This is a genomic window from Streptomyces sp. NPDC005925 (genome assembly GCF_040638805.1).
Lineage (GTDB): Bacteria > Actinomycetota > Actinomycetes > Streptomycetales > Streptomycetaceae > Streptomyces.
Map to the genome: position 1 here is coordinate 113,030 of NZ_JBEXVL010000001.1, position 57,671 is coordinate 170,700.

Annotated in this window: 45 protein-coding genes and 2 pseudogenes (2 of these 47 running past the window's edge); 17 read left to right on the plus strand and 30 right to left on the minus strand. The window is 72.8% G+C overall.

The window, feature by feature from the left end:
- From ABZ354_RS00520 to ABZ354_RS00530, 3 genes are all read right to left on the minus strand, one after another.
- A protein-coding gene (locus tag ABZ354_RS00520) for a gas vesicle protein (RefSeq protein WP_358651399.1) crosses the window boundary here: on the minus strand, window positions 1-215 show its 5' portion. The gene continues 139 nt to the left of window position 1, outside the view; the window shows 215 of its 354 coding nt (coding positions 1-215); it begins with the start codon at window positions 213-215; its stop codon lies off the left edge, out of view.
- A gap of 82 nt (window positions 216-297) precedes the next feature.
- Window positions 298-1,230, minus strand: coding sequence for a non-homologous end-joining DNA ligase (ligD, locus tag ABZ354_RS00525; RefSeq protein WP_358651401.1), 933 nt, complete (start codon window positions 1,228-1,230; stop codon window positions 298-300).
- A 28-nt stretch (window positions 1,231-1,258) separates the two neighbouring features.
- The gene (locus ABZ354_RS00530) at window positions 1,259-3,766 is read right to left on the minus strand and encodes a transketolase (protein WP_358651403.1); all 2,508 of its coding nucleotides are present in this window, start codon (window positions 3,764-3,766) and stop codon (window positions 1,259-1,261) included.
- 27 nt (window positions 3,767-3,793) lie between these two features.
- On the opposite strand from ABZ354_RS00530, the gene ABZ354_RS00535 reads away from it, so the two are divergent.
- Window positions 3,794-4,756, plus strand: a complete 963-nt coding sequence (locus ABZ354_RS00535) for an LLM class F420-dependent oxidoreductase (RefSeq protein ID WP_358651405.1) — start codon at window positions 3,794-3,796, stop codon at window positions 4,754-4,756.
- A 76-nt stretch (window positions 4,757-4,832) separates the two neighbouring features.
- Complete coding sequence (locus ABZ354_RS00540; protein WP_358651407.1) at window positions 4,833-5,924, plus strand: enolase C-terminal domain-like protein; 1,092 nt, start codon at window positions 4,833-4,835, stop codon at window positions 5,922-5,924.
- Between the two features lie 123 nt (window positions 5,925-6,047).
- Here ABZ354_RS00540 and ABZ354_RS00545 read toward each other — a convergent pair whose 3' ends face one another.
- Both ABZ354_RS00545 and ABZ354_RS00550 read right to left on the minus strand, forming a co-directional pair.
- Window positions 6,048-7,106, minus strand: coding sequence for an SDR family oxidoreductase (locus tag ABZ354_RS00545; protein WP_358651409.1), 1,059 nt, complete (start codon window positions 7,104-7,106; stop codon window positions 6,048-6,050).
- Window positions 7,107-7,120: 14 nt separating this feature from the next.
- Window positions 7,121-7,612: a phage holin family protein gene (locus tag ABZ354_RS00550; RefSeq protein ID WP_358651411.1), complete on the minus strand. Its 492-nt coding sequence runs from the start codon at window positions 7,610-7,612 to the stop codon at window positions 7,121-7,123.
- A gap of 130 nt (window positions 7,613-7,742) precedes the next feature.
- Here ABZ354_RS00550 and ABZ354_RS00555 point away from each other — a divergent pair, with 130 nt between their 5' ends.
- The gene (locus ABZ354_RS00555; protein WP_358651413.1) at window positions 7,743-8,090 is read left to right on the plus strand and encodes a VOC family protein; all 348 of its coding nucleotides are present in this window, start codon (window positions 7,743-7,745) and stop codon (window positions 8,088-8,090) included.
- Between the two features lie 48 nt (window positions 8,091-8,138).
- On the opposite strand, the gene ABZ354_RS00560 is transcribed toward ABZ354_RS00555, so the two are convergent.
- From ABZ354_RS00560 to ABZ354_RS00605, 10 genes are all read right to left on the minus strand, one after another.
- Window positions 8,139-10,151, minus strand: coding sequence for a DUF5107 domain-containing protein (locus ABZ354_RS00560; RefSeq protein WP_358651415.1), 2,013 nt, complete (start codon window positions 10,149-10,151; stop codon window positions 8,139-8,141).
- Window positions 10,152-10,207: 56 nt separating this feature from the next.
- A complete protein-coding gene (locus ABZ354_RS00565; protein ID WP_358651417.1) occupies window positions 10,208-10,798 on the minus strand; it encodes a GNAT family protein in 591 nt (196 codons plus the stop codon).
- 29 nt (window positions 10,799-10,827) lie between these two features.
- A complete protein-coding gene (locus ABZ354_RS00570; RefSeq protein ID WP_358651419.1) occupies window positions 10,828-12,645 on the minus strand; it encodes a CocE/NonD family hydrolase in 1,818 nt (605 codons plus the stop codon).
- Between the two features lie 373 nt (window positions 12,646-13,018).
- Window positions 13,019-13,951, minus strand: coding sequence for an LD-carboxypeptidase (locus tag ABZ354_RS00575; RefSeq protein ID WP_358651421.1), 933 nt, complete (start codon window positions 13,949-13,951; stop codon window positions 13,019-13,021).
- The gene (locus ABZ354_RS00580) at window positions 13,948-15,912 is read right to left on the minus strand and encodes a prolyl oligopeptidase family serine peptidase (protein WP_358651423.1); all 1,965 of its coding nucleotides are present in this window, start codon (window positions 15,910-15,912) and stop codon (window positions 13,948-13,950) included. Before ABZ354_RS00580 ends, ABZ354_RS00575 begins: the two co-directional genes overlap by 4 nt.
- 39 nt (window positions 15,913-15,951) lie before the next feature.
- Window positions 15,952-17,256, minus strand: coding sequence for a M20/M25/M40 family metallo-hydrolase (locus ABZ354_RS00585; RefSeq protein WP_358651425.1), 1,305 nt, complete (start codon window positions 17,254-17,256; stop codon window positions 15,952-15,954).
- Window positions 17,249-18,082 carry a M55 family metallopeptidase gene (locus ABZ354_RS00590; protein WP_358651427.1) on the minus strand — a complete coding sequence of 278 codons (834 nt, stop codon included), beginning with the start codon at window positions 18,080-18,082 and terminating at the stop codon, window positions 17,249-17,251. Before ABZ354_RS00590 ends, ABZ354_RS00585 begins: the two co-directional genes overlap by 8 nt.
- Window positions 18,083-18,206: 124 nt before the next feature.
- A complete protein-coding gene (locus tag ABZ354_RS00595; RefSeq protein ID WP_358651429.1) occupies window positions 18,207-18,935 on the minus strand; it encodes a class I SAM-dependent methyltransferase in 729 nt (242 codons plus the stop codon).
- Between the two features lie 231 nt (window positions 18,936-19,166).
- Window positions 19,167-21,599: an MFS transporter gene (locus tag ABZ354_RS00600; protein WP_358651431.1), complete on the minus strand. Its 2,433-nt coding sequence runs from the start codon at window positions 21,597-21,599 to the stop codon at window positions 19,167-19,169.
- Window positions 21,600-21,877: 278 nt separating this feature from the next.
- The gene (locus ABZ354_RS00605; RefSeq protein WP_358651433.1) at window positions 21,878-22,321 is read right to left on the minus strand and encodes an SRPBCC family protein; all 444 of its coding nucleotides are present in this window, start codon (window positions 22,319-22,321) and stop codon (window positions 21,878-21,880) included.
- Window positions 22,322-22,492: 171 nt separating this feature from the next.
- On the opposite strand from ABZ354_RS00605, the gene ABZ354_RS00610 reads away from it, so the two are divergent.
- Together ABZ354_RS00610 and ABZ354_RS00615 are read left to right on the plus strand one after the other, a co-directional pair.
- Window positions 22,493-23,554 (plus strand): Rv2578c family radical SAM protein, encoded by a 1,062-nt coding sequence (locus ABZ354_RS00610; RefSeq protein WP_358651435.1) that lies wholly within the window; start codon window positions 22,493-22,495, stop codon window positions 23,552-23,554.
- Between the two features lie 136 nt (window positions 23,555-23,690).
- On the plus strand, window positions 23,691-25,265 hold the full coding sequence (locus tag ABZ354_RS00615) for an alpha/beta hydrolase (RefSeq protein ID WP_358651437.1): 1,575 nt from the start codon (window positions 23,691-23,693) through the stop codon (window positions 25,263-25,265).
- Between the two features lie 173 nt (window positions 25,266-25,438).
- Here the strand turns inward: ABZ354_RS00615 and ABZ354_RS00620 are convergent, their stop codons facing one another.
- Entirely contained in the window at window positions 25,439-26,014 is a 576-nt protein-coding gene (locus ABZ354_RS00620) for an adenylosuccinate lyase (protein WP_358651439.1), read from the minus strand.
- 362 nt (window positions 26,015-26,376) lie between these two features.
- Between ABZ354_RS00620 and ABZ354_RS00625 the strand changes: the two genes are divergently transcribed.
- The 9 genes from ABZ354_RS00625 to pssA all read left to right on the plus strand — a co-directional run bounded on the left by ABZ354_RS00625 (window position 26,377) and on the right by pssA (window position 37,349).
- Window positions 26,377-28,182 carry a 3-hydroxyacyl-CoA dehydrogenase family protein gene (locus ABZ354_RS00625; RefSeq protein WP_358651440.1) on the plus strand — a complete coding sequence of 602 codons (1,806 nt, stop codon included), beginning with the start codon at window positions 26,377-26,379 and terminating at the stop codon, window positions 28,180-28,182.
- Between the two features lie 136 nt (window positions 28,183-28,318).
- The gene (locus ABZ354_RS00630) at window positions 28,319-29,128 is read left to right on the plus strand and encodes a TetR family transcriptional regulator (RefSeq protein WP_358651442.1); all 810 of its coding nucleotides are present in this window, start codon (window positions 28,319-28,321) and stop codon (window positions 29,126-29,128) included.
- A gap of 422 nt (window positions 29,129-29,550) precedes the next feature.
- Window positions 29,551-30,888 carry a crotonyl-CoA carboxylase/reductase gene (ccrA, locus tag ABZ354_RS00635; protein ID WP_358652193.1) on the plus strand — a complete coding sequence of 446 codons (1,338 nt, stop codon included), beginning with the start codon at window positions 29,551-29,553 and terminating at the stop codon, window positions 30,886-30,888.
- 11 nt (window positions 30,889-30,899) lie between these two features.
- Window positions 30,900-32,948, plus strand: a complete 2,049-nt coding sequence (locus ABZ354_RS00640; RefSeq protein ID WP_358651444.1) for a protein meaA — start codon at window positions 30,900-30,902, stop codon at window positions 32,946-32,948.
- Window positions 32,945-33,919, plus strand: a complete 975-nt coding sequence (locus tag ABZ354_RS00645) for a CoA ester lyase (RefSeq protein ID WP_358651446.1) — start codon at window positions 32,945-32,947, stop codon at window positions 33,917-33,919. Before ABZ354_RS00640 ends, ABZ354_RS00645 begins: the two co-directional genes overlap by 4 nt.
- Before the next feature lie 5 nt (window positions 33,920-33,924).
- On the plus strand, window positions 33,925-34,437 hold the full coding sequence (locus tag ABZ354_RS00650) for a MaoC family dehydratase (RefSeq protein ID WP_358651448.1): 513 nt from the start codon (window positions 33,925-33,927) through the stop codon (window positions 34,435-34,437).
- Between the two features lie 2 nt (window positions 34,438-34,439).
- Window positions 34,440-35,681 carry an acyl-CoA dehydrogenase family protein gene (locus ABZ354_RS00655; RefSeq protein WP_358651449.1) on the plus strand — a complete coding sequence of 414 codons (1,242 nt, stop codon included), beginning with the start codon at window positions 34,440-34,442 and terminating at the stop codon, window positions 35,679-35,681.
- A gap of 170 nt (window positions 35,682-35,851) precedes the next feature.
- Complete coding sequence (locus tag ABZ354_RS00660) at window positions 35,852-36,508, plus strand: phosphatidylserine decarboxylase (protein WP_358651450.1); 657 nt, start codon at window positions 35,852-35,854, stop codon at window positions 36,506-36,508.
- A gap of 22 nt (window positions 36,509-36,530) precedes the next feature.
- Window positions 36,531-37,349 (plus strand): CDP-diacylglycerol--serine O-phosphatidyltransferase, encoded by an 819-nt coding sequence (gene pssA / locus ABZ354_RS00665; RefSeq protein ID WP_358652195.1) that lies wholly within the window; start codon window positions 36,531-36,533, stop codon window positions 37,347-37,349.
- 169 nt (window positions 37,350-37,518) lie between these two features.
- Here the strand turns inward: pssA and ABZ354_RS00670 are convergent, their stop codons facing one another.
- The gene (locus tag ABZ354_RS00670; protein WP_358652197.1) at window positions 37,519-38,637 is read right to left on the minus strand and encodes a glycerate kinase; all 1,119 of its coding nucleotides are present in this window, start codon (window positions 38,635-38,637) and stop codon (window positions 37,519-37,521) included.
- Between the two features lie 433 nt (window positions 38,638-39,070).
- Between ABZ354_RS00670 and ABZ354_RS00675 the strand changes: the two genes are divergently transcribed.
- On the plus strand, window positions 39,071-39,568 hold the full coding sequence (locus ABZ354_RS00675) for an NUDIX hydrolase (RefSeq protein WP_358651451.1): 498 nt from the start codon (window positions 39,071-39,073) through the stop codon (window positions 39,566-39,568).
- A 20-nt stretch (window positions 39,569-39,588) separates the two neighbouring features.
- Here the strand turns inward: ABZ354_RS00675 and ABZ354_RS00680 are convergent.
- Window positions 39,589-39,738: pseudogene (locus ABZ354_RS00680) on the minus strand (DUF2191 domain-containing protein); the annotation flags it as partial.
- 130 nt (window positions 39,739-39,868) lie between these two features.
- On the opposite strand from ABZ354_RS00680, the pseudogene ABZ354_RS00685 reads away from it, so the two are divergent.
- Window positions 39,869-39,982: pseudogene (locus ABZ354_RS00685) on the plus strand (Sir2 family NAD-dependent protein deacetylase); the annotation flags it as partial.
- A gap of 8 nt (window positions 39,983-39,990) precedes the next feature.
- On the opposite strand, the gene ABZ354_RS00690 reads toward ABZ354_RS00685, so the two are convergent.
- From ABZ354_RS00690 to ABZ354_RS00745, 12 genes are all read right to left on the minus strand, one after another.
- Window positions 39,991-40,482, minus strand: a complete 492-nt coding sequence (locus tag ABZ354_RS00690; protein WP_358651452.1) for a methylated-DNA--[protein]-cysteine S-methyltransferase — start codon at window positions 40,480-40,482, stop codon at window positions 39,991-39,993.
- Between the two features lie 9 nt (window positions 40,483-40,491).
- A complete protein-coding gene (locus ABZ354_RS00695; protein ID WP_358652199.1) occupies window positions 40,492-41,958 on the minus strand; it encodes an AlkA N-terminal domain-containing protein in 1,467 nt (488 codons plus the stop codon).
- A gap of 101 nt (window positions 41,959-42,059) precedes the next feature.
- Complete coding sequence (locus tag ABZ354_RS00700; RefSeq protein WP_358651453.1) at window positions 42,060-43,469, minus strand: NAD(P)/FAD-dependent oxidoreductase; 1,410 nt, start codon at window positions 43,467-43,469, stop codon at window positions 42,060-42,062.
- A gap of 612 nt (window positions 43,470-44,081) precedes the next feature.
- A complete protein-coding gene (locus tag ABZ354_RS00705; RefSeq protein WP_358651454.1) occupies window positions 44,082-45,617 on the minus strand; it encodes an FAD-binding oxidoreductase in 1,536 nt (511 codons plus the stop codon).
- An 18-nt stretch (window positions 45,618-45,635) separates the two neighbouring features.
- Window positions 45,636-46,454, minus strand: coding sequence for an aminotransferase class IV (locus ABZ354_RS00710; protein ID WP_358651455.1), 819 nt, complete (start codon window positions 46,452-46,454; stop codon window positions 45,636-45,638).
- 4 nt (window positions 46,455-46,458) lie between these two features.
- Window positions 46,459-47,694, minus strand: a complete 1,236-nt coding sequence (locus tag ABZ354_RS00715; protein ID WP_358651457.1) for an FAD-dependent monooxygenase — start codon at window positions 47,692-47,694, stop codon at window positions 46,459-46,461.
- A 33-nt stretch (window positions 47,695-47,727) separates the two neighbouring features.
- Window positions 47,728-49,326, minus strand: a complete 1,599-nt coding sequence (locus ABZ354_RS00720) for an AMP-binding protein (protein ID WP_358651459.1) — start codon at window positions 49,324-49,326, stop codon at window positions 47,728-47,730.
- Window positions 49,327-49,368: 42 nt separating this feature from the next.
- Window positions 49,369-50,838 carry an AMP-binding protein gene (locus ABZ354_RS00725; protein ID WP_358651461.1) on the minus strand — a complete coding sequence of 490 codons (1,470 nt, stop codon included), beginning with the start codon at window positions 50,836-50,838 and terminating at the stop codon, window positions 49,369-49,371.
- Between the two features lie 103 nt (window positions 50,839-50,941).
- On the minus strand, window positions 50,942-53,029 hold the full coding sequence (gene pabB / locus ABZ354_RS00730; RefSeq protein WP_358651463.1) for an aminodeoxychorismate synthase component I: 2,088 nt from the start codon (window positions 53,027-53,029) through the stop codon (window positions 50,942-50,944).
- 281 nt (window positions 53,030-53,310) lie between these two features.
- Window positions 53,311-54,678, minus strand: coding sequence for a 3-deoxy-7-phosphoheptulonate synthase (locus tag ABZ354_RS00735; protein ID WP_358651465.1), 1,368 nt, complete (start codon window positions 54,676-54,678; stop codon window positions 53,311-53,313).
- 58 nt (window positions 54,679-54,736) lie between these two features.
- Window positions 54,737-56,113, minus strand: a complete 1,377-nt coding sequence (locus ABZ354_RS00740; protein WP_358651467.1) for an aldehyde dehydrogenase family protein — start codon at window positions 56,111-56,113, stop codon at window positions 54,737-54,739.
- On the minus strand, window positions 56,113-57,198 hold the full coding sequence (locus ABZ354_RS00745; RefSeq protein ID WP_358651469.1) for an AMP-binding protein: 1,086 nt from the start codon (window positions 57,196-57,198) through the stop codon (window positions 56,113-56,115). The genes ABZ354_RS00740 and ABZ354_RS00745 overlap by 1 nt, the downstream gene beginning before the upstream one ends.
- A 309-nt stretch (window positions 57,199-57,507) precedes the next feature.
- Here ABZ354_RS00745 and ABZ354_RS00750 point away from each other — a divergent pair, with 309 nt between their 5' ends.
- Window positions 57,508-57,671 carry the 5' portion of a carboxymuconolactone decarboxylase family protein gene (locus tag ABZ354_RS00750; RefSeq protein WP_358651471.1) on the plus strand. It continues 316 nt past the right edge of the window, so only the first 164 of its 480 coding nucleotides appear in the window; it begins with the start codon at window positions 57,508-57,510; its stop codon lies beyond the right edge, outside the window.

Sequence of the window (57,671 nt, forward strand, 5' to 3'; positions counted from 1 at the left end):
TCGAGTTCGAGGACCTCGACCTCCACCGTCCAGCCGTCCTCCGTCCGCTCGAAGGAGGAGACGGACTCGGCGGCCATTCCGGTGAGCTCCGTGAGCTGGCCGCGCGCCTGGCGCAGCACTTCGACGGGGCTCGGCCGGTCGCCGCCGCCCGAGGATTGTGATGTCTGCGGATCCTGTGCTTCCTGAGTTTTTCGCGTGTTCTGTGTGTTCGACATGGCCACCTCACAACGCCGGGTGGCCGCAACAGCCTTGGCCAAACCTTCAGCAGCACACTTCGTTCACTCGCGCAACTGGAGATCAGGACAATTCGGCGAGCCGGCGCCGCGCCGGTCCCAGGGCGCGGCGCCGGCGCATGATCGCCGACCAGGGCCGGGTACGGGCCTGCTCGGCGGCGTCGGCGATGGTCCAGCGGCGGGCGTGCAGCCCGGGGTCCGCCAGCGACTCCCAGGCGACGGGGGTGGCGACGGGCGCGCCGGGCAGGGCGCGGACGGCGTACGGGGCGACGGCCGTCTGCGCGTAGGCGTTGCGCTGCACGTCGAGGTAGAGCCGGTCGCCGCGGTCCTTCTTGCGGGCGGCGGTGGTGAGCCGGTCCGGGTGGGCGGCGGCCAGGGTGTCCGCGACGTCGCGCGCGAACTCCCGTACCTCGTCGAAGCCGTGACGGCCGTTGAGCGGGACCACGACGTGCAGTCCTCGGGAACCGGTGGTCATCAGGCCCGACGGCAGGTCGAGCTCGTCCAGGAGTCCGCCGAGCTGCCTGGCCGCCTCCCGGACGGCACCAAAGTCGTCGCCGGCCGGATCGAGGTCGAAGATCATCAGGTCGGGCCGGTCGGGATGGTCGGTGCGGGACAGCCAGCGGTGCATCGTGAGCGCGGCCTGGTCGGCCAGGTACAGCAGGGTGGCCGCGTCGTCGCACACGGTGTGGCAGACGGTGCCGCCCTCCTTGGCCAGTTCGGCGCGGGTGATCCACTCGGGATAGTGGCCCGGGGTGTTCTTCTGCATGAACCGCGGGCCGTCCAGGCCGTCCGGATGCCGTTCGAGCATCAGGGGACGGCCCCGCAGGTGCGGCAGCATGCAGGGCGCGATCGAGCGGTAGTGGGCGACCAGGTCCGCCTTCGTCACGTCCTTCGCCCCGGTGCCGTCGCCGGGGATCAGGATCTTGTCCGGCCGGTGGATCTCGACCGCGCGGTGCCCGGCCCGCACGGTCGCGGCCCGCCCGTCGGCCGCGCTCACGGCCCCTTCCCCGCCCGCGCCGGGCGGCTCACGGCACCACCGCCTGCTCCACCAGCAGGCGCCCGGCGGCGGCGATGGAGTCCGCGTCGATGCCCGCGGCGCGCAACTGCTCCTCCGGGGTGGCCGAACCGGGCATCGTCCGCACGCCCAGCCGCACCAGGCGCGGCACCGGACGCCCGTCGAGGAAGGCGCCCAGCACCGCGTCCCCGATGCCGCCCTCCGGGTGGTGGTCCTCCACGGTGATCAGACAGCCGGTCTCCTCCGCGGCGCTGCGCAGGGTGAGGCGGTCGACGGGCTTGACCGAGTACAGGTCGATCACCCGGGCCTTGATGCCCTCCCGGTCGAGGGCGTCGGCGGCGGCGAGCGCCTCCGGCACGGTGACGCCGGCCGCGACGAAGGTCATCCGGTCCGAGTCGGAGGAGCGCAGCACCTTGCTGCCGCCGACCGGGAAGGCCTCCTCGGGGCCGTAGATCACCGGGCTCTCGCCGCGGGAGGTGCGCAGGTAGCGCACACCCTCCAGGCCGGCCATGTCGGCGACGAGCCGGGCGGTCTGGTTGGCGTCGCACGGGTAGAGCACGGTCGAGCCGTGCACGGCGCGCATCATCGCCAGGTCTTCCAGGCCCATCTGGCTCGGCCCGTCCTGGCCGATCGCGACGCCCGCGTGCGAGCCGACGAGGTTGATGCCGGTTCCGCTGATCGAGGCCATGCGCACGAAGTCGTACGCGCGCGTGAGGAACGCCGCGAACGTGGTCGCGTACGGCACCCAGCCGCGCGCCGCCATGCCGACGGCCGCGGCGACCATCTGCTGCTCGGCGATGTAGCACTCGAAGTAGCGCTCGGGGTGCTCCTTGGCGAACGTCTCCGCGCGGGTGGAGTCGCCGACCTCGCCGTCCAGGGCGACGATGTCGCCGCGTGCCGTGCCGAGCGCGGCGAGCGCCTTCCCGTACGCGTCGCGCGTGGCGACGCCACCGTCCCCGTGCCCGCTCCTGTCCCAGCGGGGCAGGCGGAGGTCGCCGGTGCTCACGGAGTGCAGCATCCTGGTGGCCGGCGGCTCCTGCACCCGGATGCGGAGGTCGCGGGGGCCGCCGAGTTCGGCGATCGCGTCGTCGGCGTTCTTCAGCGGCTTGCCGTGCAGGCCCTCGCGGTCCTCCACGTCGGTGACGCCCTTGCCCTTGAGGGTGCGCGCGATGATCGCGGTGGGCCGGCCCCTGGTGGACGCGGCCTCGCCGTACGCACGGTCGATCGCGTCGACGTCGTGCCCGTCGATCTCCACGATGTGCCACCCGAAGGCCCGGAAGCGGCGGGCGTACGCGTCCAGGTCGTGGCCGTGCCGGGTGGGCCCGCGCTGGCCGAGCCGGTTGACGTCGACGATCGCGATCAGATTGTCGAGATGCTCGTGTCCGGCGTGCTCGGCGGCCTCCCAGACGGAGCCCTCGGCGAGTTCGCTGTCCCCGCACAGCACCCACACCCGGTACTCGGCCCGCTCCAGCCGCTTGCCCGACAGGGCGATGCCGACGCCCACCGGCAGGCCCTGGCCGAGCGATCCGGTGGCCGTCTCCACCCACGGCAGCCGCTGCGGGGTGGGATGTCCCTCGAGCCGGCTGCCGAGCGTGCGGTACGTGAGGAGTTCGGCGTCGTCGATGGCACCGGCCGCCTTGTACGCGGCGTACAGCAGCGGCGAGGCGTGTCCCTTGGAGAGGACGAAGCGGTCGTTGCCGGGGTGGGCGGGGCGGTCGAAGTCGTAGCGCAGATGGTTCGCGAGGAGTACGGCCATCAGGTCCGCGGCGGACATCGACGACGTCGGATGCCCGGACCCCGCGGCGGCCGAGGCCCGGATGCCGTCCACCCGCAACTGCTGGCCCAGCTCGACGAGTTCACCGGTGTTCATGAGTCTCCTTCTCCTGCTTGTTCGCGAGTGGTGCCGGGGGTTCCGTTGTCGTCGGGGCCGCGGTCTCTGTCTTCGGGGCTGCCTGGGCTGCGCGTGCTGCCGGGCGGCGCGCCCGACGGGGCCCGGGGCACGGGCGACGTCGGGACCCGGGGCGGCCGATGCGCGGCGGCGGCCCGGGACCGCGGTGGCCGGCAGCGGAAGTGGCCGGTCGGGTCCGGCAGCGCGACGCCGACGCGGGCGCGGGCCGGCCGGAACGACGTACGGGCGGCCGGCCGGTACCGGGCGAGACCGGCACCGGCGATCACGATGCGGGGTGGGCTCACGGTGCGCCTCCGGGGCTGTCGCGTCGCGTACCTCGGGAGCCTTCCGCGTCCCCCCGCCGGGGTCGGCCAAACGTGGCCAGCCACCGCGACCGGCCGGGACCGGGGCACGGCCCGCGGTCCGGCCGGCAGGGTCCGCGCTCGTCCACGGCCCTTCCGGACGGCGGGGCCCCCTGACCGTCCCCGGCCCTCCGACCGGCCGGTTTCCCAGCCGGTCCCCGGGTACTCGGAGGTCCCACCCCTCCCCCGTCCACCTCCCCACCCACCGCCTCGCCGGGCCCCCGGCTCGAGGCAGGGGGCCCGAGGGTCCCTCCTTCGTCATCGTCATCAACCATCCTCGTGGAGGCCCACCGTCATGCCCGAATACGGCTATTTCCTCTCGTGCGAGCAGTACGGGCCCGCCGAACTGGTCGAGCAGGCCCGGATGGCCGAGCAGGCCGGTTTCCAGGCGTTGTGGATCTCGGACCACTACCACCCCTGGAACGACGAGCAGGGTCAGAGCCCGTTCGTGTGGTCGGTGATCGGCGCGTTGTCGGAGGCGGTGTCCCTGCCGGTCGAGACGGCCGTGACCTGCCCGACGGTACGGATGCACCCGGCGGTCGTCGCACAGGCCGCCGCCACGAGCGCCGTGATGACGGACGGCCGGTTCCGCCTGGGCGTCGGCACGGGCGAGGCCCTCAACGAGCACATCCTCGGCCACGCCTGGCCGCCCGCACACGTGCGCCTGGAGATGCTGGAGGAGGCGATCCAGGTGATGCGCCGGCTGTTCACGGGCGAGGAGGTCAGCCACCACGGCACGCACTACACGGTGGAGAACGCCCGCCTCTACACCGTTCCGGACGAGCCCGTCCCGATCGACGTCTCCGGGTTCGGACCCGCCGCGACGAAGCTGGCGGCCCGGGTGGGCGACGGCTACATCACGATGATGCCGGACGCGACGATGGTGGAGCAGTACCGCAAGGGCGGGGGCGGCGGGAAGCCCGTCAGCGGCGGTACCAAGGTCTGCTACGACACGGACCGCGACGCGGCGGTACGCACCGTGCACCGTCTGTGGGCGAACGAGCAACTGCCCGGCGAGCTGGCCCAGGTGCTGCCCTCGCCGACCCACTTCGAACAGGCGCAGTCGCTCGTCACCGAGGACATGGTGGGCGGGAACCGGGTGTGCGGCGACGACGTGGAGGAGCACGTGGCCGAGCTGCGCGGGTTCGCCGAGGCGGGCTTCGACCGGGTCTACGTCAACCAGATCGGCCCCGACCTGCGCGGCTTCTTCGACTTCTACCGCACGAAGGTGCTGCCCCAGCTCCGGCAGGAATCCTGACGGGGCGAGGGCGAGGAAGAGGGGCAGGGATGGAGATGCGGACGCGGACGGGCCGGGCACACGGACGGGGACGACGGTGAAACTGCACCGGCCGGCGGTGTCCGTCTACACCGTCCCGACCGACGCGCCGGAGGCCGACGGCACACTGGCCTGGGACACCACGACCGTGGTCATCACCGAGGTGTCGGCGGGCGGCTCGACCGGCACGGGCTGGACGTACGGCCCGGCGGCGGTCGGCGACTTCCTGGCCGAGCACCTGGCCCCGCTGGTGGAGGGCCGCAGCGCCCTGGACGTCCCGGCCGCGCACGACGCGATGTGCCGCGCCGTGCGCAACGCGGGCCGCCCCGGCATCGCGGGCTGCGCGATCTCGGCACTGGACATCGCCCTGTGGGACCTCAAGGCCCGGCTGCTCGAACTGCCCCTGGTGCGCCTGCTGGGCGCCTGCCGCGAGCAGGTGCCGGTGTACGGCAGCGGCGGCTTCACGACGTACCACGACACGCATCTGGAGGCCCAGCTGAACGGCTGGGTGCACGGGCAGCACATCCCGCGCGTGAAGATCAAGATCGGCGAGGGCCGGGGCGGCGAGGCGGCGCGCGACCTGGCCCGGGTCCGCTCGGCGCGTCAGGTGATCGGCGACCGGGCGGAGCTGTACGTCGACGCGAACGGCGCCTACACCCGCAAGCAGGCGGTGCGGGTGGGCGTCGCGCTCGCCGAGCACGGCGTCGGCTGGTTCGAGGAGCCGGTCTCCTCGGACGACCTGACGGGGCTGCGGCTGGTCCGGGACGCGCTGGTGAGCGACGTGACGGCCGGTGAGTACGGCTACGACCTGGCGTACTTCGCGCGCATGATCACGGCCGGGGCGGTGGACTGCCTCCAGATCGACGCGACGCGCTGCGGCGGCCCGACGGAGTTCCTGCGGGCGGCGGCGCTGGCCCAGGCACACGGGCTGGAGGTGTCCGCGCACTGCGCCCCGCACGCCCACGCCGCGCCGGCCGCCGCGATTCCCAACCTGCGGCACATCGAGTGGTTCCACGACCACGTCCGTATCGAGGACATGTTCTTCGACGGCGCCCTCGATCCCACGGGGGGCACGGTCTCCCCCACGGCGGACCTCGGCCACGGGCTGACGCTGCGGGCGGAGGAGATCGCCGAGTTCCGGGTGGCGTGAGTGACCGTCGGCGCGGCCCGGCGTCCGGGTGGCGTGACCGTCGGTGCGGCCCGGCGGGACCGGGTGGCGTGCCCGGTGCGCCCGCTGCTTCCGCACGTGGGGCGGTGCCGTCGTACGCCGGTGTCACGTCGGCCGGTGGTGGCGCCTCAGTCCCGCCACCAGCGCCGCGCCCAGTCCGCCGGCCAGCGCACCCGCGCCCATCCGGTTCCGGTTGCGCGACAGCCAGACCTGGGCGCTCGCGCCGGTCGCCTCGGCGTCGAAGCGGCCGTGGGCGCCGAAGTCGTGGCCGTGGGGCCCGTCCACCGGCTCCCACAGGTTGCCGGTGCCGTCCCGTCCGCCCTCGCCCTGAGGGGCGTCGTCCTGCTGCGCGTCGAACCCGGTCCGTGCCAGGTAACGGTCGAGCAGTCCGGGCACCACGGCGTTGGCGAGCAGCGTCGCCGCGGTGGAGCCGCCCACCCAGTACTCCCGGCGCCGCCCGTGTCCGGCGGCGTGCACGATCGCACGGGCCACGACCTCGGGCTGGTACACGGGTGCCACGGGCCGCGCCCGGCCCGGCATGCGGCTCAGCACCCAGTCGAACTGCGGGGTGTTGACGGCCGGCAGTTGCACCATCGTGGTGCGTACGCCACTGCGCGTGTGCAGCAGCTCGCAGCGCAACGACTCGTTGAAGCCCTGAATGGCGTGCTTGGCGCCGCAGTACGCGGACTGCAGCGGTATCCCCCGGTAGGCGAGCGCGGACCCGACCTGGACGACCGTGCCCCGGTTGCGCGGCAGCATGTGCCGCAGGGCGGCCCGCGTGCCGAACACGTACCCCAGGTACGTCACTTCGGTGACCCGGCGGAACTCGTCCGGGGAGATCTGCGTGAACGGCGCGAAGACGCCCGCGAAGGCGTTGTTGACCCACACGTCGATACCGCCGTACGCGTCCACGACCTGTTGCGCGGCATCGTCCACCGCCCGGGCGTCGGACACGTCGACCGGGACGGCGAGGGCCTCGCCCCCGGCCCGCCGCACCTCGTCCGCCGCACCGGCCAGCCCGTCGCGTCCCCGCGCGAGCAGGGCCACCCGGTCGCCCCGGGCGGCGAAGGCCACGGCGGCGGCGCGTCCCACTCCGGCGCCGGCCCCGGTCACCACGACGACTCTGCCCCGGCCGGACTGCTTCCCCTCACGCGAACGGCGCATCGGCACCCTCGGCATCACCGATCACGCCCGGCGTCGCGGCGGTGCGGGATCGTCACCGCGGCGGGCGCCGAGGGCCCACCGGGCGCGGCCGTCTCGGGCGGGACCGGGGGCGGCCCGTCGGCGGTGGCCCCGAACCCGGGCGCCACACCGGCCGGCGTCTCGGCCGCCGCACCGGCCTCGTGGGACACGGACGCCTTCGCCGACCCGCGCAGCACCGGGGCGGCCACGCCCAGCAGCGCCGCGGTGACCAGCGCCGCGGCCCAGGCCGGCAGGACGACGGCGAGCGCGAGGCCCACGGCGAGTGCGAGGGCCGCGCCCGCGTACAGGGCGACGGCGCCGGACGCGGCGTGGAGCGCCGCCCTGCGCCGCTGTCCGGGGGTCTGCTCGCGCAGTTCGCCGCGGACTGCCTGCCGCGCGACCCGCGCCAACTCCTCGGCCAGGTGTTCGTCCACGTGCTCCAGACGGTCCAGGCGTTCGGGACGGTCCGGACGATCCAAGCGGTTCATGGCCGCCGGGTACCCGTGCGCCCGTGCCGGTAACGCCACGGGCGCCCCAGGGGCGGGAAGGCCGAGGAGGTTGACGGGGATCGTGTGAAACGATCACCGTCCCCGGCCGTCCCCAACTAGGCTCGTCCGCATGGACATTCTGGGAGCCACGCTGCGCGTATGCGTCGACGACCTGGAGACCGCGGTCCCCTTCTACGAACGCCTCGCGGGCGGCACGGCGCTCCGCTTCGAGCGCGGCGGCGTACAGGTGGCGGCGGTCGGTTGCTTTCTGCTGATGAGCGGCCCGAAAGAGCAACTCGAGGTGCTGCGCAAGGTGGCGGCGACCATCGCCGTCGACGACGTCGACACGGCGCACCAGGTGCTGAGCGACCTGGGCGCCCACATCGTCGCCGGTCCGGTCGCGTCACCCGCGGGCCGCAACCTGATCGCGATGCATCCGGACGGCATGGTGTACGAGTACGTGGACCGCCGCCAGTAGACCGGCCGCCGCACCCCTTCCACCGCACCGTGCCCGTCTCCGCACCCGCTAAGGGGCCGGCGACGGGGACGGCTCGGGCCGCATCCGGAAGTCGTACCGTTCCGGGAGCGGTTCGTCGCCGTTGACGGCCGTCCACAACCGGCCGATGTCCTCGGAGCCCTCCCGCAGGTCGGCGACCTCGAAGCCCGCGTCGAAGACGGCCCGGGCCTCTTCGCGCCGCCCCTCGGCGAGCAGCAGCCCCGCCTCGATCAGACGGAACCGCCCGCGCGCCCGCGTGGCCCGGTCCAGTCGCTGCCACACGGCCCGCGCTTCGGCGGGCCGCCCGACGGCGAGCAGCGCCTCGATCGCCTCGCGGCCCAGCGCGGCCGTGGCGGCCACCCAGCGCTCGTGGACGTCGCCGCCGACGTCGCCGCGCTCCCGGCACAGGTCGTCGAAGGCCTCGGCGTACCGCTCGGCGGCGCGCTCGGGATTGCCGCCCTCCTGGTCGGCGACGGCGAGGCAGCGCAGCATGGGCCACACCGTGGGGGCGATCCGCAGTCCGCGTTCCCAGCTGCGTTCGGCCTGCGCGCGGTCCCCGGCGTGCCACTGGGCGATGCCGAGGTGGTATTCGGTGTGCGCGGTGGCGGGCGCGGTCTCCAGCATGTCGCGCCAGTGCGGCGCGACGAGCGTCGGGACGGGCGGTTCCGCGCGGTCGGGTTCGGGTACGGTCCCGGCACGCAGCAGGTGCAGCCAGGGCTGCTGGGCGGCGCCGAGCGTGCGTTCCGCGAAGGGGGTGCCGGGCAGTTTCCATCCGGCGCGCAGTACTTCGAGGGCGCCCCAGCCGGAGCCGGTGGCGAGCGGCTCGCCGGGTTCGGTGTCGGCGTGGGGCAGCCAGGCGGCGTACGCGGCGTCGACGGCGGCACGCGGCAGCACCGCCTCCAGCCGGTCCTCGGCCCCACCCAGCACGGCGTGCCACTCCGCCGCCGGTGACGGGGACGGGTCCGCCACCGAGGTCGGGGGCGCGTCGAGCGGGCCGTAGGACTCCAGCCAGGACACCTCGCTGCCCGCTTCGAGCGGGACGTGTTCCAGCTGGGTGCGGGCGAGGCCGGCCTGGATCTCGCAGTAGCCGCCGGTGCCCGGTTCGGTGAGCCACTCCTGCCATCGGCGACCGCCCGGCCCGGTGCCCCAGACGAACAGTTTCCGGCCGCGGAGCACGTCGGTGGACGTCTGCACCAGGCCGTGCCCGTCGGCGTCGAGGGCGGCGATCCAGCGGCGCCGGCCGTCCGGCACCTCGTAGAAGTAGTCGGCGGGGTACGTGCTGTTCGCCGGGTACGTACGGTCGATGCCGCCGTTCACGGGGACCGGTACGTTGCGCAGCCGGCGTTCGTAGCCGAAGTGCCAGGCGTCGTCGGCGGGGGCGAGGACGCGGCGGTCCTCGGGCACGGCGATGTTGGACCACCAGTACAGGGGCGCGGACCGCTCGTGGGGGTTGCGGACGCGGACGCCGACGTGGAGGAAGTCGGAGCCGTCGGGCAGCCACAGGTCGACCTGGAAGGGCAGGTCGCGCAGCCGTTCCCACTCCCACAGGCGCAGCATGTCGGTGCCGTCGGGTGCCGGGACGCGGGCGGCGTGCACGGGGCTGCAGGAGAGGGTGGTGTGGCCGGTGGCGCCGATGTTCCATTCGATGCCGCCGGAGTACCAGGCCCCGTTGAGGGCGAAGTCGGCGGGCTGGAACACCGGGTTGCGGTAGAGGAGTTCACGGCCGGTGGGCTTGTGGAAGAGGGAGGCGATCCGGCCGCCGAGTCCGGGCAGGACGGTGGCTTTGAGCCGGTCGTTCTCGATGACGAGGGTGTCGAGGGCGCGTGGGGCGCGGGTGCGGTCGTAGCCGTCACGGATGTGCACGGGGAGCAGGCTGTGCAGGGGTTCGTGGCCGACCTGCCGGGCCATGTCGCGCGGCAGGCCCTTCTTGTCGCGGTCCTCGACGCGGTGCGTCTCGTCGAGGGGCCGCAGCGGCGGCAGTGGATTGTCCTGGCCCAGCGGCGCGGCGGGCAGCGTCAGTACCTCGCGTCGGATCGTCGTCACGCTTCCCCATGGAAGCCGCTGGACGGCGAACTGGCCAGGGGCCCTGCCGACCGCGTTCACGCGCCGTCGCGCACCGGCATACCCCTCGTGCGCCCCTCACGCGCCGTGCGCATCTCAGCGGTGATCGCCCAGCGTTCGTGGTCGCGCCAGGCACCGTCGATGAACAGCATCTGCGGGGAGAAGCCCTCCAGGCGGAATCCGCAGGTGGCGGCCAGTGCGACCGACGCGGCGTTGGCGGGCTGGACGTTGATCTCCAGCCGGTGCAGCCGCATCGGGCCGAACGCGTGCCGCACCACCAGGTCCAGCCCCTCCTTCATCAGTCCCCGCCCGGCCGCGTGCGGGAAGGCCCCGTAGCCGAGGGCGCCGCTGAGGAAGGCACCGTGCACGATGTTGTTGATGGTGATGTACCCGGCGATGCCGCCGCCCTCCCGCTCGCACACCAGGAACCCGGCCCTGGTGGGGTCGTCGATCACCCGCCCCGCGTACGCGGTGTAGGCGGCCTGGTCCTGCGGCGGGAACAGCCACGGGTGGTGGAGCCCCCGGCTTTCCCGGGCGCGCGCCGTGAACTCGGCCCCGTCCGCGTACGTGAGGGAACGGATGCCCACCCGGGGGCCGGTGGCGAGGTAGGGGGAAAGGTCGTGCGGCACCTCGCCACCCTACGTCGCGCCTGCCGGGCTCACTCACCCGTTCGGCCCGCCGGGCCGACCACCGGCAGCCGCAGCACTCCGGTGTCGTCGTCCGGCGCGCCGGCCACGGTCACCGGTTTGATCCCGCGGTTCTGGCCGTACGCGTCGTCACTCGCGGCGATCACGAACCGCAACCGGTGGCCCCGGTCGTAGCGGTGCACCACGCCGGGCAGGGTCACGGTGAAGCCCTCCCGGACATCGGGCACCCTGACCGGTGCGACGAGCCGGTGCACGAGCGTGCGCGTGCCGTCGGGCGCCACGTCGTACAGCTTGGCGAACAGCACCAGCCGGTCCGCGTGATCACCGGAGTCCTGCGTGCGCCGGGCACTCGGCGAGGACACCTTCAGCCGGGCCGTGGGCGCACCCACCACGTCGAGGGCCCGCTCCAGCGGTGCGCTCGTCCAGGCCAGATGGGTGCTCGGCGTGTCGTACGGTGCCGGGTCGGGCAGCCCGAAAACGCGGGCGAGCGAGCTCTCCGAGTGGCTGGTCGGCACCGGCGCGTTGGTGTAGACGCGGCTGCCGCGCGTCACCTCGGTGCGACTGTCGACGAGTTCGCCGTCCCCGGACAGGTACAGCGCGCGGTTGAAGCCGGGCAGCCGGTCGGCGGTGGCGTACGCCCGGGAGGGGTCGGTGATCCAGTCGCGGCGGTAGGCGAAGGCGGGGCCGGTGTCGACGTCGGGCCGCGCCCACAGGTACCGGTCGAACCAGGCGAGGACACGGCGGCCGACATAGCTGGTCTCCAGGTTGCCCGCGGCGATGTTCAGCTCGCCGGTGGCGGGGTCGGTGAGGCCGCCGCTGTGGCCCCAGGACTGCCAGATCATGCTCGCGGGCGTGCCCTGCGCCGTGAGCGTCCGGTACGTCGCCGTCGCCTCGTTCAGGTTGAACAGCGTGTCCGCCTGCCCCTGGACCAGCAGCGTGGGCGCCTTCACCCGGCTCAGGTACGACACCGGCGACACGGCGCGCGCGTAGGCGAGCACCTCCTTGGTCTCGGCGGCCGGGTAGCGGCCCGAGCCGAGGAAGCGGAGCATGTCGCAGGCCGGGGTGACGAAGTGCAGGCAGACCACGGAGTTGATCCGCGAGGGGTCGAGGGCGTGCTCCCGCAGCAGCTGGCCCTCGCCCGCCAGGTAGAAACCGTTGGTCCACTGCCCTTTGAAGACGCCCGGCACGTCCTCGCCGCCCAGGGCGTTGTTCGGCGCCAGCGAGTACGCGAGGTCGTGCCAGGTGATCACGGGTACGAGAGCGTCGACGCGCCGGTCGACGGCGGCGGTCGCGAGCTGGACGGCCCCGCCGTAGGAACCGCCGATCATGCCGACGCGCGGGTCACCGGTCCGGTCCAGCGTGACGTAGTCCGCCCGGGTGCCGTCGTGGGCGGTGCGCCCGCCGCCGAGGAAGTCCACCAGCTGCGAGGCGGCCTCGCCGTCGATCGCCGGATCGTCCAGGGAGATGAGGCAGCCAGTGCGTCCGAAGCCGAGCCCGGAGTACACCAGGGTGACGTAGCCCCGCTCGGCGAAGGCCCTGCCGAGGGCGTCCGTCGACCCGTCGGACTTGCTGCCGCCGAAGCCGTTCGTGGCGAGGACGGCGGGCGCCGGATGGTCCCGGTCCACGCCGACGGGCCGGTAGAGGTCGGCGTCGACGGCGCAGGTACGGCCGCCCGCCTCGACGGTGAACGTCAGCGCGGTGACGGTGTACTCACCGCCCGCCGCGGCGGGCGCCGCCTGCGCGAGGGGCGCGGTGAGCGCGGCGCCGAGGAGGACCGCCAGGGCCGCACGGAATCCGGGCAGACGGGATCTGGGCACACGACGGGACACGGAGACCTCCACACTGAGGTGCACTGGGGACAGCCCGGCATACCGACCGGTAAGTACCGGTTGATGTCATGTTGTGCCAGGTGGCGGACCTCGTCAATCACCGTCGAAGGCGGTTTCTTGACGGTGGAGCAATCCTGTGGGCGACAAGGAGTCCCACCGAGCCGCCCAATGACGGGCAGTCAGAGCGGCTTCGGCCCGGGGCCCGACAAGCCGGTGCGGGCCGTCCCGGAGCCGGAGATCCCGCGACGGAACGCCGCCCGCGAGTCACCGGCGTCACGCGCGGGCGGCGTTGGTGTGGCGGTGCGGGCCAGAGCCGTTTGCCGACGCCACACCGCGTCCGGCGCCGACCCGCCCCTGCGCAGACCCACCTCCCTCAGCGCAACGCGGGTTCCTCCAGTGTCAGCGTCCCCGCGTCGGCGTCGAGTTCGGCCATCGCCCCGAAAGGCACGGTCAGCGCGCCCTCGCAGTGCCCGAACCCCATCTCCTCCGCCACCGGCACTCCGAGACCGCCGAGCCGGTCGGCGAGTATCGCGCGCACCTCGTCGTACGGGTCGCACTCCGCCCACGAGCCGAGGACGATTCCACGCACCCCGTCGAACCATCCGGCGCGCAGGAGCTGGGTGAGATAGCGGTCGAGCCGGTACGTCTCCTCGCCGGTGTCCTCCAGACAGAGCAGTCCACCGCTCGCCGAGGGCCGGGCGCGCGGGCCGCCCAGTTCGGCGGCGAGCAGGGACAGGCATCCGCCGAGCGTGACGCCGCGTGCCCGGCCGGGGACCAGAGAGCCGCCGCCGGAGGCGGGGGAGCGCATTGTCCGCACCGTCTCCGGCTCGAACAGGGTGGCTCTCAGATGCTCCTGCGCCCGTGCGCTCTTCACGAAGTCCAGGCCCGCCGTCATCGGCCCGTGCAGGGTGACGAGGCCGAGGCGGGTGGCGAACGCCTCGTGCAATGCGGTGATGTCGCTGAACCCGACGAACACCTTCGGTCCGGCCGCCCGCATCGCCTCCCAGTCGAGCAGGTCGGCCATGCGCTGCGCCCCGTACCCCCCGCGGGCGCACAGCACCGCGTCGACGGACGGATCGCACCAGGCGGCCTGGAGGTCGGCGGCACGGTCGGCGTCCGCGCCCGCCAGGTAGTCGAAGGTGCCGTGGCTGTCGAGCACATGGGGTGCCACGACCGGGTCGAGGTCCCATCCGCGCAGCACGTCGAGCCCGGCCCGGAGCCGCTCCTCGGGCACGGGCCCGCTGGGCGCGACGACGGCGACGCGGGCACCGGGGGCGAGTCGGCGTGGTCGGGCGAGTGGCTTCACGGGGTCAGCTCCAGGGTCGGGGCACCGGCCGGTTTCAGTCCGAACACCTGGGCGTACAGGGCGAGTTCGGCCTCCAGGGCGCGCACTATGGTGTCCGCGCGCCGGAAGCCGTGCCCCTCCCCCTCGAAGGTGAGGTACGCGTGCGGCACGCCGCGGCCCCGCATGCGGTCGAGGAACCGCTCGCACTGGGCGGGCGGGCAGATCACGTCGTCCAGGCCCTGGAGCACCACGAAGGGCGCGGTGATCCGGTCGGCGTGCGTGGCGGGCGACCGCTGTTCGTACCGCTCGGGCACCTCGGCGTAGGGCCCGATCAGGCTTTCCAGGTACTGCGACTCGAAGTCGTGGGTCTCCCCCGTGCCCCAGCCGGTGAGGTCGAGGACGGGGTAGATGATCGTGCCGCAGGCGTAGACGTCGGTGGTGGCGAGGGAGACGGCCGTCGTCCAGCCGCCGGCGCTGCCGCCCCGGATGGCGAGCCTGGCGCGGTCGGCGATGCCCTCGTCGGCGAGGGCGCGGGCCACGGCGGCGCAGTCCTCGACGTCGACGATTCCCCACTGCTCACGCAGCCGGTTGCGGTACTCCCGGCCGTATCCGGCGGAGCCGCCGTAGTTGACCTCGGCGACGCCGATGCCCCGGGAGGTGAAGTAGGTGATCTCCAGGTCGAGGACGAGCGGCGCGCGGCCGGTGGGCCCGCCGTGCGCCCACACGACGTACGGCGGCAGCTCCCCGTCGGGTGCCGCGCAGGAGGGGTGCAGCGGCGGGTAGAGGTGGGCGTGGATCTCGCGGCCGTCGGGTCCGGTGAAGGTCCGCTCGCTCGGCTCGGGATAGTGGGCGGGGTCCACCGGGTCGTGGTGCTCGGCGCCGATCACGCGGGTGCGGCCGGTGCGCGTGTCGAGTTCGACCACCTCGTACCCGGTGTGCGGGCTCGCCGCCACGGTGACGACCCGTTCGCCGTCGGCGCCGAGGGTGGGGGCGAACTCCGTCCAGGGTCCGGCCGCGTCGCACAGCTCGCCGGTCTCCGGGTCGAGGACGCCGAGCCTGGTGCCGCCGCGGCCGTGCAGGACGGCGATCGGGCCGCCCTCCAGCGGCGCGAACCAGCGCAGGCCGAGCTTCCACAGCGGCCCGCCGAACTCCTCCTCGCGTCGGCACAGCGGCTGCCCGTCGCGGTAGAGGTTCCACCAGCCGGTGCGGTCGCTCGCGTACAGCAGTGCGCCGTCGGCGGCCCAGTCGGTCTGCGCGACCGACTCGTCGGGACCGCCGGCGACGACGTCGGCCGGCCCGAACGTGCCGTCGGGGCGGACATCGGCGGTGAGCAGTTCGGTGCCGTCCCACGGCATGCGCGGATGGTCCCAGGCGAGCCAGGCCGCACGCCGCCCGTCGGGCGAGATCCTCGGGCCGCTGACGAACCGGTGGGTGCCGTCGGTGAGTTCCCGCACGGCGTCCCGGTCCTCGGCCGCCGAGCCGTCCAGCGGCACCGCGGCCAGGACCCGGCGCACGTCGGTGGGCGCCTCGCCGGTGAACTCCTCCAGCACGCACCACACCTCGCCGAGGTCCGGGCGGATCAGCGGCTCCGCCCAGCGCAGCCCGCCGCCCACCGGGGACACCGGGGTCAGCGGACGCGGCTCACCGCCCGGCTCGTACCGGTAGAGCCGCTGGTCGGCGAAGTTCGCGAACACCACGAGCGGCCCGTCCGCACCGGGGTGCGCGGCCCAGGGGTGGCCGCCGTACTCGATGACCCGGCTGCGCACGTTCCACGGCGCGGGCAGCAGCGACTCCTCCCTGCCGTCGGCGGTCCTGCGCACCAGGGTGCGCCGGCCGCCCTCGGACGGGCGGGGCGCGGTCCACCACACCTCGTCGCCGACGAAGCCCACGTACTCCGGCCGCCCGTCGTGCTCGGCGGCCAGGGCCGCCCCGACGGGCGAGGGCCACGCACCGTACGGCAGGATCTGCACGTTCTCCCCCAACTCCCGGCTCCTCACGGATCTCCTCCCGGCCGATCTTCGCTAGGCCGACCGCAGGAAGCGGTCGAGGACACGGACGCCGAACTGCAGGGCCTCCACGGGGACGCGCTCGTCGACGCCGTGGAAGAGGGCCTGGTAGTCGATGTCCTCGGGCAGCTTCAGCGGCGTGAAGCCGTAGCCGGTGATGCCGAGCCGCGCGAACTGCTTGGCGTCGGTGCCGCCGGACATGCAGAACGGCACCACGTGCCCCTCCGGCGCGAACTCCTCCAGGGCCGTCCGCATCCTGGCGAACGTCGGCGAGTCGACCGGTGCCTGCAGCGCCACCTCGCGGTGGTGGAACTCCCAGTCGACGTCCGGCCCGGTGAGCCGGTCGAGCGTGGCCCGGAACTCGTCCTCGCCACCGGGCAGGAACCGCCCGTCCACGTACGCCACGGCCTCGGCCGGGATCACGTTGACCTTGTAGCCGGCGCTCAGCATGGTCGGGTTGGCGCTGTTGCGGACCGTGGCCTCGACGAGCTTGGCGGCGGGTCCCAGCTTGCCGAGCAGTCCGTCGATGTCCTCCAGGTCGGGGTCCGTGCCGTACAGCGCGGCCAGTTCGGTGAGGGCGGCGCGCACGGTCGGGGTCAGACGGAGCGGCCACTCGTGCGCGCCGATGCGGGTGATGGCCTCCGCGAGCCGCGACACCGCGTTCTCCCGGTTCACCTTGGAGCCGTGTCCGGCCCGCCCGCGCGCGGTGAGCTTCATCCAGCCCGTGCCGCGCTCGCCCGCGCCGATCGGATAGATCTGCCGGCCCTCGCCGTCGTGGAAGGTGTACGCCCCGGACTCGCTGATGCCTTCCGTGCAGCCCTCGAACAGGTGGGCGTGCCGGTCGGCGAGGTATCCGGCGCCGTCGGCGGCACTGTCCTCCTCGTCCGCGGTGAACGCGATCACGATGTCCCGCCGGGGGCGCACGCCCTGCCGTTCCCAGGCGCGCACGACGGCGAGGATCATCGCGTCCATGTTCTTCATGTCGACGGCGCCGCGCCCCCACACGACCCCGTCGCGGATCTCCCCGGAGAACGGGTGGACGCTCCAGTCGTCGGCCTGGGCCGGGACCACGTCCAGATGACCGTGCAGCAGCAGGGCGTCGGCGGACGGGTCGGTGCCCTCGATACGCGCGACGACGTTGGTCCGGCCCGGGGTGCGCTCCAGCAGCACCGGGTCCAGGCCCGCCTCGGTGAGCCGGGCCGCCGCGTACTCGGCGGCGGGGCGCTCGCGACAGTCGCCGCCGCCGCGGTTGGTGGTGTCGATGCGGATGAGCTCGGACGTGAACGTCACGACCTCGTCCATCGCCTGCGCGTCAGCCATACTGCTCCTCCACCGCAGCGGAGACGATCGTGGTGACCGCCTTGAACGTGCGGATGCCCTCGTACATGGTGTCGTTGGTGTAGGCGACCTTCCGCTCCGCGACGCGGGCGACGCCCGGCACCACGGTGGCGGCCATCGCCAGATGTTCCGCGTCGAACTCGAGCGCGATGGTGAACGGTCCTCCGGCGACGGGTTCGTGCCGCACGGCCAGGGCCGCCGCCTGCTTGGCCGCCGCGCGGATGTCCGCGGCCGTTCTGGACGGGGTCCGGCACACGGCCGCGTAGCGCGACACGTGGTCCTTGACGGCCACCTTGAGGGCCTCCGGCGCGTATCCGAGCGCGTCCTCGCAGGCCACGTCGTCACCGGTGACGAGGACGACCGGCACCCCGTACTCGGCGACCACGTGCGCGTTGAGCAGGCCCTCGCTCGCCCGGACGTCGTTCAGCCACACTCCCGTGATGGAGTTCGCGAGGTAGGTGTGGGCGAGGACGCCCTCCATGCCCGCGCCCGCGTGGTAGCCGACGAAGGCGATGCCGTCCACGTCGTCGTGCTGCACGCCCTCCACCATGGACAGGGACTTGTGCCGTCCGGTGAGCATCTGGGCGCGCTCGTCGAGCTGCTCGAGCAGCAGGTTGCGCATGGTCCAGTGCGCCTCGTTGATCAGCACCTCGTCGGCACCGCCGTCCAGGAAACCGAGCACGGCGGCGTTGACGTCCGAGGTGAACATCGAACGGCACCGCTCCCACTGCGGGGTGCCCGGCAGCACGTCGGCGGGCCAGGTCACGCCGGTGGCGCCCTCCATGTCGGCGCTGATGAGGATCTTCATGCCGCCTCACGCTACGCGGTCGCGGCGAATCCCTGCCAGGCCTGTGGAAAACTCTCACCGGCCCAGACCAATGGCGGTCCGCGGCGCGGCGGCCGTGCCCCGGTGTCAGCAGGTCAGCGGCCGGTCAGCCCGCGGACCGGCCGGTCACCAGCCAGCGCGACGGCACTTCGAGTCGGGTGCCGTCCGGCCCGTACTCGGTCGTCTTCAGGGGAAGTTCCCCGGCGGCCAGGACGGTCAGACCGGCCGAACGCAGGAACTCCGGCATCTCGTCGTCGGCCATCGCGCCGGGCGTGATGCCGTGCCGCAGCACCGGCGCCAGCTTCGCCGGCGGCCCCCCGGGAGCCTCGGCCAGGCCGAGCAGTACCGCCTCGGCCGCCCGGGAGGGCTCGATGACGAAGGCCCGCCCGTGCTCGCCGATCAGCGCGGCGAGGCCGTCCACGAAGGACTGCCGGTCGTCGGGCTCGCTCTGGTGCAGGACGCCCCGGACGTAGACGTTGGCCTCTCCGAGGTCCCCGCGCAGCGCGTCCGTCTCCGTCTTCTCGGCGGCGTCCACGACCCGGTAGGACGCCTGCCCGCCGGGGTCGGCGCGCCGGGCGTGCCCGAGTGCGGCGGTGGAGAGGTCGACGCCGAGGACACGCGGGAAACGGTCGGCGAGGAACCGGGTCTGGGTGCCGTTGCCGCAGCCGAGGTCCACCATCGGCAGGCCGGGATCGGGCAGGTACGGCTCGAACAGGGCCAGGTGCGGAGCCGAGGTCAGCACCGGTTCGGCGTCCCAGAAGACGGCACCCTGCTCGCCGGACGCCTCGCTCCAGAAGCTCTCCCAGGACTGGCGGTACCGACTCGTCACGCTCATGTCCAACTCCCGGGGTGCAACGGCGACCGCCAAAACCGACGGGCAGGTATGGTTTACCGCGCCGCGGTCGCCGCCGACAAGCACCCGGCGCATTCCTTTGCGCCTCCTTCGACCCCGACGTGCGCCCCCACGCGCCCCCATGAGCCTCAGAGCGCCCTCACACGCCAACACGCCCACCGGCTGGTGCCACACGCCGGCGGGGCGAGGGCGCTGACCACGTCCGGCCCCGTCTCAGGTGAGGTCGCCCCAGTTCTCGTGCCCGAGTTGCAGATCGCGTTCGGCGCGGTCGCCGCCGGCCACCTGCAGGACGGTCGCCACCGGCGGGTATCCCGCCGCGATGACGGTGTAGTCGCCGGACGACAGGTCGACGAACCGGAACGTTCCGTCGGGTCCGGTGCACAGGGTGTCCACGACGTTGCCCGCCGCGTCGAGCAGCGTCACGCGCGCGTCCTCGACGGCCCGCCCGGCGGTCGCCCGCACGGTGCCGCGCAGCACGGCCCCGCCGGCGAGCTCGACGTCCTGGCGGGTCTCCCGGGCGGCCTGCACGCCGACGGGCAGCGCGGCCGGGCGGAAGGCGGGCGCGCTCGCGGCGAGGGTGTACTCGCCGGCCACCAGGTCGGTCATGACGTAGCTGCCGTCACGTCCGCTGCGGGTGCTCGCGACGACCTCGCCGCGCGCATTGGTGAGGGTGACCGCGGCGTCCCGTACGGGCGCGCCGTCTGCGGTGACGACGCTGCCGGCGAGGCGCCCGGCGCCGCCGAGGACCACGTCGAGCTCGACGGGCCGTTCACCGACGGTCACCGAGACGGCCTGCGGCTGGTGGCCGCCCGCCGCGGCGATCAGGACGTACGTCCCGGAGCCGGGCGTGGCGAGCGCGTACCGGCCGTCGTCGCCGCTGGCGCCCCGGCCGATCTGCTGTCCGCCGGCGTCGATGAGGGTGAGCGCCGCGCGCGGTACGGCGCTGCCGTCGGGGTGCTGCACGGTGCCGCACACGGGGATGCCGCCGGTGTGGGGCGAACGGGCCCGTGGAACGGCGGTGCTGTTCAGCGGTCCGGTCGTGGGGTCGGGGACGGGGGAGCCGTGGGACGGTGCGGTGTTCAACAGGGGGGTCTCCTTGAGGAAGAAGGCGATGAGCAGGCCCAGGACGAGCACCGGCACCAGGTAGAGGAAGATTCGGGGCATGGTCTCGGCGTAGGCCCGGACGTAGCCGTCGCGCAGCGCCGGGGGCAGGGCGTGGACGGCCTCCGGGGTGATCGACTCGGGGCCGGGCAGGGTGCCGCCCGCGCCTGTGGGGGCGTGTGCGCGCAGCGCGTCGGCGAGCCGGTCGGCGAAGAGCGTGCCGAGGACGGCGGCGCCGGCACTGCCGCCGATCTGCCAGAAGCAGGTGGTGACGCCGGTGGCGGTGCCCAGGTCGGCGGGGCGTACGGAGTTCTGCACGGCGAGGGTCAGGACGGGGATCACCATGCCGATGCCGGCGCCGAGGACGACCATCCAGACGCTGTAGTGCAGTCGGGGCGTGTCCGCGTCGAGGTGGGACAGCAGCCACATGCCGACGGCACAGAGGGAGCCGCCGAGGACCGGCAGGGCCCGGTACCTGCCGGTGTGGCTGATGAGGCGTCCGGAGACGATCGAGGCACCGACGATGCCGCCCGTCATCGGCAGCATCAGCAACCCGGACTCGGTGGCGGACACCCCGTCGACCACCTGGAGGAAGGCCGGCAGACAGCCGGTGGCGCCGAACAGGGCGACGCCGGCGACGAGGCCGACCAGCGCGGTGACGCGGAAGACGGAGTCCTTGAACAGCCGGGGCGGGATCAGGGGTTCGGCGGCGAAGCGCTCGGCGACGAGGAACAGGGCCGTGGCGGCGAGGGCGCCCGCGCCGAGACCGAGGACGAGCCGGGAGTCCCAGGCGTACTCGGTGCCGCCCCAGCTGGTGAGCAGCACCAGGCAGGTGGAGGCGGCCGCCAGCAGCAGGGTGCCGAGGACGTCGAAGCGGGCCGGGGCCGTGGGCCTGGGCAGTTTCAGGACGACGGCGACTACGGCCATGGCGAGCAGACCGAAAGGGACGTTGACGTAGAAACACCAGCGCCAGGAGAGGTGGTCCGTGAAGTAGCCGCCGAGCAGCGGTCCCGCGGCGGACGCGAGACCGAACGCGGCGCCGATCAGCCCCAGGTACCGGCCGCGCCGCCGGGCCGGGACGAGGTCCGCGACGATCGCCTGTACGCCGCTCACGAGGCCGCCCGCCCCCACGCCCTCCACCGCGCGGAAGGCGATCAGCTGGTCCATGCTCCGGGCGCGGCCCGCGAGCGCGGAGCCGACGACGAAGACCGCGACGGCGAACTGGAAGACACCTTTGCGGCCGAGGAGGTCGCCGAGCTTGCCGTAGACCGGCAGGCCGACGGCGGCCGTGAGCAGGTAGGCGGTGATCGTCCAGGACACCTTGTCCGGGCCGTGCAGCTCGCGGGCGATCTCCGGGAGCGCGGTGGCGACGATCATCTGCTCCAGGGCGGCCGGGAGCAGCGCGAGCATCAGCCCGAGAAAGACCAACCGCACGCGGCGGGGGCCCGGTTGGGCGGACGACCGCGAGGGTGTCGCGCGGGCCGCCGGGGGGTCCGGGGGTGGCGCGACGGCCGGTTCGTCCTGCACCGGAGTGATCCCGCCCACGTACCGCTCCCCTCGCCGCACTGCCGCACAATTCCCGCGCAAAGCGACAACTGGGAGCGCATGCGGCGAGTTACGGCACAGGCCCGGCCGAAAGGGAAGTCACTCGATCCGGTGAACGCGCCTGTGCGTGGAGGGTCGTTGGCGCCGCGCTGAAAAGAGAGAACCGGATACGCGCGGGGCGGCGCGCGTGGTTCTCTGCGCACGGGAGCGGCGGCCCCGTCCGTCGGACCCGTTCCCGGGACCCCCGCAGGACGGGGCGCCGCCACGCGCGCGTGGTCCTACTTCTCGACCTCGGTGGCGAGCTTGGCGAGCAACTCGTCGTAGATACGGCCGAGGCCCTTCGGCGCGAACGTCCTCTCGAAGAAGCCGCCGATGCCGCCGGCGCCCGTCCAGGTCGTGGTCACGACGACGCGGGACCTGCCCTCGCCCGCCGGGGTGACCCGCCAGGTGGTGACCATGGAGGAGTTGCGGTCCTTCTCGACGAGCTCGCCGTCGGTGGGCTCGGTGACGTCCAGCAGACAGTCGCGGACGCGCTTGCTGGTGGCCTGGAGCTTCCAGTGGACGACGGTGCCCTCGCCGTCCCCGCCCTCGCGGACCTCGTACTCGCTGAAGTGCCCGGGCAGGAGCTTCTCGCGCGCGCCGCTGTAGTCGGCGAGCGTGTCGAACACCGTCTCCGCGTCCGCCGCGACGATCCGCTCCGTAGTGGCCTCGACCTGCGCCATCGACTTCCTCCAGCACCTGGGTTCTCGGGGTCGGAAGCCAGCCAATCACCCCGTCGCCCGCCCGCCCAAATCGGGGGTGCCGGCCACGGCCGGAAGTGATCGGAAAGCACCGCCGCACGATCAAGGGAACATGTGTTCTATTCTGTGTCCAGTGCTACCGAGGAGGCCGCCATGCGCTGGGAGAACCTCACTGCCGAGTCCGGCACCACCGAGCACGGCCGGGCCGACGCCGCCCTGTTCGGCGCGGACGCGGTGACCACCCGCACCTTCGACACCCCCGAATTCGCGGGCATCACGTTCCACGAGGTGCGGGCCCGCTCGGTCCTGAACCGGGTGCCGGGGGCCTCCCGCATGCCGTTCGAATGGACGGTCAACCCTTACCGCGGTTGCTCCCACGCGTGCGTGTACTGCTTCGCCCGCAAGACGCACAGCTATCTGGACCTCGACACCGGCATCGGTTTCGACACGCAGATCGTGGTCAAGGTGAACGCGCCCGAGGTGCTGCGCCGCCAGTTGTCGTCGCGGCGCTGGCAGGGCGAACACGTCGCGATGGGCACGAACGTCGACTGCTACCAGCGCGCCGAGGGCCGCTACCGCCTGATGCCGGGCATCATCGGCGCCCTGCGCGATCACGCCAACCCCTTCTCGATCCTCACCAAGGGCACGCTGATCCTGCGGGACCTGGACCTGCTGACGCAGGCGGCCGAGGTGACGGACGTCGGCATCTCCGTGTCGGTGGGCTTCACGGACACCGAGCTGTGGCGCACCGTCGAGCCGGGCACCCCCGCCCCGGAACGCCGCCTGGACGTCGTACGGGCCCTGAGTGAGCGCGGCATCGGCTGCGGCGTCCTGATGGCGCCGGTGATCCCGTTCCTGAGCGACGAGCCCGGCCAACTCCGGGCCACGGTCCGGGCGATCGCGGCGGCGGGCGCCACGTCGGTGACGCCGCTCGCGCTGCATCTGCGGCCGGGCGCCCGCGAGTGGTTCGTGGCCTGGCTCGGCCGGCACCACCCGCATCTGGTGCGCCGCTACGAGCGGCTGTACGCGGACGGCGCGTACGCCCCGAAGTGGTACCAGCGCCGGATCACGCGTCAGGTCCACGACCTGGCACAGGAGTACGGCATCGGCCCCGCGCGGGCGGGGATGCCGCGCAGGATCCGGGAGCCCGGGCCGGAGCCCCGGCCGACCGCACCTCCGGCGTTGACCCAACCCACGCAGCTCACGCTCATGTGACGGGCATCCGGGCGCATCCGCGATCCGATCGGGTCATTCATGGGCACGGGGCGTTCCGCGGAAGTCGCATTCCGGGACGATGCGGCAAGGACCGTGAACCTCTCGGTCCGGCACCCTCCGTCCTGGGAGGCCCCACATGAAGAACCGTGCAGCCGTGCTGTGCGGCGCCGCCGTCATCGCGGCCGGAAGCGTGACGGCCGCTCCGGCCGAGGCGCACACCCCGCGCTCCGCGCCGGCCACCTCCGCCGCGGAGCTCGCCTGGAAGACCTGCGGAACCGGAGGCCACCCGGCTTTGCAGTGCGCGTCCCTGAAGGTGCCGCTGGACCACGCCGACCCGCGGGGGCGGCAGATCACCCTGGCGCTGTCCCGGATCCCGCACACGGCGAAGACGTACCAGGGCCCGCTGCTGGTCAACCCCGGCGGTCCCGGTGGCAGCGGCCGCACCCTGGCCGGGTTCGTGGCCTCCGCACTGCCCGGGGCGGTTGCCGCGCAGTACGACGTCATCGGCTTCGACCCGCGCGGGGTGGGCGCGAGCACGCCCGCCCTGGACTGCCGGCCCGGCCACTTCGACGCGGTCCGCCCGGACTCGGTGCCGAGCGCCCGCGCCCCGAAGGCCAACATCACGCGCGCGAAGGCGTTCGCGGCGGCCTGCGGCGAGAAGTACGCGGACCTGCTGCCGCACATCGACACGGTCAGCGCCGTACGCGACATGGACGCGATCCGCGCGGCACTGGGCGCCCGGCGGATCAACTACTTCGGCTACTCATACGGCACCTACCTCGGCGCGGTCTACGGCAGGCTCTTCCCGGAGCGGGTACGGCGCATGGTCCTGGACTCGGTCGTCGACCCGCGGGGCGTCTGGTACGAGGACAACCTCACCCAGGACTACGCCTTCGACGACCGGCACCGCGCCTTCCTCGCGTGGGTCGCCCGGCACGACGCCGCCTACCGGCTGGGCAAGGACCCGGCCGCGGTCGAGGCCGAGTGGTACGCGATGCGGGCCGCGCTCGCGAAGAACCCCGCCGGCGGCAGGGTGGGCGCCTCCGAACTGGAGGACACCTACCTGCCGGGCGGCTACTACAACGGCTACTGGCCCTACCTCGCCGAGGCGTTCGCGGCGTACGTGAACGACGAGGACACCGGGCCGCTGGTCGAGGCGTACGAGGACTTCGGCGCCGTCGGCGCCGCCGGGGACAACGGCTACAGCGTCTATGCGGCGGTGCAGTGCCGTGACGCTCCCTGGCCGCGCGACTGGGGGAAGTGGCGCGCGGACAACCGGGCGGTGCACGCCAAGGCGCCCTTCATGACCTGGAACAACGCGTGGTACAACGCGCCGTGCGCGTTCTGGCCGACGCCGTCACGGCGACCGGTGGACGTCACCACTCACGACCTCCCGCCGGTCCTGCTGTTCCAGGCGACGAACGACGCGGCCACGCCGTACGAGGGCGGCGTGACGATGCGTCACCGGCTCGCCGGGTCGAGTCTGGTGGTCGAGGACGGCGGCGGCAACCACGGGGTCACGCTCAGCGGGAACGCCTGCCTGGACAAGCACCTCGCCGCGTACCTGACCGACGGCAGGGTGCCGCGCGGCACGGGTGAGGCGGACGCGGTGTGCGAGGCGCTCCCCGACCCGCAGCCGCTGACGTCCGGGGCGGCGGCGAGCACGGCCCGTGGCTCGGTCCTGCACGGGCTGCTGGGCTTTCGCGGCTGATACGCGGCCGAGGCGGAGTGCGGGAGGCTCCGGGGGCGGGGCCGGGACGACGGCCGTCCGGCTCCGCCGCCGGGCCGCGACCACCTCGTCCGCCCGGGCGCCCTCCCGGACGTCGCGGCGTACGCCTCCCCCCGGCTGCCCCCTCATCGCGGACCGGGCCGCCGCCGGCCTCGTCACCGCTGTCGCGGAATGCGTCGCAGCGCGCGTGTCGCCGCCTCCGCGAGACGCGGGTGGGCCAGGGACTCGTCGAGGACGCGGCCGGCGCGCGGGTCGGCCAGCGCACCCAGGCCCTCGATACAGGCCAGGGCCACCCGGTAGTAGGGGTCGTGCGGGCTCAGGCGTCGTTCCAGGGCGGTGATCAGGGCCGGGGCGGACTCCGGGGCGCGCAGTTCGGCCAGGAGGCGGACGGGGTGCAGGGCGTAGGCGACGCGCAGTTCGTTGGTGGCGAGCGCGGCGGCGGCGCGGGGGGTGCGGGGGTCGCCGAGACGGGCGAGGGCGTACGCGGCGGATGCGCAGCGCGGCGGGTCGCGGTGGTTGAGGAGCAGGATCAGCGTCTCGAAGGCGCGGCGGTCGCCGGCGAGGCCGAGCCGGAAGGCGGCCAGTTCCCGGGCCCACAGGGGGTGGCCGGGCCGGGTCAGGGCCGTGGCCAGTTCGTCGTGGTCCTCGGTCGCGGTCAGGTGGCGGAAGGTTTCGGTCGCCCCGGACTCCCTCCGTAAGCGTTCCGTGAGTGATCGCAACTCTTCGTCCATGGCTCCGAGGGTAGGACGGCCGTCGGCGGGGACGCACATCACGACACGGGGGCTGGCGCGCTCGTTACCCGCGAGTTAAGCTCAGACGAGCGAGTTACCCCCTCGCGTTTTCCTCACGACGGTTTGGTGACGCAGCCGTCGGGAGAGCTGTCGGTTCGGTACTGACGTACCGGTACGGCTCGGCCCCGGGACAGGGCCGGTCGGATTTCACCGTTCGCCGGGCATGCGCGTCGCCCGGGGCGACGGCACCGGGCGTGTGCGCATGCAGCCCGGCAACACCCGCACTCCTCAACGCACCGGTGCGCCTTCGAGGCGCCCCCGGTCGCGCTCCCCGTCGTCACCCTCATTCCTGGAGTCCCGCGATGGCCACTCCCCTGTCCGACACCCCTCTGTCCCCCCTGCGGACCATCGCCGTCGTCGGCCTCGGCACCATGGGCACCGGCATCGCCGAGGTCCTCGCCAAGGCCGGCCGGACGGTCCTCGGCATCGACGTCAGCGAGGCCCAGGCCGCCAGGTGCGTCGCCGCCCTGGAGGCCTCCACCGCCCGCGCCGTCCGACGCGGGCGGCTCTCCGAGCAGGACCGCGCCGATCTCCTCGCCCGGGTCGGCACCTCCACCGACCTGCGCGCGGCGGCCGACGCCGATCTGGTGATCGAGGTGGCGCCGGAGTCGTACGAGATCAAGCAGCAGATCTTCCGGGAACTGGACGGGATCGTGCGTCCCGGCACCCTGCTGGCGACCGGCACCAACGCCCTGTCCGTCACGCGCCTGGCCGCCGACTCCGCCCGCCCCGAGCGCGTGCTCGGCATGCACTTCTTCAATCCGGCGCCCGCGATGAAGCTGGTCGAGGTCGTCTCGTCGGTGCTGACCGCGCCGGCCGCCGTCGCCGCCGTGACCGACCTCGCCCTCGACCTGGGCAAGGAGCCCGTCGCGGTCGGCGACCGGCCCGGTTTCGTCGCCGACGGGCTGCTGTTCGGCTACCTCAACCAGGCCGCCGCGATGTACGAGGCGAGCTATGCCTCCCGCGAGGACATCGACGCCGCGATGCGGCTGGGCTGCGGGCTGCCGATGGGCCCGCTGGCACTGCTGGACCTGATCGGCGTCGACACCGCCCGCACGGTCCTGGAGGCCATGTACACCGAGTCCCGCGACCGGCTGCACGCCCCGGCCCCGATCCTGAAGCAGCTCAGCGAGGCGGGTCTGACGGGCCGCAAGGCGGGGCGCGGTTTCTACACGTACGAGGGGCCGGGCGGCGCCACCGTCGTGCCGGACGCCCTCACCCCGGCCGGGGACGCCGCGTCGGCCGCCGGCCGGACGGTCCGCTCGGTCGGGGTCGCCGGTTCCGGCACGATGGCCTCCGGTATCGCCGAGGTCTTCGCGAAGGCCGGCTACGAGGTCGTGCTCGCGGCCCGCAGCGCGGAGAAGGCGCAGACCGCGAAGGCGCGCATCGGCACGTCGCTGACCCGCTCCGTGGACAAGGGCCGGATGACCGCCGAGACGGCCGCGCGGACGCTGGAGCGGATCACCCCGACGGGCAGCTACGACGACTTCGCCGACGTGGACCTGGCCGTGGAGGCGGTCGCGGAGGACCTGGAGGTCAAGCGGCAGCTGTTCGCGGCGCTGGACAAGGTCTGCAAGCCGGGCGCCGTGCTGGCCACGACGACCTCGTCCCTGCCGGTCGTCGCCTGTGCCCGCGCCACCTCGCGCCCGCAGGACGTGATCGGCATGCACTTCTTCAACCCGGCGCCCGCGATGAAACTGGTCGAGGTGGTCCGCACGGTGCTCACCGCCGACGACGTCCACGCGACGGTCCGCGAGGTGTGCACGCGGATCGGGAAGCACGCGGTGGACTGCGGGGACCGGGCGGGCTTCATCGTGAACGCGCTGCTCTTCCCGTACCTGAACAACGCGATCAAGATGGTGCAGGAGCACTACGCGTCCCTGGACGACATCGACGCGGCGATGAAGCTGGGCGGCGGCTACCCCATGGGCCCCTTCGAGCTGCTGGACGTGGTCGGTCTGGACGTCTCGCTGGCCATCGAGAAGGTCCTGCACCGCGAGTTCCGTGACCCGGGGCTCGCCCCGGCGCCGCTGCTGGAGCACCTGGTGGCCGCGGGCTGCCTCGGCCGCAAGACGGGCCGGGGCTTCCGCGAGTATGCCCGCCGCTGAGCGGCACGGCGACCGGTCCGGGCCGGGCGAGGACTGGGGCGGACTGCTGGGTCCCACCGGGTTCCCCCCGTCCCCGGCGGAGGGGGGGAACCCCGCGCCCGCGCAGGGGGCTGCGCGCATGCAGTACGTTCGGGGCATGTCCCAGCCCGCCAAGTCCTCACGTACACCAGCCACGTCCGACGTGCCGGAGAGCGCCGCCGGCAGCCGCGCCGCCGCCCAACGGCTCAAGATGCGCCGGGAGCTGGCGGCCGCGGCGATGGAGCTGTTCGCGACCAAGGGGTACGAGGCGACCACCGTCGACGAGATCGCGGCCCGGGCCGGGGTCGCCCGCCGTACGTTCTTCCGCCACTTCCGGTCCAAGGAAGAGGCCATCTTCCCCGATCACGACGACACCCTGGTGCGTGCGGAGGCGGTTCTCAACGCGGCGCCCGCGCACGAGCATCCGCTCGACACCGTGTGCCGGGGCATCAAGGAAGTCATGAAGATGTACGCGGGGCGCCCGGAGATCTCGGTCGCCCGCTACAAGCTGACGCGTGAGGTGCCCACGCTGCGCGAGGCGGAGATCGCGTCGGTGGCGCGCTACGAGCGCCTGTTCACCCGCTATCTCCTCGGCCACTTCGACGAGCACGCGCACGACGACGACGCCAACGACGACCCGCTGCTGGCCGAGGTCGCCGCCTCCGCGGTCGTCACCGCCCACAACCACGTCCTGCGGCGCTGGCTGCGGGCCGGCGGCCAGGGCGACGTGGAGGCCCAGCTCGACCACGCCTTCGCGATCGTCCGCAAGACGTTCGGTACGGGCATCGGGGCGGGCCGCAGCGGCGCGCCCCGCCAGACTCCGGCCACCTCCTCCGTGCGGGGCGAGGTGCTGGTGACGGTCGCTCGGACCGACGCGCCGCTCGACGAGGTCATGCGGACCATCGAGGAGGCTCTCAAGGCCCGCTGAGCCCTTCCGCCGGGCACCGGCGCAGGTAGGGCGGATGTGAGGACGGCCACCCCATCGGGGTGGCCGTTTTGGCATGTCGGCCCGCTTTTGCCGCATTCATTCATCGCCATGCGACACCATACGATCGATCATCGCTCGTTTGTCACGTAAAGATTTCATCTGAGAACAAGCTCTGGCACTCAGTGCCTTGTCAGCTGACACGCGGTGTCATACCTTGAAGGGGTCCGGGCGCCTGTCCCAGTGGGCCCACCGCCTGCACGCGTTCCGGACGCCTGCGTCACAGGCAACCTCCCGCGCCGACCAAGCGCTGCCGAACAGCACCATCGGCCGAACCGACGGCACACCCGGAACCCCCGCAGCACCGACGTAACCCTCAGCGCCCCTCCCTCAGGACGCTCACCGCCGGAGGCAACACCGTGACCGTGAAGGACATCCTCGACGCGATCCAGTCGCCCGACTCCACGCCGGCCGACTTCGCCGCCCTGCCCCTGCCCGAGTCGTACCGCGCGATCACCGTGCACAAGGACGAGACGGAGATGTTCGCGGGCATGTCCACCCGCGAGAAGGACCCGCGCAAGTCGCTCCACCTCGACGACGTGCCGGTGCCCGAACTGGGCCCGGGTGAGGCTCTGGTGGCCGTGATGGCCTCCTCGGTCAACTACAACTCGGTCTGGACCTCGATCTTCGAGCCGCTGTCCACGTTCGGCTTCCTGGAGCGTTACGGCCGCTCCAACGACCTGGCCAAGCGCCACGACCTGCCGTACCACGTCATCGGCTCCGACCTCGCGGGCGTCGTGCTGCGCACCGGCCCCGGTGTCAACGCCTGGCGGCCCGGCGACGAGGTCGTGGCGCACTGCCTGTCCGTCGAGCTGGAGTCCAGCGACGGCCACAACGACACGATGCTCGACCCGGAGCAGCGCATCTGGGGCTTCGAGACGAACTTCGGCGGCCTCGCGGAGATCGCGCTCGTCAAGTCCAACCAGCTGATGCCCAAGCCCCAGCACCTCAGCTGGGAGGAGGCCGCCGCCCCCGGGCTGGTCAACTCCACCGCCTACCGGCAGCTCGTCTCCGCCAACGGCGCGCAGATGAAGCAGGGCGACAACGTCCTGATCTGGGGCGCGAGCGGCGGCCTCGGCTCGTACGCCACGCAGTTCGCCCTGGCCGGCGGCGCCACCCCGATCTGTGTCGTCTCCAGCGAGCAGAAGGCCGAGATCTGCCGGAAGATGGGCGCCGAGCTGATCATCGACCGCTCGGCCGAGGACTACCGGTTCTGGAAGGACGAGAACACCCAGGACCCCAGGGAGTGGAAGCGCTTCGGCAAGCGCATCCGCGAGCTGACCGGCGGCGAGGACGTCGACATCGTCTTCGAGCACCCCGGCAGGGAGACCTTCGGCGCGTCCGTGTTCGTCACCCGCAAGGGCGGCACCATCGTCACCTGCGCCTCCACCTCGGGCTACATGCACCAGTACGACAACCGCTACCTGTGGATGTCCCTGAAGCGCATCATCGGCTCGCACTTCGCCAACTACCGCGAGGCCTGGGAGGCCAACCGGCTGCTGGCCAAGGGCAAGATCCACCCGACGCTGTCCAGGGTGTACTCCCTCGAGGACACCGGGCAGGCCGCGTACGACGTGCACCGCAACCTCCACCAGGGCAAGGTCGGCGTGCTGTGCCTGGCCCCCGAGGAGGGCCTGGGCGTGCGCGACGAGGAGATGCGCGCCCAGCACGTCGACGCCATCAACCGCTTCCGGAACATCTGAGGACGCCGCGCATGAGTGAGCGTCAGCCCGCCGGGAAGCGGGCGGAAAAGGACCGGCCGTGGCTGATGCGGACGTACGCCGGTCACTCCACGGCCGAGGCGTCCAACGAGCTGTACCGGCGCAATCTCGCCAAGGGCCAGACCGGTCTGTCGGTCGCGTTCGACCTGCCGACGCAGACCGGCTACGACTCCGACCACATCCTCGCCCGCGGCGAGGTCGGCCGGGTCGGCGTGCCGGTGGCGCACCTCGGGGACATGCGGCGGCTGTTCCAGGACATCCCCCTGGAGCAGATGAACACGTCCATGACGATCAACGCCACGGCCATGTGGCTGCTGGCGCTCTACCAGGTCGTCGCCGAGGAGCAGGGCGCGGACCTCACCAAGCTCCAGGGGACGACGCAGAACGACATCGTGAAGGAGTACCTGTCACGGGGGACGCACGTCTTCCCGCCGGTTCCCTCCCTCCGTCTGACGACGGACATGATCGCGTACACGGTCTCCCACCTGCCCAAATGGAACCCGATCAACATCTGCAGCTACCACCTGCAGGAGGCGGGCGCCACGCCGGTGCAGGAGATCGCGTACGCGATGTCCACCGCCATCGCCGTGCTGGACGCGGTGCGCGACAGCGGGCAGGTGCCCGAGGAACGCATGGGCGACGTCGTCGGCCGCATCTCGTTCTTCGTGAACGCGGGCGTCCGCTTCGTCGAGGAGATGTGCAAGATGCGCGCCTTCGGCCGCATCTGGGACCGCGTCACGCGCGAGCGGTACGGCATCGAGAACCCCAGGCACCGCCGCTTCCGCTACGGCGTGCAGGTCAACTCCCTCGGCCTGACCGAGGCGCAGCCCGAGAACAACGTCCAGCGGATCGTGCTTGAGATGCTCGCCGTGACGCTCTCCAAGGACGCCCGCGCGCGTGCCGTGCAACTGCCGGCCTGGAACGAGGCCCTCGGCCTGCCGCGCCCCTGGGACCAGCAGTGGTCCCTGCGCATCCAGCAGGTCCTGGCCTACGAGAGCGACCTGCTGGAGTACGGCGACATCTTCGAGGGCTCGACGGTGATCGAGGCGAAGGTGGAGGAGCTGGTCGCCGAGTCCCTCACGGAGATCGAGCGGATCCAGGACATGGGCGGCGCGATGGCCGCCGTCGAGTCGGGCTACCTCAAGTCGCAGCTGGTCGCCTCGCACGCGGAGCGCCGGGCGCGGATCGAATCCGGCCAGGAGAAGATCGTCGGCGTCAACGTCTTCGAGGGCACCGAGCCGAACCCGCTGACCGCCGACCTGGACACCGCGATCCAGACGGTGGACCCGGCGGTCGAGGCCCGCGTCATCGCCTCGCTGCAGCACTGGCGCGACACCCGCTACCAGCCACCCTTCAACCACCCGCGCCCTTGCAAGGCGCTGGAGAGGCTGAAGGAGGCCGCGCGCGGCACCGCCAACCTGATGGAGGCCACCGTGGAGTGCGCCCGCGCCGGCGTCACCACCGGCGAGTGGGCCGGGGCGCTGCGCGAGGTGTTCGGCGAGTTCCGCGCCCCGACGGGCGTGTCGTCGGCCCCCGTGGCGATCCCCGCCGAGGAGGGCTCCCAGCTCGCCGTGGTACGCCGCCGGGTGGAGCTGACGGCGCAGGACCTCGGCGTCGGCAAGCTGCGCTTCCTGGTGGGCAAGCCGGGCCTGGACGGGCACTCCAACGGCGCCGAGCAGATCGCCGTACGAGCCCGTGACGCCGGGTTCGAGGTGGTCTACCAGGGCATCCGGCTCACCCCCGAGCAGATCGTGGACGCGGCCCTCGCGGAGGACGTGCACGCGGTCGGCCTGTCGATCCTGTCCGGCTCGCACGCGCAGCTGGTCCCCGATGTCCTGGAACGGCTGCGTGTGGCCGGCGCCACAGACATCCCGGTGATCGCCGGTGGCATCATCCCCAGCGGTGACGCCGAGCAGTTGCGGGCCGCCGGAGTGGCCGCGGTCTTCACCCCGAAGGACTTCGACATCACCGGAATCATCGGCCGCATCGTCGACGAGATCCGCACAGCGAACAAGCTCGACCCCCTGGAGGTCCCCGCATGACCACGCCCGTCCCGCAGGTCAACCGCCTTCGCCCGCGGCGCTCCTGCCTCGCCGTACCGGGAAGCAACCCGCGCTTCCTGGAGAAGGCCCAGGGCCTCCCCGCCGACCAGGTCTTCCTCGACCTGGAGGACGCCTGCGCGCCGCTCGCCAAGCCCGAGGCCCGGCACACCATCGTCAAGTTCCTCAACGAGGGCGACTGGACGGGCAAGACGCGCGTGGTCCGCGTCAACGACTGGACGACCGAGTGGACGTACCGGGACGTCGTGACGGTGGTGGAGGGGGCAGGCCCGAACCTCGACTGCATCATGCTGCCGAAGGTGCAGAACGCGCAGCAGATCGTCGCGCTGGACCTGCTGCTGACCCAGATCGAGAAGACGATGGGTTTCGAGGTCGGCCGCATCGGCATCGAGGCACAGATCGAGAACGCCCAGGGCCTCAACAACGTCAACGAGATCGCGCAGGCCTCCCCGCGCGTCGAGACGATCATCTTCGGCCCGGCCGACTTCATGGCGTCGATCAACATGAAGTCGCTGGTCGTGGGCGAGCAGCCGCCCGGTTACCCGGCGGACGCCTACCACTACATCCTGATGAAGATCCTGATGGCCGCCCGCGCCAACGACCTCCAGGCGATCGACGGCCCCTACCTGCAGATCCGCAACGTCGACGGCTACCGCGAGGTCGCCCGGCGCGCCGCGGCGCTCGGCTTCGACGGCAAGTGGGTGCTGCACCCGGGCCAGGTCGAGGCGTCCAACGAGATCTTCTCGCCGTCGCAGGAGGACTACGACCACGCCGAGCTGATCCTGGACGCGTACGAGTACTGCACGTCCGAGGCGGGCGGCAAGAAGGGCTCCGCGATGCTCGGCGACGAGATGATCGACGAGGCCAGCCGCAAGATGGCGCTGGTCGTCGCGGGCAAGGGACGCGCCGCCGGCATGCGGCGCACGTCGGCGTTCGAGATCCCGGAGGCCTGAGAACCATGCAGTTCGGACGGACGTACGAGGAGTTCGAGGTCGGGGCGGTCTACAAGCACTGGCCCGGGAAGACGGTCACGGAGTACGACGACCATCTCTTCTGTCTCCTCACCATGAACCACCACCCCCTCCACATGGACGCGAACTACGCCGAGAAGACGACGGACTTCGGCAAGAACGTGGTCGTCGGGAACTACATCTACTCCCTCCTGCTCGGCATGTCCGTACCGGACGTCTCCGGCAAGGCCATCGCCAATCTGGAGATCGAGTCGCTCAGGCACGTGGCGCCCACCTTCCACGGTGACACGGTCTACGGCGAGACGACCGTGCTCGACAAGCGGCCGTCGAAGTCGAAGAACGACCGCGGCATCGTGCACGTGGAGACCAGGGGCTACAAGCAGGACGGCACGCTGGTCTGCGTCTTCCGCCGCAAGGTGATGGTGCCGACCGAGACGTACATCAAGGAGCGCGGCGGCGAGCAGCCCGGCCGCCCCGAACCCAGGGAGCAGGAGAAGTAGCCATGGCGCGCCTCGCCCAGACCGCCGGTCTGACCGACGTCCAGCAGGAGATCCTGTCCACCGTCCGCGATTTCGTGGACAAGGAGATCATCCCGGTCGCGACCGGGCTGGAGCACCGCGACGAGTACCCGCAGCAGATCGTCGACGGGCTGAAGGAGCTCGGCCTGTTCGGTCTGATGATCCCCGAGGAGTACGGCGGTCTGGGCGAGTCCCTCCTGACGTACGCGCTGTGCGTGGAGGAGATCGCCCGCGGCTGGATGTCGGTGTCCGGCATCATCAACACCCACTTCATCGTGGCGTACATGCTCAAGCAGCACGGCACGCAGGAGCAGAAGGACCACTTCCTGCCGAGGATGGCGACCGGGGACATCCGCGGCGCGTTCTCCATGTCGGAGCCGGGCCTGGGTTCCGACGTGTCGGCGATCACGTCGAAAGCCGTGAAGGACGATGGGGGCACCTCCCGCGCGAGCGCAGCCGAGCGTGGGGGAGAGTACGTCCTGAACGGCCAGAAGATGTGGCTGACGAACGGCGGAACGTCCTCCCTGGTCGCCGTCCTGGTGAGAAGTGATGAAGGACACCCCGAGGGCACAGCGCCGCACAAGTCGATGACGACCTTCCTCGTGGAGAAGGAGCCCGGCTTCGGCGAGGTCCGCCCCGGCCTGACCATCCCGGGCAAGATCGACAAGATGGGCTACAAGGGTGTCGACACCACCGAGCTCATCATGGACGGCCTGCGCGTTCCCGCCGACCGGGTGCTCGGCGGGGTCACCGGCCGGGGCTTCTACCAGATGATGGACGGCGTGGAGGTGGGCCGCGTCAACGTCGCGGCGCGTGGCTGCGGCGTCGCACAGCGTGCGTTCGAGCTGGGTGTGCGGTACGCCCAGCAGCGCCACACCTTCGGCAAGCAGATCGCCCAGCACCAGGCGATCCAGTTCAAGCTCGCGGAGATGGCTACCAAGGTGGAGGCCGCTCATGCGATGATGGTGAATGCCGCACGCAAAAAGGACTCGGGCGAACGAAACGACCTTGAGGCAGGGATGGCGAAGTACCTCGCCTCCGAGTACTGCAAAGAGGTCGTGGAGGACGCCTTCCGTATCCACGGGGGATACGGGTTCTCCAAGGAGTACGAGATCGAGCGCCTCTACCGCGAGGCGCCGATGTTGCTCATCGGTGAAGGTACCGCCGAAATCCAGAAAATGATCATCGGCCGCAGGTTGCTCGAAGAGTATCGTTTCCAGGGCTAGATGTCCGGTTACGGTGCGTTTTCTTCGGGGTGAGGATCACGCCGCGTCAGCATTCTTCGGCCGCCGACTCCGCTTCCTGGCTTACCCAGTTGCGGCCGGAAGCCGCTACGATCGCCGGAAAGCCGCCGTCCCCCGCAACAGCGCGGCATCATCCGCTACGAAGGTCATCCATGCCCCACAGCCAAACCTCTGCACCTCGCGACAGCCGGGCCGGCGTACGCCTCGCGCGCGGAGCATCGCCGTGGCTCCTTCCGACCGTCGCCACCGCAGCCCTCAGCCTGGTCCGTGCCCGCCGCTCGGGCACGGCCAGGGCCGTCGCCGTTCCCGCCACCGCGCTGGCGGCGGGAATGCTGTGGTTCTTCCGCGACCCCGAGCGCGAGATCACCCAGGGCCGGGTCATCTCGCCCGCCGACGGTGTGGTGCAGAGCATCATGCCGTGGAAGGACGGCCGCACCCGCGTCGCCATCTTCATGAGCCCGCTCAACGTCCACGTCAACCGCGCGCCGCTGGCCGGAACGGTGACGTCCGTCGAGCACATTCCCGGCGGTTTCGTTCCCGCTTTCAACAAGGAGAGCGAGAACAACGAGCGTGTGGTCTGGCACTTCGACACCGAGCTCGGTGACATCGAGATGATCCAGATCGCCGGCGCGGTGGCCCGCCGCATCGTGCCGTACGTTCCGCAGGGCACGAAGGTCGAGCAGGGCGAGCGGATCGGCCTGATCCGGTTCGGCTCACGCGTCGACCTGTACCTCCCGGAAGGCGTGGAGGTGGCGGTCGAGGTCGGTCAGAAGACCGTGGCTGGGGTGACTCGCATTGACCGTGATTGATCCGGATACCAAGGCCGGCTGGGTGCCGGACACCGACGAGGTCGACGAAGAAGAGGAGATGCCCCTCTCTCTCCGCCTGTCGATAGCGGACACGCTGACGCTGGGCAACGCCACGTGCGGCTTCATGGCGGTGTACTTCACCACGACCGGCATCCTTATCCCGCACCTCACGGGCAGCCAGGAGTCCGGGATGGCGCGCCACAGCGCGGCCACCGCGGTCATCCTGATGCTGTGCGCCGCGGTCTTCGACCTGTTCGACGGCCTGGTGGCGCGCAAGCTGCGCTCCTCCCCCATGGGCGCGGAGCTGGACAACCTCTCCGACCTGATCAGCTTCGGCCTGGCCCCCGCGTACTTCGTGCTGGTCTACGGCATGGTCGCCGACGACGCCCATCAGCGGGTGGCGGCGGTCGGGGCGATCGTGGTGCTGCTGGCGGTGGTGCTGAGACTTGCGCGCTTCTCCTGCGTCACCGTGAAGGACGGCACCTTCCAGGGCATGCCGTCACCGTTCGGCGCGCTGACGGTCGTGTCGATCGTGCTGCTGGAGCTGCCCTTCGTGGCGACACTGCTGGCCATCCTCGGGACGGCGTGGCTGATGGTGAGCCGGGTGGAGTACCCGAAGCCGCGGGGCCGTCTCGCCGGGGCGATGCTGTCGTGGATCGTGCTGTCGATGGGCCTGCTGGCCGCGTGGGCGTTCGAGGCGCCGAGCGGGCAGCTGCTGCTCCAGACGGGCTGCGCGCTGCAGCTGGTCATGGGCGCGGTGATCCCCCTGTTCGCGACGGCCCGCCGGGTGAACAACTTCCGCGACAACCGACGCGAGGCGCGGGCGGCGCAGCTGCCGTAGCGGCCTCCGAGCCGCAGGGGCGAGGCCCCGGACCTGATGACAGGGTCCGGGGCCTCGCCGTTTTTTGTCTGCCGGCTGACGTCTCCGCCCGTCCGGCGTCCGACGACGAGGCCGTCCGGCCGGACGGGGCCCCCGGGGACGGACGGGGCGGGAACACGGGTGACCCTGGTCAGTGCAGGGAATCCCGGGCGATCCGCTCCGCCACCCGCTCCAGGAGGGGGCCCGCCCCCGCGACGCACACCGCGACGTCCGGCTCGAGATCCGTCAGCGCGTACGCCCGACGGATCCCGGCCCGCTCCAGCACCTCCGGTGCCAGCGCAAGGCGCCCGCACACCGCCACCACGTCCTTGCCCGCCGCACGCGCCGCCGCAGCGACACCCGCCGGCGCCTTGCCGTGCAGCGTCTGCGCGTCGAGGGACCCCTCACCGGTGATCACCAGCTCGGCGCCCTCCAGCGCGGGCGCGAAGCCCAGCACGTCGAGCATCACCTCGATGCCGGGCCGGAACCGTGCCCCGACCAGCAGCGCACCGTAACCGAGGCCCCCTGCGGCGCCCGCGCCCGGCGACGCGGCGTACTCCGCGGCCCGCGGGCCCACCGCCTCCTCCAGGACCGTGGCGTAGTGCGCGAGGGCGGAGTCCAGCGCGGCGATGTCGTCCGCCGTGGCACCCTTCTGCGGGCCGTACACGGCCGGTGCTCCGTTGGGGCCGGTCAGCGGGTTGTCGACATCGCTCGCGAGGACGAGCTCGACGTCCGCGAGACGCGGGTCGAGGCCGGACAGGTCGGCCGAGGCCAGCTCGGCCAGACCGCCTCCCCCGGGCCGCACGGGCGTACCGTCGGCGGTACGGAAGCGGGCGCCCAGCGCGGCCAGCATGCCGGCGCCGCCATCCGTGGTGGCACTGCCGCCGACTCCGAACACGACAGTCCGCGCGCCCGCGTCGAGGGCGGCGCGCAGGAGTTCACCGGAGCCGTACGTGGAGGCCGTGAGCGGGGCGAACAGCCCGGCCGGCAGCCGCTGGAGCCCGCTCGCCTCGGCCATTTCGACGACGGCCGTGTCACCGCGCAGCGCGAAAGCGGCGGTGGTCTCGTCGCCGAGGGGGCCGGTGACGCGTACCTCGCGCCGCTCGAAACCGGCCGCGACCGCGGCGGCCACCGTCCCGTCCCCGCCGTCGGCCACGGGCAGCGCGGCCACCTCGAGGTCCGGCAGGACCCGGCGCAGCCCGGCCGTGACCCGGTCGGCGACCTCCACGGCCGTCAGCGAGCCCTTGAACTTGTCCGCGGCGATCAGCACCCGCCTGGCCGGCCGGCCCTTCGCGGTGTCGGTCCCTGAAGCGTCTGCCACGCGTCTTCCCCTTGCTCTCCGGGCCGTGTACGTCCAGGTGCACGTCACGGCCGGTCGCGCCGCTGCGACCCTAACCGCCCGCCGTCACCGCCGCCATGCCGCGCCCAGTACCCGGACCTGCGCGCGAGGGCTCACCCGCCGCCTGCCCGAGCACCGTCACGAGACGGCCCCCGAAGCAGGCAGGGCCCCTCGGCCACCTCCGCGTCCACGGCCCGCACCCGGCGGATCCGACGCTGCCGGACGGGCTGCGCGCCCTGCGTCCGCCCGTCGCCCGCTCGGGCCGCGACGCCCGCCAGTGGCACCGGGACGGCATCCGGTGTCCAGGGTGGGGGCGGTCCCGGGCGCTGCCTCGGGGGCGGGCGCGGGTCGCTACTCTTCCCGGATGACCGAGACCGGAGACTACGCCGCCTACATCGCCTCCCTGCCCCGTGTGCTGGCCGCGGCCGCCACGCTGTTCCGTGACGCGCGGGGGCGGGTGCTGCTCGTCGAGCCCAACTACCGGGAGGGGTGGGCGTTGCCGGGCGGGACCGTCGAGTCGGACGACGGTGAGAGCCCGCGGCAGGGGGCGCGGCGCGAGACGGCCGAGGAGATCGGGCTGGACCGCGCGCCGGGGCGGCTGCTGGCGGTCGACTGGGTGCCGGGCACGGGCCGGCCGCCGCTCGTCGCGTACCTGTACGACGGCGGGGTGCTCGGCGAGGACGATCTCAAGGCCATCCGGCTCCAGGAGGAGGAGCTGCTGTCCTGGCGGCTCGTGCCGCGCGATGAGCTCGCCGGCCGGCTGCCGGGCGCGCTCGGACGCCGGGTGCTTGCCGCGCTGGACGCCCTGGACTCGGGTGCGGACACGGTCGAGATGGAGAACGGCCGTCCCGTCGGGCCGTAGCTGCGGTGCGGGGCCGGTTGGCCCTGGTGGTCCCGAGGCCTGAGGTCCACGTCGCGCGGCGCCTCCTCGCGCCCGGCGACGCGGGCCTCGGTGCGATGCCCGCGCGGAAGGTGGTCGCGGACGGCGAGTTCCATGGCGTCCTGGGGGCTGCCGACGCCTGCGAGGACCATGACTTCGACGACGAGTGCGCGTCCAGCGACGCGTGGCCTTCGCCGTGTCCGGACGCCGGCACCGGTCCGAGCCCGCGCGAACCGGTGGTGCGCCGGCCGCTTCGGCGGCACACGGCCTACTCTCGCCGGCATGGGCAAGCCTCTCGTCGCCGTCTTCAGTGGTGCGGGCGTCTCCACCGACTCCGGCATCCCCGACTACCGGGGCCCGCACGGGCTGTGGCGGCGGGACCCGGAGTCCGTCCGGGAAGCTGATCAGAAGAGGCCCGCCCCTCGTTCGAAGTCCAGCAGGCGGCGTTTGCGGTCCAGGCCGCCGCCGTAGCCGGTGAGGCTGCCGGTGGCGCCGATGACGCGGTGGCAGGGCACGATGACGCCGATGGGGTTCCTGCCGTTGGCCAGTCCCACGGCGCGGGACGCCTTGGGTGTGCCGAGGAGTTCGGCGAGTTCGCCGTAGGTGCGGGTCTCGCCGTAGGGGATGCGGCGCAGCTCGTCCCAGACGCGGCGCTGGAAGGGCGTGCCGTTCAGGCGGAGGCCGAGGGTGAACTCCTTCCGTTCGCCCTCGAAGAAGTCCTCCAGTTGCTCCCGCGTCTCGGCGAAGGGGGTTTCGTCGCGTACCCCGAAGGTCTCCTCGGCGGGGCGGTGCCGCTGGGCCACCATGTAGAGGCCGCACAGGGTGCCCTCCTCCGCGACGAGGGTGAGCGGGCCGTACGGGCTGTCGACCACTGTGTGCTGTCGGTGCTGTGACACGAGACGTCCTTATACCGGGAGGAGGTTGATCGGGTGGCTGTCGGTCGCCCACAGGTACTGCACGGCGTACGCCCGCCAGGGCCGCCAGTCCGCCGCGCGGGCGGTGAGCGCGGCGGGTGTCGCGGGCAGGCCGAGGTCGCGGGCGGCGCGGCGGATGCCGAGGTCGGTGGGCAGGAAGGCGTCGGGGTCGCCGAGGGCGCGCATGGCGATGACGTCGGCGGTCCAGGGGCCGAGGCCGGGCAGTGCGAGGAGTTCGGCGCGGGCGCGCGGCCAGTCGCTCTCGACGCCCAGGTGCAGTGAGCCGTCGGCGAGGCGGCCGACGAGGGTGGTGAAGGTGGTGCGGCGGGTGCGGGGCATGGCCAGTGTCTCCGGGTCCAGAGCGGCGAGGGCCCCGGTCGACGGGAAGAGGTGGGTGAGGCCGCCCTCGGGGTCGTCCACGGGTTCGCCGTGCGCCGTGACCAGGCGGGCGGCGTGGGTGCGGGCGGCGGCCGTGGACACCTGCTGGCCGAGCACGGCCCGTACGGCGAACTCCGCCTCGTCCACCGTGCGCGGCACCCGGCGTCCCGGCGCCTTGTCGACCAGCGGGGCGAGGACGGGGTCGGTGCGGAGCCGGCCGTCGATCGCTTCGGGGTCGGCGTCGAGGTCGAGCATGCGGCGGCAGCGGCTGATGGCGACGGGGAGGTCCCGCAGGTCGGTGAGGGTGAGACGGCAGGCGATGTGATCCGGTGCCGGGGTCAGGGCGGCGATGCCGTGTCCGTACGGCAGCCGCAGGGTGCGCCGGTAGGCGCCGTCCCGCCACTCCTCCACGCCGGGTACGGCGGTGGCGGCGAGGTGGCCGAAGAGGTTGTCGGGGTGGAGCGGGGCACGGAACGGCAGCCGCAGCGACAGGGCGCCCCGGGCGCCGCCGGGGGTCCTGGGGGCGCGGGCGCGCAGCTCGGTCGGGGCGAGCGCGAAGACCTCCCGGACGGTGTCGTTGAAGGTGCGGATGGAGGCGAAACCCGCGGCGAAGGCGATCCGCGCCATCGGCAGGCCGGTCGTCTCGATGAGCAGCCGGGCGGTCTGGGCGCGCTGGGCGCGGGCCAGGGCGAGCGGGCCGGCGCCCAGTTCGGCGAGCAGGTGCCGTTCGATCTGGCGGGTGCTGTAACCGAGTCGGGCGGCGAGGCCGGGGACGCCGTCGCGGTCCACGACGCCGTCGGCGATCAGCCGCATCGCGCGGGCGGTGAGGTCGGCCCGCTGGTTCCACTGCGGGGAACCGGGGCTGGTGTCGGGGCGGCAGCGTTTGCACGCCCGGAACCCGGCCCGCTGACAGGCAGCCGCGCTCGGGTAGAACGTCATGTTCTCCGGCTTGGGCGGCACCACCGGGCAGCTGGGCCGGCAGTAGATCCGGGTGGTCAGGACGGCCGTGAAGAACCATCCGTCGAACCGCGCGTCCTTCGACCGCACGGCACGCGCGCAGCGCTCGGTGTCGGTGTGCATGGCCTCTCGCATACGTCCAGCATCGACGACCGGCGGGCCGGCGGCTGGCGGGAATCCGACATCGAGCTTGCGGGGCGCCCCTGGCCGGGGCCCGGTCGCCGTCAGGTTCGGCGCAGGCTGCGCCAGACCGCTTTCGCCGCGTTGTGGCCGGACATGCCGTGCACGCCAGGGCCCGGTGGGGTGGCCGAGGAGCAGATGAACACGGCCGGGTGGGGCGTGCCGTAGGGGAACAGGGACAGCTTGGGGCGCAGCATGATCTGGAGGCCGGAGACCGCGCCGGAGGCGATGTCCCCGCCCACGTAGTTGGCGTTGCGGGCGGCGAGCTCGGGGGGTCCCGCGGTGGCGCGGGCGAGTACCCGGTCGCGGAAGTCCGGTGCGAAACGCTCCAGTTGGCGTTCCACGGCGTCGGTCAGGTCGCCGGTCCAGCCGCTGGGGACGTGGCCGTACGCCCAGAAGACCTGCTTGCCCCCGGGGGCGCGGCCGGGGTCGGCGACGCCGGGCTGCACGGTGATGAGGAACGGCGCGTCGGGCGCCCGGCCCTCGCGGGAGGCGGCGCGCAGGGCGGTGCCGATCTCCGCGCTGTTCGCGCCGATCTGCACGGTGCCGGCGGAGCGGGCCTCGGGCGCGGTCCACGGCACCGGCCCGTCCAGCGCGTAGTCGATCTTGAAGACGCCGGGCCCGTACCGGTAGCGGTCGTAGTAGCCGCCGAGGCCCGCGATCCGGGCGAGGGCGGTGGGCGAGGTGTCGAAGACGTACGCGCGGGCCGGCGGCAGGTCGTCGAGGCGTTTGACCTCGTAGTCGGTGTGAATGGTGCCGCCGAGGTCCGTCAGGTAGGCGGCGAGGGCGTCCGAGACGGACTGGGAGCCGCCGCGGGCCACGGGCCAGCCGCGGGCGTGCGCCGCGAGGGCGAAGACGAGGCCGATGGCTCCGGTCGCGAAGCCGCCCAGCGGCGCCATGACGTGGGCGACGAGCCCGGCGAACAGCGTCTTCGCCCTCTCGTCGCGGAAGCGGCGCATCAGCCATGTCGACGGGGGCAGTCCGGCGAGTCCGAAGCGGGCGAGGGTGACCGGGTCGCGGGGCAGCGCGGTGAGCGGCAGGGACATGAAGTCGCGGGCCAGGGTGTCCCACTTGGGGAGGAACGGCGCGACCAGCTTACGGTAGGAGCCCGCGTCGCGCGGCCCGAAGGACGCGGCGGTCTCGGCGACCGAGCGGGACAGCACGGCGGCGGTGCCGTCCGGGAAGGGGTGGGCCATGGGCAGCGGGGCGTGCAGCCACTCCAGGCCGTAGCGCTCCAGGGGCATGGCGCGGAAGGCGGGCGAGTTGATGCCGAGGGGATGGGCGGCGGAGCACGGGTCGTGCCGGAAGCCCGGCAGGGTGAGCTCCTCGGTGCGGGCTCCTCCGCCGACGGTGTCCCGCGCCTCGAAGACGGCGACGGAGAAGCCCCGGCGGGCCAGCTCCACGGCAGCGGTCAGCCCGTTCGGCCCCGCACCCACCACAACCGCGTCGAGCATCGACGGCACCTTCGGACTCCTTCGTCGGCCGATGGCCACTCGGGTTCAGGATAGGCCCGGACACCGGCGACGACGGGCGGGGGTGTCCGGCAGACGGACACCGGCCGCCCGTCCCCGGGCCGTGTCCCGTCCCCGGCGGGAGGGGGTGCGGGCGGGCGGCGACCGGCCCCGGTCTCCCGGACCGGCAGTGCCGCCACCCGGGGTGCCGGGGCCTCGTCGCGGGCACACCGGACGGCTCGGTCACCCGGGGCCGGGGCAGCGCGGTCACCGGGCCGCCCCCTATCCCGGGGACCGCTCGCCGACCCGCGGGACGGGCTGAGACCGGGGATCTCGGCCGGTCCGGCATGCGAGGCGGCTGGTGGTCGCGCCCGGTGACACGGCACGCCGGCCCGCGCGTGTGAGGGGGCCGCCCGTCTGCCCGCCTGGGAGGAGGCCGCCGCGCGGTCCCGGGCGGCCTCCGGCCGGACACGGTGGCGTCGCACTCGTCCCGCGCCATGACCAGGTACGCCGGACCGGCCGAGCCGCGGTGCCGGTGCAACGGCGCCGCGAGAAGCGGATACGGCGGACCGCTGAGGGCCGGGAGCCTTCAGCGGTCCGCCTCCCGCGTCGCCGCTACACCGGAACCGCGTGGGGGAAGGTGAAGAAGCCGTGCGGGTCGTACTTCCGCTTGATCGCGCTGAGCCGCGGCAGGTTGGAGCCGTAGTAGGCGTGCGCGTAGTCGGTCAGCTCGGTGTCGGGGAAGTTCACGTAGGAACGCCCGTTGGAGTAGGGGTCGATGGAGTCGAACAGGCCGTTCAGCCAGCTCTGGGCGGCCGCCTTGTCCTCGGCGGGCGGCGTGGACGAGGCGAGACTGACCATGAGCGTCGCGCTGTACAGCGAGTCGCGGTGCGGCCACGCCATGGCGTCGACGGACGGCAGGTTGGCGTTCTTGCCCAGCCCGAGCAGGCTGACCACCCGGGTCTGGCCCGCCCGGCGGTCCGCGTCGAAGGCGGCGAGCATGTCGTCCACGCCGGCCTGCGGAAGCACCCGGGTGAACATCCGGCCGCGGTTCTTCACCCAGGCCTGCCGGGGCAGCGTGGCGTGGGGGCTGCTGCCGGCGGTGTGGCAGGCGTCGGCCGACTTGTCCTCGCAGCCGAACGCCCGCATCATCGCCCGCTCGTACGTCATCTCCTCCACGGCGCGCGTGGCGGGCGCGGTGCCGACCAGCGAGGTGAGCAGGCCCAGTTCGGCCTCCAGTTCCTCCACCGTGCCGAAGTGCACACCCGTGACGATGATGTTCGGGAGCGCCCCGGGCCTGGCGTCGCCGAGTTGCACGACTCCGTCGCAGGCCAGGTCGGCGGAGGCCTCCTTCGACCACTCCAGGTAGCCCGAGACGGCCCGCTGGGCGTGGTCCCACGTCCACGTCAGCGTGTAGTGGACGACGCGCTTGACCACGCTGGGCGCCATCCTGAAGTCCGTCACCACGCCGAAGTTGCCGCCGCCACCGCCGCGCAGGGCCCACAGCAGATCGCTGTTGCGGTCCTCGGAGGCCGTGACGACGCGGCCGTTCGCCAGCACCACCTGAGCCGAGACCAGGCTGTCGCAGACGGGGCCCGACCGGCGGTACTGCCATCCGGTTCCGCCGCCGGTGACGAAGCCGCCGGGGCAGACCGTCGCGCAGAAGCCGGCCGGGACGTTGATGCCGTACGGGCTCAGCCGCTGCAGGGCGTCCACGGCCTGGACGCCGGGGCCGAGGCTGACTTGGCCGTGCCCGGCCCGTACGTGATTGAGCCGGGTGAGGTTGATGACCAGGCCCTCGGTGGTCGACCAGCCGCCGTAGCTGTGGCCGCCGCTGCGCACCGCGGTGTGCAGGGAATGGTCCTGGGCGAACCGCATCGAGACGGCGACGTCCCACGGGGTCTCGGCGTACACCACGGCCTGCGGGCGGATGTCGTCGAACTGGGCGTTGGGCAGCAGCCGGGCGCGGTCGTAGTCGGCGTCGCCGGGGAGCACCAGGTCACCCCTGAGCATGCGGTTCAGCCGCGACCACGGCACGGTGCTGTTGCGGCGCCGGTACGGACGCGCCTCGGCGGTGCCGACGGTGGCCAGGCCGGCGCCGGCGACGGTCAGGCCCGCTCCGGCGGCGAGCAGGGTCCTACGCTCGATCATCTTCAGTTCCTTTGCTGGTTACGGCAGGTGGTGTGCGGGTGTGCTCTCTCTGCGGGAGTCGTCCAGAGACCGGGCCTGCGCGCGCCACAGCTCCTGCCACAGCGACGCCTTCCCGGCCGGCCCCGCGGTGCGCCCGGTGCCGACCCACTCCGTCACCGGGCGGACGCCGTGCAGCGCGTTGACCAGCCAGACCTCCCGGTCGTACAGGTCTTCGAGCGTGGCTCTCACGCGGCGTACCGCGACGCCGCGGTCCCGGGCCAGCCCGGTGACGACGGCTCTGGTGACGCCGGGCAGGAGCCGGGCCTCGGCGGCCGGCAGGCACAGGTCGGGCCCGTCCCACCACAGCAGGCTGGCCGTGGCGGACTCCGTGACCTGCCCCTCCCCGGTGCGGAACAGCGCCTCGTCGGCACCGGCGTCGCGGGCCTGCGCGCGCACCTGCGCGAGGCGTCCGATGTCCGGCCCCTTGCACCAGGGCTGGGTGCGCGGGTCGGCGTACGGCCAGGGCAGGACGCGTACGGAGGTGCCGAATTCCGGGGCCGGGCGCACGTTCAGGGCGAGGGTGCCGTCGGCGTGCAGTTCCACGCGGGGGAACCACGCCCCGGTGCGGGGGAGTTCGCGGACGGCGTCGCGCCAGAACCGCCGCACGACGGACCGCTCCAGGCCCTTGCGCGCGCAGGAGCCGGCGAACCTCGCCTCGTGACGGTCGAGGGCGCGCACCCGGCCGTCCTCCACCAGCCAGGAGTCGGCCACCAGGAGGTCGCCCCCCGGGTCGGCGGCCGGGGCGAAACCCCGGCCGCCGTCCCAGGCGAGCCACCGCGCGGTGCGGGCGGCGGTCATCGTGTCAGTACCGTCCCTTGGTGTTGGTCGGAGCGCCGGTGCGTGGCCCGTACGGCGCGCGCTCGAGCCACTCGCCGCAGGACGGCACCAGCGGTGACAGCGCCGCGCCCGCGGCCTGCTTCAGCCGGGTCAGCCTGCTGCTCGGCCGCAGATGGGCCAGGGCCGTCCGGGCGGCCTCGCTGTTGAAGACGGCGGCCTGCCGGCGCTCCGTGGCGAACTCCCGCACGGCGCTCACCCGCTGGTCCGGCCGCGCGAGCGCCCGCGCCACCGCGTCGGCCGCGGCGGCCGAGTCGGCGATGCCACTGTTCATGCCCCGTGCCCCGAAGGGCGGGAACAGATGGGACGCCTCGCCGACCAGCAGCACCCGGTGGCAGGGGTCGGTGAAGTCGGCGGCCACCACGTGGAGGAAGCGGTACTTGGACACCCACAGGAGCCGGGTGGCGTACTTCTCACCCACCACCGCGGCCACCCAGCGGGCCGCCGCCGCCTCGTCGGCCCACTCCTCGGGGGTGTCGCCGTCCTTGCACTGCAGGTCCAGCTGGAAGCCGCCGGCGAACGGGACGCGCATCACGCTGCGACCGCCCAGGGCGGGGTGCTCGTAGACGAACACCCGCTCCAGGGGCAGCGGATCGTCGGGGTCCTCCTCGATGTCGACGACGACGTGGAAGGCCTCGGACCGCTCGCCCTCCATCTCTATGCCCTGGGAACGGCGTACCCGGGACCGCGCGCCGTCCGCCCCGATGACGTACTCGGCCTCCCACACCGCGCCCTTCCCGGTGGTGAGCCGGGCCCCGTCCGGGGAGCTCTCCACACCGGTGACCTCGGAGTCCCAGCGGAAGTCGACGCCCGCCTCGACGCAGGCCGCCATCAGGTGCCGTTCCGTCTCGATCTGCCGCAGGCTGGTGAACGGCGGGATCAGGCCTTCGTGGTGCGGCCTCGGCGGGTAGGTGCGGGCGAAGACCTCCTTCGTGCGGTAGAGGGTGCGGCGGGTCGGCCAGACCACCCCGTTGCGGATCAGGGTGCGGTCCAGACCCGGACTGATCCGGCCCAGTACCTTGAGCGACTCGCGGTGCACGAACAGCGCACGGCTTCCCGGGCGCACCCGGTCCTCCGGCTCGGCCTCCAGGACGGTGACGGGCAGGCCGTGGCTGCGCAGGGCGAGGGCCGCGGTGAGCCCCACGGGGCCGGCCCCGACGACGAGGACCGGAACCCGTTCGGGCGGGTTGGCGTTGGAGGACATGAAAACTCTCCCTGGGGTCGTCCGACGTCGCCGTCAGTCGGAAGCGCCCGTGGTGGGCACCTGGTTCTCGCGGAGCATCCGGATGATCTCCACCCGCCGCACCTTCCACGTCGAGGTGCGCGGCACCTCGTTGAACGGCCAGTGCAGCGGCGCGGCGAGGGCCGGCAGATCCGCGGTGGCGCGGGCCCAGCGTTCCGGGTCCAGCGGGGCGTCCCGGCGGGTGCAGACGACGGGGACGGCGTCGCCCTCGGGACCGGTGACGATGATCACCTCGACGAGTTCCTCCAGGCGGGACAGCAGGACGTCCTCGATCTCGAGGTTGCTGTCGATCTCGTCGATCTGGTCGATCTCGCGGTCGGTCAGGTACAGCTTCCCGAACCGGCCCAGGTAGCCCACGTCGCCGAGCCGCCACCAGCCGTCGTTGAAGTTGTTCAGGTAGCGCTCGTGCTCGCCGAGGTAGGTCATGACGTTGGAGCGGCCGCGCAGTTCGAGGTGACCGGGCTTGCCCTTGCGGACGGGTTTGCCGCTCTCGTCCACGACCCGCAGCCTGATGAAGCCGGGCAGGACGTAGCCGACGTCGCGGCCGTCCGTCTTGGCGGCGGTCTTCTCGCTGTACCAGGCGCCGGAGATGGGCCCGGTCTCACTCTGCCCGTACAGCTGGATCAGCAGCGGGCGGTGCCGCTCGGAGGCCTTCAGCAGTCGCTGGATGGTGCGGGGGTGGATGGCGTCGAAGGTGCTGCTGTAGTAGCGGACGCTGGACAGCGGGGCGCCGGGGGCGTCCGCCAGGTCCTCCCACTGGATGAAGTTGTTCGGGTGTGTCTCGACCAGACCGGGGCGGTGCTTGACGAAGAGGGGTGCGATCTTGTCCGGGTCCGGGTCGTTCAGGACGACCAGCGGGTTGCCGTAGTTCAGGAACACACCGAGGGAGTGGAAGAAGCGCGAGTGCACGAAGGACATGCACAGCGCCACCGTCTCCTTCTTCCGGATCGGCCAGGCGATGATCTGCTGCGGCAGCAGCCGGTGGAACAGCGCCTTGGCGTTGTGGACCATCAGCTTGGACACGCCCGTGGTGCCCGAGGTGTGGGTGATGAGCGCCGGCTGCGAGGAGTGCAACCGCACCGCGGGGCGGCGGGGCAGCCCCGCGAGGTCCGCGAGCAGGCGCAGCTTGCCGTGCGCCCCGGTCCCGGCCAGCACCGTCTCGCGCGTCAGGGATTCCACGTCGACGCCGTCCAGCGGGCCGGTCAGCTTGGCGGCGTCGCTGATCAGCCAGGGCTGGTCGAGTCGGGCGAGCAGCTTGCCCACGATCTCCCCGGACAGGGCGGAGGAGATCATCACCGGGACGGCGCCTATGCGGGCCACCGCGCAGGCCAGCAGCGAGATGTCGAAATTGTCGGACTTGTGGACGGCGACCCGCTCGGTCGGCCGGATGCCCGTCTCCCACAGACGGGCCGCCAGGTCGTCGACCACGTCGGCCAGCTTCGCGTAGTCGAAGCTGGTCCCGAGGTCGGGCAGGGTCGCGAGCGGCTGGTCGAGGGTGACCGGTGTGCCCGGGAACTTGGCCGCGGCCTTCTCCCACAGCAGGCCCAGGTAGAAGGCCCTTTCCGGCAGCGGTTTGGTGATCCTGGAGAACATGTGGCGGCTGCTTTCTCGTACGGAGTGATGGCGGTGGGGCGCTCAGCCGCTCTGGCGGAGCAGGAAACGCTGGAGTTTCCCGGTGGCGGTGCGCGGCAGGGATGCGACGACCTCGACGGCGCGGGGCACCTTGTAGGGCTCGAGGTGGGCACGGGCGAGGGCGACGAGATCGGACTCGAGCGCCGCCGGGTCGGCGACGGGCGCCCGGGGCACGACGAAGGCGCGGAGCTTGGACGCCCCCCGTTCGTTGCGCACGCAGGTGACGGCGATGTCGTGGACGTCCGGGTGGCGGGAGAGCAGTTGCTCGATCTCGACCGGGGAGAAGGTGATCCCGCCGACCATTTCGAGATCGTCGGTGCGGCCCTGGTGGGTGAGAATCCCGTCGGGGTGGCGGACCACCTGGTCCCGGGTGTTGAGCCAGCCGTCCTGAAGGACGCGGGCGGTCTCCTCCGGCAGGCGGTGGTAGCCGCGGGTGACCGTGGGCCCGCGTACCCACAGCTCGCCGGGTTGTCCGTCGGGCACGGGCCGGCCGCTGCGGTCGCGTACCTCCGCCTCGAACCCGGGTATCGGTACGCCGACCGTGCCCGGCGCGTGGAAGGCGATGCCGTTGGTGGCGATGGCGTGCCCCGCCTCCGTGGAACCCAGCTGGTCGTACAGCGGGCACCGGAAGAAGGCCGTGGCGCGCTCGCGCAGTTCGTCCGTCAGGCGCTCGCCCGCGGAGACGGCGGAGCGCACACTGGCGAAGTCCTCGGCGTCGGTCTCGGCGAGGATGTTGGCGTACGCGGACGGCACGGCGAACAGGTGGGTGACCCGGTGCCGGGCGACCAGCTCCGCGATCCGGGCGGGGCGGGGCGGTCCCGGCTCCAGGACCGCGGAGCCGCCCGACCACAGCGGGAACGCCAGCGAGTTGCCCAGCCCGTACGCGAAGAACAGTTTCGACACCGACAGGGCGACGTCGTCGGCGCCGAAGCCGAGTACCCGCGCGCCCGCGCCGGTGTGGTAGATCTCCAGGTCCGCGTGCCGGTGGACGACTCCCTTGGGCAGCCCTGTGGTGCCGGACGTGTACTGGATGTACAGCGGGTGGTCGTCGTCGACCGGTACGGCCGGGGCGGGGTCCTCGGCCGCGGCCTCCTCCAGCAGTTGCCCACCCGTCAGATGGGCGGTGCCGGGGAAGCGGTCGGCGAGCGCGCGGTCGGAGACGACGAGGACCGCGTCGCAGTCCTTGGCGATGTAGCCGTGGCGTTCCTCGGTCAGTCCCGGGTTGGTGAGCACCGCCACGGCGCCGAGCCTGGCCGTGGCGAGGAAGGCGACGACCCAGGCGATGGAGTCGGGCAGGGCGATGAGGACGCTGCGGCCGGATGCGGCGCCGTGCCGGGCGAGTACCGCGGCGGCGCGGGCGGCGAGACGGTGCGCCTCCTGGTGCGTGACGGTCCGGTCTCCCTCGTGGAAGGCGACCCGGTCCGACCAGCCCCGCTCCGCGGCTGCGTCTGCGAGCGCTGCGGCGGCGTTCATGATGTACGGCTCCTGTCGGGGGACTCGTGCGCGGACAAGGGCGGTGCGGTGACCGTTGCCCGGTGAGGGGTGCCGGCCGGGCAACGGGGCCTCGGGCGGTGCGCTACTCCGTGGCGCGGTAGGCGCGCAGCGGCGCGGACGCCTTGAGCACCATCTCGTCGAACTCCTCGTCGGCGTCCGAGTCCAGGACGATCGCGCCGCCTGCTCCCACCCGCCACCGGTCGCCGACCTTGACGGCGGTGCGGATGACGATGTTCAGGTCCGCGGTGCCGTTGGTGGACAGCAGACCGATGGAGCCGGAGTACACGCCGCGGGCCTCGGTCTCCAGCTCCTCGATGATCTCCATGGTGCGGAGCTTGGGCGCCCCGGTCATCGACCCGCCCGGGAAGCACGCGCGCACCACGTCGATGGCGTCGAGCCCGGTGCGCATCGTGCCGCGGATGGTGGACACCAGCTGATGGACGGTGGTGTAGCTCTCGGTGGCCATCAGCCGCGGCACGTGCACGCTGCCCACCTCGCAGACCCGTCCGAGGTCGTTGCGGAGCAGGTCGACGATCATCAGGTTCTCGGCGCGGGTCTTGGCGCTGGCGTTGAGCGAGGCGCGCAGGGCCTCGTCCTCGTCGGGGTCCGCGCTGCGCGGCACGGTTCCCTTGATGGGCTTGGTCTCCACGACGCCGGAGCGGTCGATGGTGAGGAACCGCTCCGGTGAGGAGCTGGCGATCTCGACGTCGCCGAGCCGCAGGTAGGCGGCGTACGGCGCGGGGTTCGCCCGGCGCAGCGCGCGGTAGTACTGGTAGCCGTCGCCGTGGGCGGGGAGCCAGGCCGAGGTGGTGAGGCAGACCTCGTAGCTCTCCCCGGCCCGCAGGTTCTGCTGGATCTCGTCGATCCGGGTCCGGTACGCCTCGCGGTCGTGGGTGAGCCAGGGCTCGACATCGGCGCCGTCGGCGGCCTCGACGGGCTCGGCCGGGGGCAGGGAGAGCAGCGTCGCGGCGGTCGTGTCGAGCCATTCCACGGCGGCCGACTCGGTGTCGGGGTCCGCGTCGCTGAGAGCGAGCAGGTAGGTGGCGTCTTCCTGGTGGTCGACCACGACGACCCGGTCGGCGAACATCCAGACGGCGTCCGGGGTCGGCGAGACGTACTTGTTGACCGAGCCGAGGTCGCCCTTCAGCTCGTAACCGAAGTAGCCGACGTAGCCGCCGGTGAAGCCGAACGGCAGGTCGGGCACGTCCAGTCGGCGTCGGCGCAGCTGCGCCTGGAGGTAGTCGAACACGGTGCCGGACAAGCGCTGCGGCGGGCCGCCGGGGCGGACGACCTCGACCTCTCCTTCCGCCAGCCGGTACCGGACGGTCTCCGCGAGCGGGCCGGAGGCGTCGCCCAGGTAGGAGAACCGGGACCGGCCGGGTTCCACATGGGCGCTGTCCAGCCAGAACGAGGGCGCGGAGGAGTCGGCGTACAGGCGTGTGAAGGCGGACTCGGTGTCGACGGCGGTCCCGAGGGTGCGCACGTGCATCCGGTGGCCGGCGGCGGGCTCGCCGGACACGGCCGGGCGGGTGGGCGCCGCCGTCGGTTGCCGTCCGGCGGTGGGGGCGGCCGGGCGGGGGCCGTTCTTCCGGTGGGCGAGGGTGAGGTCGCGGAAGTTCGCCATCATGCGGCGGCCGTGCTCGGTGGAGACGGACTCGGGGTGGAACTGGACGCCCCAGATCGGACGGGTGCGGTGGCGCAGGCCCATGATGACCCCGTCCTCGGACCAGGCGGTCGCCTCGAGGGAGTCCGGGAGGGGCTCGGCCACGCACAGCGAGTGGTAGCGCACCGCCGTGAAGCCCTGCGGCAGGCCGGCGAAGACGCCCTTCTCGTCGTGGGTGATCCGGCTGAGGTAGCCGTGCCGCGGCTCGGGTGCGGGCACGATCCGGGCGCCCTCGGCGTGCCCGATACCCTGGTGTCCCAGGCAGACGCCGAGCACGGGGACGGGAGCGGTCTGCAGGAGGCGCGCGGAGACGCCGAAGTCGCGGGAGCGGCCGGGGTGCCCGGGGCCGGGTGAGATGACGAGGTTGTCGAAGGCGGTCAGGTCGATGCCGGCGGCGTCCTGGGCGTCGTTGGTGATGACGACCGGCTCGACTCCGTTGACCTCCGCTATGAGCTGGAACAGGTTATAGGTGTACGAGTCGTAGTTGTCGATCAGCAGGGTTTTCATCACGCGGCTTTCTGTGCGGGCGCGGGCGTTCGACGGAGATGCGCGTCCGGCCGGGTCGTGTCCGCGCAGCGGCGTCGTCGCCCGGAGGGCGGACACGGCCCAGGGGGTGTCTGACGACGGAGCGCGGGTGAGGGAGCGGTGTCCGGTGCGTGCGGCCGCGAGCCGCCCGAGCGTCCTCGTGGCGCAGCCACCGGGGCGCTTCGGCGACGCGGCCGGGGGTCCCCCCGCCGGGGGCGTGCGTGCCGGGCACCGGACCGCCGCGCGGATATGTCGGACACCCTCTATCCCTTGGCGATCAGCTCGGAGACGGTCCGGGCGACCAGGAGCGCCTGGACGTCGTTGAGGCGGGGGTCGCACAGGGTGCGGTAGGCACGGCCGAGGCCTTCCTCGCTCTCGGGTCCGTCGGCGTCGAGGCACTCGGTCACGTCGTCCCCGGCGATTTCCAGGTGGACACCGCCCGGCCACTGGTCCGCCCGGCGCATCACCTCGAAGAAGCCGGTGATCTCGTCGAGGATGTCGTCCAGGCGCCGCGTCTTGATTCCTCGGGCCGTGCTGACGGTGTTGCCGTGCATGGGATCGCAGGCCCAGACCACGTCGTGGCCCGCCGAGCGGGCGGCCTCAACCAGTGCGGGCAGCACCTCACGGACCTGCCCGGCGCCGAAGCGGCCGATGAGGGTGAGCCGGCCGGGCCTGCGGTGCGGGTCCAGCAGCGCGCAGAGCTCCAGGAGCGTCTCGGGGCGGGTGGCCGGGCCGACCTTGCACGCGACCGGGTTGGCGACCTGGGCGAGGAATGCGAGGTGGGCGCCGTCGATCCGGCGGGTCCGCTCTCCCACCCACGGCAGATGGGTGGAGAGCAGGTACTCCTCGCCCGTGTGGGCGTCACGGCGCACCAGGGCGTGCTCGTAGTCCAGGACGAGCGCCTCGTGGCTGGTCCACAGGCCGGTGTGCTGCCAGCGGCCGTCGAACTCGACGGTCTGGCCGTAGTCCTCGATCAGTGTCCGCAGGCCGCCGTCCGGTGCGCCGGCGGGCCGGCCCGTGTCGCCCGTGGTGTGCTGTGGGTCCCGTGCACGGAACGCCGCGGCGGTCTCGTGGGCGATCTGGTGGAGTTCGTCGAGCACCGCCCGGGCCGCGGTGTACCCGAGCAGCAGGCGGTGCGGGTCGGGGACCCGGGCGGCCTCGTCGGCGGCCGGGGAGTTGACCAGGTCACCGCGGTAGACGGGCAGGACCCGTCCGCCCACGGTCTCCTGGGGGCGGGAACGCGGTTTGGCGTACTGGCCGGCGATGCGGCCGACGGTGACGGTCGGCAGTGCGGAGTGGCCGCTGATGATCTCGGCCATCTCTCCCATGACGCGGTGCTTGCCCCGTACGGCGGCGACGCCCTCGGGGCCGACGGGTTCGGCGCAGTCGCCCGCCTGGAGCAGGAAGGCGCGGCCCGCCCCGACGTGTGCCAGGGCGGAGCCCAGGCGACGGACGTCACCGGGCGTGGTGAGAGGGGCAGCCGACATCAGCTGTTCCCGGACCTGGGCGAGCCGGGAGGGGTCGGGCCAGTCGGGCTGCTGATCGGCCGGGAGTCGGCGCCACTCCGTTGCGGGGGGCTGCGGAGCGACGGGTGTCGGGGCGTCCGACAGGTGTTCGGTGAACGAGGACACGGCTCATCACTTCCGTCCGTATGGCGCGGGCGCGGGCAGTGGTGCGAGGGGTGTCCGGTCAGCTGTCGGCTTCCGCCGTGACCAGGCCCTTGGGCTCGAGCAGGAACTGAGCGAGGCTGCCGTCGTGCGGGGTCTCGGGGACACCGGACCAGGGCGTGACCCGCCCGGTGACGACCTTGCGGACCGAGGGTTCGCGCAGGACGGTGTCGGCGAGCGCGGCGTGTTCGCCGAGGAGGCTCACCACCAGGGACTCGCGCAGCGGTCGGACGCCGTCGGCCGGTCGCCAGGGCGCCACCACCACGAAGGGGAACCCGAGTTCGGTGCCGGCCAGGGGGTCGTCCGGGCGGTCGACGGAGACGACCAGCGGGCGCAGGACCCTGGTGCCGTCGCCCGGGTCGGCCGGCAGTGGTCCGCCGTAGCGGTGGGTGCTGTGGTCGGTGGCCTGCTTCGTCAGTCCGGCGAGGTGGTCGGCCATGGCTGCGGCGTTCTCCGGGCTGACGGCGGGCAGGGTGGCGCGCTCGTCCAGGGCGGGACGTACGGGCAGTTCGGCCAGGCGGTGGGCGAGCGCGTCGGCGAGCGGCTTCACCGGTCCGCTGGTCAGGACCAGCGAAATGTTGTTGCACCGCACGCCGCCGTCGTCGGAGATCCACCGGACGAGGTCGTCGAGTAGTTCCTTGTCCTCCTCGGCTCCCGCGCCGACGAGGACCTTGCTGCGCCCGGGTCCGCGCACCAGGACGTCGCTGCGCCGGGCGAAACGCGCCGCCGCCGCGGGTCCGCCGTACACCAGCCCGAGGTCCGCCTGGGACAGCAGGTGTTCGCCCATGTCGTGGTCGCCGGGCAGGAAGGCCAGGGTGTCCGGGCGGACGCCGGCGGCGAGGAGCGCGGCGAACAGCCTGCGCGGGGTGAAGGGGTCCTTGCTGCCCGGGCGCACCAGGACACGGGCGCCCATGGCGAGGGCGCGCACCCAGGTGACGTTGGGCTCCGGATGGTTGTTGGGCACGATGGCGGCGAGGAGTGCGCCGCGCGGCACCCAGACCGTGCGGTAGCCGGGGGCCGTGAAGGGCTCGGGATACTCGGCCTGGTTGATGCGCTCGATCATGCCGAGCTGGGTCCGGATGCCCTGGATCGCCCGCGTGATCGCGCCGCTCGGGGTGCCTGTTGCCATGACGACGCGGCGGCGGTACTCCTCGGGGGACTCCCCGTCGAGCTCGGCGGTGGCGAACAGTTCGCCGGCCTCGGCGAACACCTCGGCGGCGGGCGGGGGCCCGGCCGGCGCCGACCGGAGCCGGTTGAGGGCGGCCTGCGCGAGCAGGCGCGGGGCCAGCCCGACCGAGGCGAGGGGTGTGCCGTCGAGCGCGGCGAGTTCCACGCGGTCGCGGCTGTCGACGTCCGCGCCGCCGATGACCGGATTGACGGCGGGCACGGCCGCGGCCATCAGTAGACCCCTTCGATCACGGCCGGGGCGTCCTTGGTCTTCAGGGGGGCGATGTCGGCCAGGCCGTCGACGTCGTCCCCGGTCGCCGGCCGGACGCGGATCGCGGTGTCGCGTTCCAGCACGTTGGGCAGGAACATGTCCCGGCTGAGCTGGTGCATCAGGACCTGGCCGCGGTCGCCGTACTCCACGGGGCCACCGGTCTCCGGGTCCACCAGCTCGACGACCGACTGCGGGAAGTACGGCCGGAACACGCACGGGTGGGAGTCGCCCGGCTCGCTCGGCCGCTGCGGGGCGATGCCCATGATGGTGTTGCCGTAGATGGCCGCGACCCTGGCGTTGGGGAAGAACGTCTCCTCGATCTGGCGCAGCGACTCGGGGCTGATGCTGGTGCCCGCCCACAGGATGCCTTCGAGCGTCGTGGCGAGCCGCTCGTACAGGTCCGGGTGGGCGCAGATCGCCTCCAGCACGGGCGGTGTGACGAACAGCACCTTGATGTTCTGGCTGCTGACGATGGGTTCGATCTGGTCGAGCAGGTACGAGCGGTATTCGGCGGCGAGTTCCGTACGGCCGGAGCCGATCAGCCGCTTCACCCAGCGCGGGTCGAAGTCGAGGGTGAAGCACATGGAGCCGCGCAGCTGGGCCAGGTGCCGGACGGTGCGGCCGACGACGTGCGGGCCGGTGGGGCCCACGTGCAACCAGTGCCCCGTCTCGGGGAAGCCGTGCTCGGTCAGGACGTCGCTCACCCAGTCCACGTTGCGGGTCCGCGCGGTGCTGTCGATGACCCGCTTGGGGGCGCCGACCGTGCCGCCCGACTCGAACACGTCGAAGGCGGCGCCGGAGCTGCCCGCCGGGATGAGGTCCTCGACCGGGACGGTCCGCAGCTCGCCGCTGACGTCCGGGAAGCGGCGCAGGCCGGCGACGTCGACGATGTCGGTGAGCGGATCGAACCCCAGGCTGCCGGCCTTGCGCAGCCAGAACGGGGATCCCGTCGCCGGGTCGAAGTGCCAGCGCAGGACGTCACGTAAGTGTTCCGACGCCGTGCCGAGGCCACCGGCCTGCGGCGTGTCAGTTGCCAGGTCAGTCATGTACGTCCAGCCATTTCGTCAGGTCGGTGCCAGCAGGCGCCAGGCGTGCGGGTACTGGGCGCAGCGCCGAATACAGGGGGTAGGAGCCGGTGTTCTCGGGGGGATCGCCCTGCCGGACGGGCGCGGCGCGGCGAACCGTGAGGCAGGCGAGCGGCGTGCCGACGGTCCGCCTCCCCGCCCCGCTCGCGATTTACCTTTTCCGTGAGACACCTTTCTGTCAAGGGTCGCCGGGGGCGGGCAGTCGCCCTGGGCAAGTGCGGGGAGTGAGCACTGGTCACCCGCTCGCGCCCGCTCGTACGATCACGGCCCATGACCACCGAGAACACTCAGCGCCTGGACTGCAACGCCCACGCCGAACGCTCCTACTCCGCCATGCACCGACTGGCCGCCACGGCCGCCGAGTCCGCGAAGCAGGCCGGTCTGGAGAGCGCGCTGCTCGAGCTCGTCCGCATCCGCGCGTCGCAGATCAACGG

Bases quoted from the DNA above. Each gene is read 5' to 3' on its own strand.
- ABZ354_RS00695 (WP_358652199.1), bottom strand. From the start codon at position 41,958: ATGCACACCGACACCGAGCGCTGCGCGCGTGCCGTGCGGTCGAAGGAC.
- ABZ354_RS00645 (WP_358651446.1), top strand. From the start codon at position 32,945: ATGACCACGCCCGTCCCGCAGGTCAACCGCCTTCGCCCGCGGCGCTCC.
- ABZ354_RS00605 (WP_358651433.1), bottom strand. From the start codon at position 22,321: ATGGCGCAGGTCGAGGCCACTACGGAGCGGATCGTCGCGGCGGACGCG.
- ABZ354_RS00585 (WP_358651425.1), bottom strand. From the start codon at position 17,256: ATGGCTGACGCGCAGGCGATGGACGAGGTCGTGACGTTCACGTCCGAG.
- ABZ354_RS00740 (WP_358651467.1), bottom strand. From the start codon at position 56,113: ATGGCCGCGGCCGTGCCCGCCGTCAATCCGGTCATCGGCGGCGCGGAC.
- ABZ354_RS00530 (WP_358651403.1), bottom strand. From the start codon at position 3,766: ATGACGATGACGAAGGAGGGACCCTCGGGCCCCCTGCCTCGAGCCGGG.
- ABZ354_RS00555 (WP_358651413.1), top strand. From the start codon at position 7,743: ATGGACATTCTGGGAGCCACGCTGCGCGTATGCGTCGACGACCTGGAG.
- ABZ354_RS00705 (WP_358651454.1), bottom strand. From the start codon at position 45,617: ATGATCGAGCGTAGGACCCTGCTCGCCGCCGGAGCGGGCCTGACCGTC.
- ABZ354_RS00535 (WP_358651405.1), top strand. From the start codon at position 3,794: ATGCCCGAATACGGCTATTTCCTCTCGTGCGAGCAGTACGGGCCCGCC.
- ABZ354_RS00595 (WP_358651429.1), bottom strand. From the start codon at position 18,935: ATGAGCGTGACGAGTCGGTACCGCCAGTCCTGGGAGAGCTTCTGGAGC.
- ABZ354_RS00650 (WP_358651448.1), top strand. From the start codon at position 33,925: ATGCAGTTCGGACGGACGTACGAGGAGTTCGAGGTCGGGGCGGTCTAC.
- ABZ354_RS00715 (WP_358651457.1), bottom strand. From the start codon at position 47,694: ATGTCCTCCAACGCCAACCCGCCCGAACGGGTTCCGGTCCTCGTCGTC.
- ABZ354_RS00545 (WP_358651409.1), bottom strand. From the start codon at position 7,106: ATGCGCCGTTCGCGTGAGGGGAAGCAGTCCGGCCGGGGCAGAGTCGTC.
- ABZ354_RS00630 (WP_358651442.1), top strand. From the start codon at position 28,319: ATGTCCCAGCCCGCCAAGTCCTCACGTACACCAGCCACGTCCGACGTG.
- ABZ354_RS00625 (WP_358651440.1), top strand. From the start codon at position 26,377: ATGGCCACTCCCCTGTCCGACACCCCTCTGTCCCCCCTGCGGACCATC.
- ABZ354_RS00710 (WP_358651455.1), bottom strand. From the start codon at position 46,454: ATGACCGCCGCCCGCACCGCGCGGTGGCTCGCCTGGGACGGCGGCCGG.
- ABZ354_RS00675 (WP_358651451.1), top strand. From the start codon at position 39,071: ATGACCGAGACCGGAGACTACGCCGCCTACATCGCCTCCCTGCCCCGT.
- ABZ354_RS00720 (WP_358651459.1), bottom strand. From the start codon at position 49,326: ATGTTCTCCAGGATCACCAAACCGCTGCCGGAAAGGGCCTTCTACCTG.
- ABZ354_RS00615 (WP_358651437.1), top strand. From the start codon at position 23,691: ATGAAGAACCGTGCAGCCGTGCTGTGCGGCGCCGCCGTCATCGCGGCC.
- ABZ354_RS00700 (WP_358651453.1), bottom strand. From the start codon at position 43,469: ATGCTCGACGCGGTTGTGGTGGGTGCGGGGCCGAACGGGCTGACCGCT.
- ABZ354_RS00550 (WP_358651411.1), bottom strand. From the start codon at position 7,612: ATGAACCGCTTGGATCGTCCGGACCGTCCCGAACGCCTGGACCGTCTG.
- ABZ354_RS00660 (WP_358651450.1), top strand. From the start codon at position 35,852: ATGCCCCACAGCCAAACCTCTGCACCTCGCGACAGCCGGGCCGGCGTA.
- ABZ354_RS00590 (WP_358651427.1), bottom strand. From the start codon at position 18,082: ATGAAGATCCTCATCAGCGCCGACATGGAGGGCGCCACCGGCGTGACC.
- ABZ354_RS00745 (WP_358651469.1), bottom strand. From the start codon at position 57,198: ATGACTGACCTGGCAACTGACACGCCGCAGGCCGGTGGCCTCGGCACG.
- ABZ354_RS00610 (WP_358651435.1), top strand. From the start codon at position 22,493: ATGCGCTGGGAGAACCTCACTGCCGAGTCCGGCACCACCGAGCACGGC.
- ABZ354_RS00620 (WP_358651439.1), bottom strand. From the start codon at position 26,014: ATGGACGAAGAGTTGCGATCACTCACGGAACGCTTACGGAGGGAGTCC.
- ABZ354_RS00725 (WP_358651461.1), bottom strand. From the start codon at position 50,838: ATGAACGCCGCCGCAGCGCTCGCAGACGCAGCCGCGGAGCGGGGCTGG.
- ABZ354_RS00655 (WP_358651449.1), top strand. From the start codon at position 34,440: ATGGCGCGCCTCGCCCAGACCGCCGGTCTGACCGACGTCCAGCAGGAG.
- ABZ354_RS00640 (WP_358651444.1), top strand. From the start codon at position 30,900: ATGAGTGAGCGTCAGCCCGCCGGGAAGCGGGCGGAAAAGGACCGGCCG.
- pabB (WP_358651463.1), bottom strand. From the start codon at position 53,029: ATGAAAACCCTGCTGATCGACAACTACGACTCGTACACCTATAACCTG.